The 55,902-nt window shown below is 59.6% G+C and carries 55 protein-coding genes (1 of these 55 only partly in view); 24 read left to right on the top strand and 31 right to left on the bottom strand.

Translation table 11 applies throughout. The features are described from left to right. Both ACTQ4R_RS10420 and ACTQ4R_RS10415 read right to left on the bottom strand, forming a co-directional pair. Nucleotides 1-128: the 5' portion of a TIGR04255 family protein gene (locus ACTQ4R_RS10420; RefSeq protein WP_441628417.1), read on the bottom strand. 667 nt of this gene lie to the left of the window's left edge; the window shows 128 of its 795 coding nt (coding positions 1-128); its start codon is at nucleotides 126-128; its stop codon lies beyond the left edge, outside the window. Nucleotides 129-189: 61 nt separating this feature from the next. After that, complete coding sequence (locus tag ACTQ4R_RS10415) at nucleotides 190-969, bottom strand: cell wall hydrolase (protein ID WP_441628415.1); 780 nt, start codon at nucleotides 967-969, stop codon at nucleotides 190-192. Nucleotides 970-1,100: 131 nt separating this feature from the next. Here ACTQ4R_RS10415 and ACTQ4R_RS10410 point away from each other — a divergent pair, with 131 nt between their 5' ends. Next, nucleotides 1,101-1,301: a hypothetical protein gene (locus ACTQ4R_RS10410; RefSeq protein ID WP_441628413.1), complete on the top strand. Its 201-nt coding sequence runs from the start codon at nucleotides 1,101-1,103 to the stop codon at nucleotides 1,299-1,301. A gap of 85 nt (nucleotides 1,302-1,386) precedes the next feature. Here the strand turns inward: ACTQ4R_RS10410 and ACTQ4R_RS10405 are convergent, their stop codons facing one another. The 3 genes from ACTQ4R_RS10405 to ACTQ4R_RS10395 all read right to left on the bottom strand — a co-directional run bounded on the left by ACTQ4R_RS10405 (nucleotide 1,387) and on the right by ACTQ4R_RS10395 (nucleotide 5,613). After that, nucleotides 1,387-2,604: an NADP-dependent isocitrate dehydrogenase gene (locus ACTQ4R_RS10405; RefSeq protein WP_441628411.1), complete on the bottom strand. Its 1,218-nt coding sequence runs from the start codon at nucleotides 2,602-2,604 to the stop codon at nucleotides 1,387-1,389. 1 nt (nucleotide 2,605) lies between these two features. Beyond that, a complete protein-coding gene (locus tag ACTQ4R_RS10400) occupies nucleotides 2,606-4,846 on the bottom strand; it encodes a hydratase (protein ID WP_441628409.1) in 2,241 nt (746 codons plus the stop codon). A gap of 230 nt (nucleotides 4,847-5,076) precedes the next feature. After that, nucleotides 5,077-5,613 (bottom strand): cysteine hydrolase family protein, encoded by a 537-nt coding sequence (locus ACTQ4R_RS10395; RefSeq protein WP_441628407.1) that lies wholly within the window; start codon nucleotides 5,611-5,613, stop codon nucleotides 5,077-5,079. A 195-nt stretch (nucleotides 5,614-5,808) separates the two neighbouring features. Here ACTQ4R_RS10395 and ACTQ4R_RS10390 point away from each other — a divergent pair, with 195 nt between their 5' ends. From ACTQ4R_RS10390 to ACTQ4R_RS10380, 3 genes are all read left to right on the top strand, one after another. Continuing rightward, nucleotides 5,809-7,170: a sodium-dependent transporter gene (locus ACTQ4R_RS10390; RefSeq protein WP_441628405.1), complete on the top strand. Its 1,362-nt coding sequence runs from the start codon at nucleotides 5,809-5,811 to the stop codon at nucleotides 7,168-7,170. A gap of 13 nt (nucleotides 7,171-7,183) precedes the next feature. Continuing rightward, on the top strand, nucleotides 7,184-7,798 hold the full coding sequence (locus ACTQ4R_RS10385; protein WP_441628403.1) for a helix-turn-helix domain-containing protein: 615 nt from the start codon (nucleotides 7,184-7,186) through the stop codon (nucleotides 7,796-7,798). Nucleotides 7,799-8,020: 222 nt separating this feature from the next. Then, a complete protein-coding gene (locus ACTQ4R_RS10380) occupies nucleotides 8,021-8,614 on the top strand; it encodes a phosphatase PAP2 family protein (RefSeq protein WP_441628401.1) in 594 nt (197 codons plus the stop codon). A gap of 2 nt (nucleotides 8,615-8,616) precedes the next feature. Here ACTQ4R_RS10380 and ACTQ4R_RS10375 read toward each other — a convergent pair whose 3' ends face one another. From ACTQ4R_RS10375 to ACTQ4R_RS10305, 15 genes are all read right to left on the bottom strand, one after another. After that, on the bottom strand, nucleotides 8,617-9,279 hold the full coding sequence (locus tag ACTQ4R_RS10375) for a CatA-like O-acetyltransferase (protein ID WP_441628399.1): 663 nt from the start codon (nucleotides 9,277-9,279) through the stop codon (nucleotides 8,617-8,619). Further along, nucleotides 9,276-9,863 (bottom strand): helix-turn-helix domain-containing protein, encoded by a 588-nt coding sequence (locus ACTQ4R_RS10370; protein ID WP_441628397.1) that lies wholly within the window; start codon nucleotides 9,861-9,863, stop codon nucleotides 9,276-9,278. The genes ACTQ4R_RS10375 and ACTQ4R_RS10370 overlap by 4 nt, the downstream gene beginning before the upstream one ends. A 101-nt stretch (nucleotides 9,864-9,964) precedes the next feature. Beyond that, complete coding sequence (gene ade, locus ACTQ4R_RS10365; protein ID WP_441628395.1) at nucleotides 9,965-11,689, bottom strand: adenine deaminase; 1,725 nt, start codon at nucleotides 11,687-11,689, stop codon at nucleotides 9,965-9,967. 172 nt (nucleotides 11,690-11,861) lie between these two features. After that, entirely contained in the window at nucleotides 11,862-12,320 is a 459-nt protein-coding gene (locus ACTQ4R_RS10360; protein WP_441628393.1) for a low molecular weight protein-tyrosine-phosphatase, read from the bottom strand. Between the two features lie 185 nt (nucleotides 12,321-12,505). Then, on the bottom strand, nucleotides 12,506-13,705 hold the full coding sequence (locus tag ACTQ4R_RS10355) for a site-specific integrase (protein ID WP_022030121.1): 1,200 nt from the start codon (nucleotides 13,703-13,705) through the stop codon (nucleotides 12,506-12,508). A 115-nt stretch (nucleotides 13,706-13,820) separates the two neighbouring features. Next, entirely contained in the window at nucleotides 13,821-14,027 is a 207-nt protein-coding gene (locus tag ACTQ4R_RS10350; RefSeq protein ID WP_022030122.1) for an excisionase, read from the bottom strand. Nucleotides 14,028-14,107: 80 nt separating this feature from the next. Beyond that, nucleotides 14,108-15,085 carry a serine/arginine repetitive matrix protein 2 gene (locus ACTQ4R_RS10345; protein WP_441628390.1) on the bottom strand — a complete coding sequence of 326 codons (978 nt, stop codon included), beginning with the start codon at nucleotides 15,083-15,085 and terminating at the stop codon, nucleotides 14,108-14,110. Then, a complete protein-coding gene (locus tag ACTQ4R_RS10340; RefSeq protein ID WP_441628388.1) occupies nucleotides 15,021-15,320 on the bottom strand; it encodes a hypothetical protein in 300 nt (99 codons plus the stop codon). Before ACTQ4R_RS10340 ends, ACTQ4R_RS10345 begins: the two co-directional genes overlap by 65 nt. A gap of 31 nt (nucleotides 15,321-15,351) precedes the next feature. Then, nucleotides 15,352-15,897 (bottom strand): AAA family ATPase, encoded by a 546-nt coding sequence (locus tag ACTQ4R_RS10335; protein ID WP_083424723.1) that lies wholly within the window; start codon nucleotides 15,895-15,897, stop codon nucleotides 15,352-15,354. Between the two features lie 38 nt (nucleotides 15,898-15,935). Further along, nucleotides 15,936-16,298: a nuclear transport factor 2 family protein gene (locus tag ACTQ4R_RS10330; RefSeq protein ID WP_022030129.1), complete on the bottom strand. Its 363-nt coding sequence runs from the start codon at nucleotides 16,296-16,298 to the stop codon at nucleotides 15,936-15,938. Between the two features lie 58 nt (nucleotides 16,299-16,356). Beyond that, nucleotides 16,357-17,142 (bottom strand): ABC transporter permease subunit, encoded by a 786-nt coding sequence (locus tag ACTQ4R_RS10325; protein ID WP_022030130.1) that lies wholly within the window; start codon nucleotides 17,140-17,142, stop codon nucleotides 16,357-16,359. Nucleotides 17,143-17,154: 12 nt separating this feature from the next. Further along, nucleotides 17,155-17,949, bottom strand: a complete 795-nt coding sequence (locus ACTQ4R_RS10320) for an ABC transporter permease subunit (protein ID WP_022030131.1) — start codon at nucleotides 17,947-17,949, stop codon at nucleotides 17,155-17,157. Nucleotides 17,950-17,962: 13 nt separating this feature from the next. Then, nucleotides 17,963-18,850, bottom strand: a complete 888-nt coding sequence (locus ACTQ4R_RS10315; RefSeq protein ID WP_022030132.1) for an ABC transporter ATP-binding protein — start codon at nucleotides 18,848-18,850, stop codon at nucleotides 17,963-17,965. Continuing rightward, entirely contained in the window at nucleotides 18,847-19,464 is a 618-nt protein-coding gene (locus ACTQ4R_RS10310) for a TetR/AcrR family transcriptional regulator (RefSeq protein WP_022030133.1), read from the bottom strand. Before ACTQ4R_RS10310 ends, ACTQ4R_RS10315 begins: the two co-directional genes overlap by 4 nt. Before the next feature lie 171 nt (nucleotides 19,465-19,635). Continuing rightward, nucleotides 19,636-19,881 carry a DUF6061 family protein gene (locus ACTQ4R_RS10305; protein WP_022030134.1) on the bottom strand — a complete coding sequence of 82 codons (246 nt, stop codon included), beginning with the start codon at nucleotides 19,879-19,881 and terminating at the stop codon, nucleotides 19,636-19,638. A gap of 329 nt (nucleotides 19,882-20,210) precedes the next feature. Here ACTQ4R_RS10305 and ACTQ4R_RS10300 point away from each other — a divergent pair, with 329 nt between their 5' ends. The 5 genes from ACTQ4R_RS10300 (at nucleotide 20,211) to xdh (ending at nucleotide 25,896) form a co-directional block, all read left to right on the top strand. Next, nucleotides 20,211-21,536 (top strand): TrkH family potassium uptake protein, encoded by a 1,326-nt coding sequence (locus ACTQ4R_RS10300; RefSeq protein ID WP_441628383.1) that lies wholly within the window; start codon nucleotides 20,211-20,213, stop codon nucleotides 21,534-21,536. A gap of 16 nt (nucleotides 21,537-21,552) precedes the next feature. Then, the gene (locus ACTQ4R_RS10295; RefSeq protein ID WP_441628381.1) at nucleotides 21,553-22,203 is read left to right on the top strand and encodes a potassium channel family protein; all 651 of its coding nucleotides are present in this window, start codon (nucleotides 21,553-21,555) and stop codon (nucleotides 22,201-22,203) included. 61 nt (nucleotides 22,204-22,264) lie between these two features. Then, the gene (locus ACTQ4R_RS10290; protein WP_441628379.1) at nucleotides 22,265-22,438 is read left to right on the top strand and encodes a hypothetical protein; all 174 of its coding nucleotides are present in this window, start codon (nucleotides 22,265-22,267) and stop codon (nucleotides 22,436-22,438) included. A gap of 131 nt (nucleotides 22,439-22,569) precedes the next feature. Then, nucleotides 22,570-23,205, top strand: a complete 636-nt coding sequence (locus tag ACTQ4R_RS10285; RefSeq protein ID WP_441628377.1) for a thiamine diphosphokinase — start codon at nucleotides 22,570-22,572, stop codon at nucleotides 23,203-23,205. Nucleotides 23,206-23,346: 141 nt separating this feature from the next. Then, complete coding sequence (gene xdh, locus ACTQ4R_RS10280; protein ID WP_441628375.1) at nucleotides 23,347-25,896, top strand: selenium-dependent xanthine dehydrogenase; 2,550 nt, start codon at nucleotides 23,347-23,349, stop codon at nucleotides 25,894-25,896. A 33-nt stretch (nucleotides 25,897-25,929) separates the two neighbouring features. On the opposite strand, the gene ACTQ4R_RS10275 is transcribed toward xdh, so the two are convergent. Continuing rightward, nucleotides 25,930-26,523, bottom strand: coding sequence for a nucleotidyltransferase family protein (locus tag ACTQ4R_RS10275; RefSeq protein WP_441628373.1), 594 nt, complete (start codon nucleotides 26,521-26,523; stop codon nucleotides 25,930-25,932). 93 nt (nucleotides 26,524-26,616) lie between these two features. Here ACTQ4R_RS10275 and xdhA point away from each other — a divergent pair, with 93 nt between their 5' ends. From xdhA to xdhC, 3 genes are read left to right on the top strand one after another with little or no spacing between them, the layout of a single operon-like run. After that, the gene (gene xdhA / locus ACTQ4R_RS10270; protein WP_441628371.1) at nucleotides 26,617-28,911 is read left to right on the top strand and encodes a xanthine dehydrogenase subunit XdhA; all 2,295 of its coding nucleotides are present in this window, start codon (nucleotides 26,617-26,619) and stop codon (nucleotides 28,909-28,911) included. A gap of 15 nt (nucleotides 28,912-28,926) precedes the next feature. Continuing rightward, nucleotides 28,927-29,808 (top strand): xanthine dehydrogenase subunit XdhB, encoded by an 882-nt coding sequence (gene xdhB, locus ACTQ4R_RS10265; RefSeq protein WP_441628369.1) that lies wholly within the window; start codon nucleotides 28,927-28,929, stop codon nucleotides 29,806-29,808. Further along, a complete protein-coding gene (gene xdhC / locus ACTQ4R_RS10260) occupies nucleotides 29,808-30,305 on the top strand; it encodes a xanthine dehydrogenase subunit XdhC (protein ID WP_441628367.1) in 498 nt (165 codons plus the stop codon). The genes xdhB and xdhC overlap by 1 nt, the downstream gene beginning before the upstream one ends. 63 nt (nucleotides 30,306-30,368) lie before the next feature. On the opposite strand, the gene rbr is transcribed toward xdhC, so the two are convergent. Beyond that, complete coding sequence (rbr, locus tag ACTQ4R_RS10255; RefSeq protein ID WP_441628365.1) at nucleotides 30,369-32,414, bottom strand: rubrerythrin; 2,046 nt, start codon at nucleotides 32,412-32,414, stop codon at nucleotides 30,369-30,371. A gap of 274 nt (nucleotides 32,415-32,688) precedes the next feature. On the opposite strand from rbr, the gene ACTQ4R_RS10250 reads away from it, so the two are divergent. Then, on the top strand, nucleotides 32,689-32,874 hold the full coding sequence (locus tag ACTQ4R_RS10250; protein ID WP_441628363.1) for a hypothetical protein: 186 nt from the start codon (nucleotides 32,689-32,691) through the stop codon (nucleotides 32,872-32,874). Nucleotides 32,875-32,940: 66 nt separating this feature from the next. On the opposite strand, the gene ACTQ4R_RS10245 is transcribed toward ACTQ4R_RS10250, so the two are convergent. Beyond that, entirely contained in the window at nucleotides 32,941-33,768 is an 828-nt protein-coding gene (locus tag ACTQ4R_RS10245) for a Cof-type HAD-IIB family hydrolase (protein ID WP_441628361.1), read from the bottom strand. 78 nt (nucleotides 33,769-33,846) lie between these two features. Between ACTQ4R_RS10245 and ACTQ4R_RS10240 the strand changes: the two genes are divergently transcribed. Beyond that, complete coding sequence (locus tag ACTQ4R_RS10240; protein ID WP_441628359.1) at nucleotides 33,847-35,142, top strand: M18 family aminopeptidase; 1,296 nt, start codon at nucleotides 33,847-33,849, stop codon at nucleotides 35,140-35,142. A 60-nt stretch (nucleotides 35,143-35,202) separates the two neighbouring features. Here ACTQ4R_RS10240 and ACTQ4R_RS10235 read toward each other — a convergent pair whose 3' ends face one another. Continuing rightward, the gene (locus tag ACTQ4R_RS10235; RefSeq protein ID WP_441628357.1) at nucleotides 35,203-36,603 is read right to left on the bottom strand and encodes an MATE family efflux transporter; all 1,401 of its coding nucleotides are present in this window, start codon (nucleotides 36,601-36,603) and stop codon (nucleotides 35,203-35,205) included. 184 nt (nucleotides 36,604-36,787) lie between these two features. On the opposite strand from ACTQ4R_RS10235, the gene ACTQ4R_RS10230 reads away from it, so the two are divergent. The 5 genes from ACTQ4R_RS10230 (at nucleotide 36,788) to ACTQ4R_RS10210 (ending at nucleotide 41,595) form a co-directional block, all read left to right on the top strand. Then, nucleotides 36,788-37,918 (top strand): DUF4317 domain-containing protein, encoded by a 1,131-nt coding sequence (locus tag ACTQ4R_RS10230; protein WP_441628355.1) that lies wholly within the window; start codon nucleotides 36,788-36,790, stop codon nucleotides 37,916-37,918. Between the two features lie 18 nt (nucleotides 37,919-37,936). Continuing rightward, on the top strand, nucleotides 37,937-39,364 hold the full coding sequence (locus ACTQ4R_RS10225; protein WP_441628353.1) for an aminotransferase class I/II-fold pyridoxal phosphate-dependent enzyme: 1,428 nt from the start codon (nucleotides 37,937-37,939) through the stop codon (nucleotides 39,362-39,364). A gap of 88 nt (nucleotides 39,365-39,452) precedes the next feature. Then, nucleotides 39,453-39,605: a six-cysteine ranthipeptide SCIFF gene (scfA, locus tag ACTQ4R_RS10220; RefSeq protein WP_441628351.1), complete on the top strand. Its 153-nt coding sequence runs from the start codon at nucleotides 39,453-39,455 to the stop codon at nucleotides 39,603-39,605. Nucleotides 39,606-39,726: 121 nt separating this feature from the next. Beyond that, complete coding sequence (scfB, locus tag ACTQ4R_RS10215; protein WP_441628349.1) at nucleotides 39,727-41,118, top strand: thioether cross-link-forming SCIFF peptide maturase; 1,392 nt, start codon at nucleotides 39,727-39,729, stop codon at nucleotides 41,116-41,118. Nucleotides 41,119-41,124: 6 nt separating this feature from the next. Then, nucleotides 41,125-41,595 (top strand): LURP-one-related/scramblase family protein, encoded by a 471-nt coding sequence (locus ACTQ4R_RS10210; protein WP_441628347.1) that lies wholly within the window; start codon nucleotides 41,125-41,127, stop codon nucleotides 41,593-41,595. Nucleotides 41,596-41,639: 44 nt separating this feature from the next. On the opposite strand, the gene ACTQ4R_RS10205 is transcribed toward ACTQ4R_RS10210, so the two are convergent. From ACTQ4R_RS10205 to ssnA, 4 genes are all read right to left on the bottom strand, one after another. Further along, the gene (locus ACTQ4R_RS10205; protein WP_441628345.1) at nucleotides 41,640-42,176 is read right to left on the bottom strand and encodes a hypothetical protein; all 537 of its coding nucleotides are present in this window, start codon (nucleotides 42,174-42,176) and stop codon (nucleotides 41,640-41,642) included. 29 nt (nucleotides 42,177-42,205) lie between these two features. Beyond that, entirely contained in the window at nucleotides 42,206-43,405 is a 1,200-nt protein-coding gene (locus ACTQ4R_RS10200) for a hypothetical protein (RefSeq protein ID WP_441628343.1), read from the bottom strand. A 129-nt stretch (nucleotides 43,406-43,534) separates the two neighbouring features. Further along, a complete protein-coding gene (gene ygfK, locus ACTQ4R_RS10195; RefSeq protein ID WP_441628341.1) occupies nucleotides 43,535-46,486 on the bottom strand; it encodes a putative selenate reductase subunit YgfK in 2,952 nt (983 codons plus the stop codon). Nucleotides 46,487-46,519: 33 nt separating this feature from the next. Beyond that, the gene (gene ssnA / locus ACTQ4R_RS10190; protein WP_441628339.1) at nucleotides 46,520-47,863 is read right to left on the bottom strand and encodes a putative aminohydrolase SsnA; all 1,344 of its coding nucleotides are present in this window, start codon (nucleotides 47,861-47,863) and stop codon (nucleotides 46,520-46,522) included. Between the two features lie 286 nt (nucleotides 47,864-48,149). Here ssnA and ACTQ4R_RS10185 point away from each other — a divergent pair, with 286 nt between their 5' ends. From ACTQ4R_RS10185 to ACTQ4R_RS10170, 4 genes are all read left to right on the top strand, one after another. Then, entirely contained in the window at nucleotides 48,150-49,340 is a 1,191-nt protein-coding gene (locus tag ACTQ4R_RS10185) for an immunoglobulin-like domain-containing protein (protein WP_441628337.1), read from the top strand. Between the two features lie 119 nt (nucleotides 49,341-49,459). Then, nucleotides 49,460-50,851 carry an alanine/glycine:cation symporter family protein gene (locus ACTQ4R_RS10180; RefSeq protein WP_441628335.1) on the top strand — a complete coding sequence of 464 codons (1,392 nt, stop codon included), beginning with the start codon at nucleotides 49,460-49,462 and terminating at the stop codon, nucleotides 50,849-50,851. Between the two features lie 147 nt (nucleotides 50,852-50,998). After that, nucleotides 50,999-51,658, top strand: a complete 660-nt coding sequence (gene trhA, locus ACTQ4R_RS10175) for a PAQR family membrane homeostasis protein TrhA (protein WP_441628333.1) — start codon at nucleotides 50,999-51,001, stop codon at nucleotides 51,656-51,658. Nucleotides 51,659-51,734: 76 nt separating this feature from the next. Beyond that, nucleotides 51,735-52,421 carry a Crp/Fnr family transcriptional regulator gene (locus tag ACTQ4R_RS10170; RefSeq protein ID WP_441628331.1) on the top strand — a complete coding sequence of 229 codons (687 nt, stop codon included), beginning with the start codon at nucleotides 51,735-51,737 and terminating at the stop codon, nucleotides 52,419-52,421. Between the two features lie 71 nt (nucleotides 52,422-52,492). Here the strand turns inward: ACTQ4R_RS10170 and upp are convergent, their stop codons facing one another. From upp to tsaE, 3 genes are read right to left on the bottom strand one after another with little or no spacing between them, the layout of a single operon-like run. Further along, the gene (upp, locus tag ACTQ4R_RS10165; protein WP_441628329.1) at nucleotides 52,493-53,125 is read right to left on the bottom strand and encodes a uracil phosphoribosyltransferase; all 633 of its coding nucleotides are present in this window, start codon (nucleotides 53,123-53,125) and stop codon (nucleotides 52,493-52,495) included. A gap of 45 nt (nucleotides 53,126-53,170) precedes the next feature. After that, nucleotides 53,171-53,863 carry a tRNA (adenosine(37)-N6)-threonylcarbamoyltransferase complex dimerization subunit type 1 TsaB gene (tsaB, locus tag ACTQ4R_RS10160; RefSeq protein ID WP_441628327.1) on the bottom strand — a complete coding sequence of 231 codons (693 nt, stop codon included), beginning with the start codon at nucleotides 53,861-53,863 and terminating at the stop codon, nucleotides 53,171-53,173. Further along, complete coding sequence (gene tsaE / locus ACTQ4R_RS10155) at nucleotides 53,860-54,288, bottom strand: tRNA (adenosine(37)-N6)-threonylcarbamoyltransferase complex ATPase subunit type 1 TsaE (protein WP_441628325.1); 429 nt, start codon at nucleotides 54,286-54,288, stop codon at nucleotides 53,860-53,862. Before tsaE ends, tsaB begins: the two co-directional genes overlap by 4 nt. Nucleotides 54,289-54,445: 157 nt before the next feature. Between tsaE and ACTQ4R_RS10150 the strand changes: the two genes are divergently transcribed. Beyond that, entirely contained in the window at nucleotides 54,446-55,612 is a 1,167-nt protein-coding gene (locus ACTQ4R_RS10150; RefSeq protein ID WP_441628323.1) for an FtsW/RodA/SpoVE family cell cycle protein, read from the top strand. Nucleotides 55,613-55,902 lie beyond the last annotated feature (290 nt).

Raw genomic sequence — 55,902 nt, 5'->3', positions numbered from 1 at the left:
ATGGCCTCTTGAAAGTCGGCGGGCTCCACGGTGTTGATAGAGAGAATGGTGGGAAAGCGCAGCTGGCAGATGACCTCGTGGGCCGGGGCCTTGCGGTACTGCACGCGGGGATGAGCGGAAAACAGCATGCGGCATGCTCCTTTTCAACTTGATGCGTCTATTGTAGTCCCGCGGCCTGCAAAAGTCAAATCACAGATAAAAGCGGTGGCAGCCGATGGTCTGGGCATAGGTGCGGTTAGCGTTGATCCATACGCCCTGGGACAGGGCGGGGGCGTAAAAGTACAGGGCGTCGCCGATGACATTTTCCCCCTCCAGAACGCGCCGGGCGGCCTCCACGGACTGGGCGGTGGGCTCATCATACACGGTGCCGTTTTTCACCGGCTCAAACTGGACGCCGTCCACCCGGTCAAAGATGACGCCGGGGATGGTGTCCGGAAATTGGCCGCTCTCCACCCGGTTGAGTACCACGTTACCCACGGCGATCTGACCGGACAGGCTCTCCCCCCGGCTCTCGGCGCTGATAATGCGGCTGAGCCAGTAGAGGTCCATGGCGTCATGGTCCGCCTCCCCGGAGGTGACAGCGGCGCCTCCCAGCCAGGGGTCCCAGGCGGCGCTGCCCCCCAGCAGGTTCATGGTCAGCCGCAAGGGCACGTAGGTCCTGCCGTTTTTCACATATACCCTGCCGTCATACGTCTGGCCGCCGACGGTGACGGTGTTGTCCTCCGGGTCCGCCGTCAGGCGCACACTGCCGTGCACCGCCACGGCCTCCCTCTCGGCGCTGTCCCACCATACGGACCAGCCCCCCAGGGCGTCCAGCAGGGCCCGCAGGGGAAAGTGGGTAACGCCGCCCTCCAGTGTGCCCCGGACCGACAGAAGCTGCCCGTCCACTTGGACAGGCACTGTCCGGGCAGCCTGGGCCGGTACAGCCAGACAGGCGGCCAGCAGAAAAGAACACAGGAACTTTTTCATAACGGATCTTCCTTTCTTTGGTTGGTTTCCATCATACCGAATCCCAATGGCAGGAAGCAACCCTCAAAACCTGCCACACAAGGAAAGGATTTCCCGCACGGCTCATAGACTGGACGGAGAGGAGGGGGGTCATGGATGCTTTTCAGAACGTCACAGAGGTCCATGCCCTTGCCTTGACTCTGACAAGGACCATGACCGCCGAGGAGCTGACCCGGACAGCGCTGCTGTTTACCCAGCTGGGCACCACCATGGCCACACTGGCGGGACTGCTGGACCTGGAGCAGGGCGGCTCCGCCCGGGAGCAGGCAGCGGACCTTGCCGGCTTGGCGTAAGGCGCCGGGTTCCTCCGGCGGAGAGGCGGAACTAAAAAGTCCCTGTCCCCGGCATTGCCGGAGACAGGGAATGAACGATGATCCGTTAAGCCAGCTTCGCCGCCAGGCGGACGGCGATGGCGTCCAGAAATTCCTCGCTGTTGACAGCGTGGGCCTGGAAGCCCGGGTCTACCAGGGGGAGGAGGTCTCCGGTCATGACGCCGTCGGAAAGAGTCTCCAAAGAGGCGTCCTCCATGGCCTGGCCGAACCGGACCAGCTCCGGCAGACCATCCAGCTCGCCCCGGCGCTTGAAGGCGCCGGACCAGGCGAAAATGGTGGCAATGGGGTTGGTGGAGGTCTTTTCTCCCTTGAGGTAGCGGTAATAGTGGCGGGTGACAGTGCCGTGGGAGGCCTCAAACTCCATAGTGCCATCGGGGGACACCAGCACGGAGGTCATCATGGCGAGGCTGCCGAAGGCCGTGGCCACCATGTCGCTCATGACGTCGCCGTCGTAGTTTTTCAGCGCCCAGATGAAGCCGCCATTGGAGCGGATGACACGGGCCACGGCGTCATCGATGAGGGTGTAGAAATAGGTGAGGCCCAGTTTTTCAAATTCCGCCTTGTAGGTGGTCTCGTACTCTTCCTCAAAAATACGCTTGAACTCCCCGTCGTACACCTTGGAGATGGTGTCCTTGGTGGAGAACCACAGGTCCTGCTTGCAGTTGATGGCGTACTGGAAGCAGCTGCGGGCAAAGGCCCGGATGCTGGCCTCGGTGTTGTGCTGGCCCTGCCAGACGGCGGGGCCCTTGACGGTCTGGACCGTCAGCGTCTTTTCCTCGCCGCTCTCGCCCTTAAAGGTCAGCGTGGCGGTGCCGGGCTCCCCGGTGACCATGTCAACGGCTTTGTACATATCGCCGTAGGCGTGGCGGGCGATGGTGATGGGGGCTTCCCAGTTCTTCACCGCCGGATGGATAAAGGGCAGCAGGATCGGGGCCCGGAAGGCGGTGCCGTCCAGAATGGCCCGGATGGTTCCGTTGGGAGACTTCCACATCTCTGTCAGCTCCGGGTACTCCTCCATCCGCTGCTTGTTGGGGGTAATGGTGGCGCACTTGACAGCAACACCCAGACGCTTTGTGGCGTTGGCGGCGTCGATGGTCACCTGGTCCCGTGTCTCGTTGCGGTGCAGCAGCCCCAGGTCATAGTACTCCGTTTTCAAGTCCACAAAGGGCAAAATCAGCTTTTCCTTGATCATGGCCCAGAGGACCCGGGTCATCTCGTCGCCGTCCATCTCCACCAGGGGAGTGGTCATTTTGATCTTTTCCATGTCAATTCACCCGCTTTGCGTAATAGTTCATGAGGCAGCCGTCCAGAATGATCTCCTGCTCGTCAGAAGTCAGCCCCTTCACGTGGAGGGTGATGTCCTCCGTGCCGCCGCCTGCCAGCAGGACCTTGGCGGGAATGTCTTCAAGGCCGCTTTCAATGGCCCGGCGGATGCCGGGAACAAACACGCAGTCTCCCGGCTGGTAATCAAAGGGCGTGTCCTTGTCCAGGGTGAAGGGCAGGATGCCCCAGTTGATGCAGTTGGAGCGGTAACGCTTGGTGGCGAACTCATAGCAGATGTTGGCAAAGCCGCCCAGCACCTTCTGACAGGAGGCCGCCTGCTCCCGGGCGGAGCCGTCGCCGGGCTTGTTGGCGAACACGCAGGAGCCGAACTGGGTGCTGCCCAGCAGGGCTTCGCCGTCGCCTACCCGGTCCAGCAGGGCCTTCAGCTTCTCCGGGGTCTTGCCGCCGCGGCGCTCCGCCTCCTGGGCCGCCGCGGCCTTGGCCCGGCCCACGTAGGCGGGCTCCCGGCGGGAGAGGGTGAACTCCGCCAGCCGCAAGGGGTTGGAGCGGTAAGAGGAGGTCTCGCCGGAGGGGATCAGCTCGTCGGTGGTGGTGACGGGGTCATGGAGCACCGCCGCCAGCTCCACCAGCAGGTTTTCCGCCAGAGGCTCCATTTTGGGCCAGTCGGTGATGTTGGGGCCCATGATGAGCTCCGCGTCCGGGTCCGCCTTGCCGAAGCCGTAGTACAGCCTGCGGTCATAGACGCCCTTATCAAAGTGATAGTCCAGGTGGACAGGCGTATAGTCGATGTCCGTGGCGGGGGTGATCCTGCCGCCGTTTAGGGCGGTGGCGGCAATGGAGCGGGCGTCCATGAGGCACACGCCGGCAAACTGCCCCTCGGCGGGCTTGGAGCCCTCCCGGTTGGGGAAGTTGCGGGTGGTGTGCCGCAGGGAAAGGCCGTTGTTGGCGGGCACGTCACCGGCGCCGAAGCAGGGACCGCAGAAGCTGGGCTTGATGACGGCGCCCGCCTCCAGCAGGGCGGTGGTAGCGCCGTTTTTCGTCAGCTCCAGGCTGACAGGCACGCTGGTGGGATACACGTCCAGGGCGAAGTAGCCGTTGCCGCAGCTGCCGCCCCGGAGAATGTCCGCCGCCTCGGTGATGTTGTCGAACAGACCGCCGGCGCAGCCGGCGATAACGCCCTGGTCCGCCCACACGCCGCCGTCGTGGATCTTGTCGGTGAGCTTCACGTGGGCCTTGGGGTAGCGGGCCTGGGCGTCGGCCTCCACCTTGGCCAGGATGTCCGCCGCATTCTCCAGGAACTCACGGATGGTCCAGGCGTTGGAGGGGTGGAAGGGCAGGGCGATCATAGGCTCCACCTTGTCAAGGTCAATGGTCACCATGCGGTCATAGTAGGCGAAATCGCCGGGGTGGAGGGCCTTGAAGGCCTCGGGCCGCTGGTGGACCTGGTAGAAGCCCTCCGTCACCGCGTCGGTCTCCCAGATGGAGGACAGGCAGGTGGTCTCCGTGGTCATGACATCGATGCCGTTGCGGAAGTCAATGGGGAGGTTTGCGATGCCGGGACCGACGAACTCCAGCACCCGGTTGTTGACAAAGCCGCTGGCAAAGGTGGCCTTCACCAGGGCGATGGCCACGTCGTGGGGACCCACGCCCCGTTTGGGCGTGCCGGTGAGGTACACCAGCACCACCTCGGGGTAGTTGATGTCCCAGGTATTTTTCAAAAGCTGCTTGCAAAGCTCCGGGCCGCCCTCACCCACGGCCATGGTGCCCAGGGCGCCGTAGCGGGTGTGGGAGTCGGAGCCCAGGATCATCTTTCCGCAGCCCGCCATCTGCTCTCTTGCATAAGAGTGGATGACGCTCTGGTTGGCGGGCACATAGATGCCGCCGTATTTTTTAGCGGCGGACAGGCCGAACACGTGGTCGTCCTCGTTGATGGTGCCGCCCACAGCGCACAGGCTGTTGTGGCAGTTGGTCAGGGCGTAGGGAATGGGAAATTCCTTCATGCCGGAGGCCCGGGCCTGCTGGATGATACCAACATAGGTAATATCATGGGAAACCATGGCGTCAAAGCGGATTTTCAGACGCTTTTGGTCGCCGGAAGTGTTGTGGGACTGGAGAATGTTCCAGGCCATGGTTTGTCTGCGGCCTTCCTCCGGGGAGACGGGAGCAGTCTCGCTGGGGACACCGTTTGCCAGGAACACGCCATTGGGGTGGAGAGTGATCATGTACAGGACCTCCTGCTTTCGGAAGCATCCGAAAATTTCTTGCAAAACAATATAGCACAAATCCCCAAAAATGCAAAGCGGATTTGCAGGAAAAGACGCTTTAACTTGCAAATTTGGGATTCTCACCAAGAATGAGCCTGGCCGGCGCCGGGAAGCGGTGACAAATACCAATGGACACCTGTCCGCCTGGAGAACATACCGGGGACCCGTTCTCCGGGTCCCCGGTATGTTCAGACTTCGTTTTCCACGGTGATCTGGCAGGCCTTCATGGCTGCCAGGGCGTTTTTGTGGCTCTCCGGAGTGACGCCGGCGCAGCAGGAGGCGTCCACCGCGATCTCCGCCTCCGGCAAAAAGGCTTTCAGCAGCAGGGCGTTGGAGATGACGCAGATGTCCGTGCAAAGGCCGATGAGGGTGATCTTCTCCACGGGAGTGCCCTGGTTGATGGCGGAGAGCATCTGGGCCAGGGCGGTGCTGCCGAAGGTGGGCTTGTCCACCGGGGCGAAGCCCACCATGTACTGCCGCAGCTGGGGGACGATCTCCCAGCCCTCTGTGCCCCGGATGCAGTGGGGCACCGGCAGGGCGCGGCCCTCCCGGGTTTCCAGATAGTTTTCCTCGTGGGTGTCCCGGGTGAAGAGAATGGTCTCGCCCAGGTCCGCGCCGGCCGCCACACGCTCCGCCACACGGGGCACGATGTCCACGGCCTCCCGGGTGCCCAGGGCGCCGCTGACGAAGTCGTTCTGCATGTCCACAACGATCAAAATATCCATATTTCAAACCTCCAAATATTGCTTTAAAGAGCTAAAATGCTGGTTTTTCCCAAAGTTTCTTAGGCAAATTGATTGACTTTCCTACGGCAGTCCGATACTATATAAAATATCTGCGGCAAGGCGGCGGACCGGAGGGGAAACTGGCTTGCTGCTGCCGCTGCAGCGATGAGAAAGAAAGAGGAGAAAACGCTGTTTATGAAACGTGAAAATTTCCAATCCCGGCTGGGATTCCTGCTGGTGAGCGCGGGCTGCGCCATCGGCATCGGCAACGTGTGGAAATTTCCCTATGTCACCGGCGCCAACGGCGGCGGTGTGTTCGTGCTGTTCTACCTGCTGTTCCTCGTCTGCATGGGCGTTCCCGTGCTGACCATGGAGCTGGCGGTGGGCCGCGCCAGCCGCAAAAGCGCGGTGCTGGGCTACCGGGAGCTGGAGCCTGCCGGCAGCAAGTGGCACCTGCACGGCTGGTTCTGCGTGGCGGGCTGCTACCTGCTGATGATGTATTATACCACAGTTTCCGGCTGGATGCTGGGTTATTTCTTTAAATTTGCCGGCGGCACGTTTTCCGGTCTCCAGGGCGGAGACATTGACGCTGTGTTCGGCGCCATGCTGGGCAGCCCCGGCGAGATGACCGCCTGGATGGTGCTGACGGTGCTGGCGGGCTTCGCGGTGGTGAGCTTCGGCCTGCAGAAGGGATTGGAGCGCATCACAAAGGTGATGATGCTGGGCCTGCTGGGGCTCATTCTGGTGCTGGCTGTCCACAGCCTGACGCTGGAGGGAGCCGCCGAGGGCGTGAGGTTCTACCTGCTGCCGGACTTTGGCCGGGCCGTGGAGGCGGGCCTGGGCAGCGTGGTCGTGGCCGCCATGAACCAGGCCTTCTTTACTCTGAGCCTGGGCATTGCCGCTATGGAGATCTTCGGCAGCTACATGAGCACGGAGCACACCCTCACCGGCGAGGCCGTCCGCATCTGCGGTCTGGACACCTTCGTGGCCCTCATGTCCGGCCTTATCATTTTCCCCGCCTGCTTCAGCTTTGGCGTGCAGCCGGACCAGGGGCCTGCCCTCATTTTTATGACGCTGCCCAAGGTGTTTGTAAATATGGCCGGCGGCCGCCTGTGGGGCACGCTGTTCTTCCTGTTTATGACCTTCGCCAGCTTTTCCACGGTCATCGCCGTGTTTGAAAATCTCCTGGCCTCCTGCATCGACAATTTCGGCTGGAGCCGGAAGAAGGCGGTCCTGTTCAACTGTGTGTTTATCCTGCTGGCCAGCCTGCCCTGTGTTCTGGGCTACAATGTCTGGAGCGGCTTCCACCCCTTGCCGGGCAAGGATGTGCTGGACACGGAGGACTTTATTGTCAGCAACCTGCTGCTGCCCATCGGCTCTCTGGTGTACCTGCTGTTCTGCGTGAGCAAGTGGGGCTGGGGCTTTGACAAATACCTGGCGGAGGCCAACACCGGCACGGGCGTGAAGATGTCCCCCCGGCTGAAGCCCTACTTCCAGTTCGTGCTGCCGGTGCTGATCCTGGTGATCCTGGTGGTGGGGCTGCTGCCCAAGGGCTGAGCAGGCGGAAATTATGGAATTTGGCGAGAAACTGCAGCTGCTGAGAAAGCGGCATGGCCTCACCCAGGAGCAGCTTGCAGCGAAGCTGTATGTGTCCAGAACGGCTGTTTCAAAGTGGGAGAGCGGAAAGGGCTACCCCGGTATTGATTCTCTGAAGGCCATCTCGGGGGTATTCTCTGTTTCCATCGACGACCTGCTGTCGGGGGAGGAGCTGCTCACCCTGGCCCAGAGGGAGAGCAGCGCAAAATTGAAACGCTTTTCCCTCGGAGCCGGCGGCGTTCTGGATCTTATGGCGGCTGCGCTCATTTTCTTGCCGTTGTACGGGGAGGCTGCGGATGGATACATTTATTCTGTCAGTCTGCCGCGTTATACCTCCACGACTCCGTTTAACCTGGCAGTCTTTTGGGTCATGGCTGTGGTCATGACGGCCCTTGGCGCGGTAAGGCTGGGATTGGTCCGTTTTGAGAAGGAACGGTGTGCTTCCGCCGCGGCAAAGGCTTCCATGGCGTTGAGCGTTATATGCATCTGCTTTTTCATCGCGGCGAGGGAGCCGTACGCTGCGACATTTTTGTTCCTGCTGTTTGTGGGAAAGGTTTTTCTGCTGGTAAAAGAGGGAAAAACGAACTAGCAGTGCCTCACGTACGCAAAAAGAACTCTGACACGAAACGTGTCAGAGCTCTTTTCCTGTTGTGACGACAGGTTTCTCGCCTTTTGCCTCCCACGGGGAGAAGATGAACGCGCAGGCTGCGAAATACGAATCATGAGGAGAAAAACCATGAAAAACAAACACAGAAAAAATTTCACCATTACAGGATTGCTGTTTCTGTCATTTTTGCTGTTCACGTGTATCGTGAAAACCGTTGACGTAAAAGCCATCGGACCGAAAGGGTCCTCTGTTGGATTGGCGGCCCTCAACCAATTCGTCTTTCAGCGCCTGGGAGTCCACCTGGGATGGTACGCGGTGACGGACTGGCTGGGTGTGGCCGCCCTGCTGACCGCGTGCGGCTTCGCGCTTGTGGGCCTTACGCAGCTGCTGCGGCGGAAAAGCCTTCTCAAGGTGGATGGCGGCATCCTGCTGCTGGGGGCGTTTTATGTGGCTGCCGCCGCTGTTTACGTGCTTTTCGAGTGTGTGGTGGTCAATTACCGGCCCATCATCCTGCATACCGAGCTGGAGGCATCCTATCCCTCCTCCCACACGATGCTCGTCATCTGCGTCATGAGCACGGCCGTCATGCAGTTCCGCCGCCTGCTTCCGGAAAAGAAGGGGCTGCGTATGTTTCTGGACGGTGCCGCTGTTTTGCTGATCGTGGTGACGGTGGTGGGAAGACTGCTCTCCGGTGTGCACTGGTTCACGGACATCCTGGCGGGCGTTTTGCTTTCTTCAGCTCTGGTGATGCTGTATTACTCCACCCTCACATGGCTGGAGGAAAAAGCCCGCGGATAAGCCTATTTGTCCATCCACGCTTCCGGCGCGGCGAAGGCGGAGGTCAACTCTTCCAAAAAGCCCTTTAGGTGCCAGCCGTCCGCGGCGGCGTGGTGGGCGGTGATGGACAGGGGCATCCACACCTGTCCATCCCGTTCCTGGAAGGCGCCCGCCTCGAAGCTGGGGAAAAAGTACCCCTTGGGCCGCTGGGTTTGAAGAGCGAAGCTGTCAAAGGTGAACCAGGGAATGCAGGAGATGACGTAGCTGTTTTCCGGCGGCGGGCCCTTCTCTGTAAGCAGGTCACCCCTGGCGGGATAGCGGGCGCAGTCCCCCAGATAGGCCTCGTGAAAGGCCCGGAAGGAATCACGGTGCTCCGTCCAGAGCAGGGCGGTGGAGCCGTCCTCCCGGCAGAGCCTTGGGTAGGCGGGCGCCAGCTGGTTCCAGTGGCCCGGAACACTGTCCCGCTCCGCCAGCCGCAGGGCGCTCTGGTGGGAAATGGCCTCTGTCACCAGCCACAAATACGCCGGGAAAAACCGCAGTCCCGCGTCCTTGAGGGCCCGGCGGGCATTGGTCACCTCCACCCGGCAGGTAATGGAATAGGCGGTGGGGGCCGCCTCGGTATAGTACCAGAAGGCCTGCCGCCGGGGCCAGGAGGCCCGGTCCACAGGTGTGAACACGGCGCTCACAGAGGCACCTCGTACAGTCCGTCCCGGCTGCAGCAAAGGTACAGCTTGCCGCCGCCGCGCAGGTTGGGGATGCGGAACTCGCTGCCCTGCTCCGGGTACAGACGCACCAGCAGCATCCGGTCAATTCCCAGCCACAGGGCGAACCGGATGAAGTGGCCCTTCTCCATGGGGTGGGAGAAGGTGACGTACAGGTCCTCCTCCACCGGCTGGACAGACGCAGCGTGGGCCTCGTCGGCGGGACGGGGTGTCAAGGGCTCCAGCTTTCGGCCGCAGCAATGGAATTCGCCCTCCGCGGCGGCGGTGACGATGTTGCCGCAGTCCGGGCACAGATAGATTTTTAGCTTTTTCAAATTGCCGACCTCCAAATCGTTGGGGGCCAGGTCGCCTGCCAGCAGGCGTTCCGCGCTGACCCCGAATATTCCGGCCAGCGGCGGCAGCAGGCTGACGTCCGGGCAGCCCAAGCCCCGCTCCCATTTGCTGACGGCCTGGGCGCTGACATGCAGCGCCTCCGCAACCTGACGCTGGGTCAGACCCCGCTCTCTCCGCAGGCGGGAGATCAGTCTGCCGGTTTCTTGTGGATTCATACCGCTCACCTCATCTGCAGGATACCAAAGCCGCGGGAAAAAGGCAAACAACGCTCCGTTGACAAACCGCCGCCCCGGCGTTCGCCGGGGCGGCGGAGGGCTTACACGTACGTCTGCTGGGACACATCGAACACGCCCCGGGTGGTGATGCGCAGGGTGGGGATCACCGGAAGGGCCATGAAGCTGAGGGTCATAAATGGGTCGATGCCCCGGGAGACGCCCAGGGCGAAGGCCTTCTCCTTGGCATCTTCCAGCTTTTCGTTCACCTCTACCAGCGGCTCGTCGCTCATGATGCCGGCGATGGCCAAAGGCACCTCCGCGATGGGCGCGCCTCCGTCCCACACCACGATGCCGCCGCCCAGCTCCGCCACCCGGTTGGCGGCGGCAGCCATATCGGCCTCGCTGGTGCCCACCACGATGATGTTGTGGGAATCGTGGGAGATGGAGGTGGCCACGGCGCCGGACTTCAAGCCGTAGCCCTGGAGGAAGCCGATGCCGATGTGGTGGGTGTTTTTGTGGCGCTCCACCACAGCGATCTTCAGCACGTCGTATTCCACATCGATGCGGTCGGAGTAGCCGGCGTCCTCGGTGGTGATCTCGCCGTTGACCATGGCGATGATGCCCCGGGGACGGCGCTCGGTAAAGTCGCCGGCGGTGAGGGTGCCCACATGGAAGGTGCTGTGGGCCCGCTCTACCAGGTAGGGCTCGATGGCGGGAGCGGGGAAGTCCCGCACCACGCCGTTTTCCACCATCAGTTCGCCCTTTTTAAAGACTTTTTCAATGTGGAAATTCTGGAAATTGTCGATGATGACGAAGTCCCCCAGATAGCCCGGCGCGATGGCGCCCCGGTTATTCAGCAGGAAATACCGGGCGGCGTTGTGGCAGGCCACCTTCACGGCGATGATGGGGTCCGCTCCCAGGGAGATGGCCTTTTTCACGATATAGTCGATGTGGCCCTTTTCCAGCAGGTCGTTGGGGTGCTTGTCATCCGTGCAGAACATGCACCGCTCGGCGTACTTGCCGCACAGCAGGGGCATTAGGGCCTCCAGGTTCCGGGCGGCGGTGCCCTCCCGGATCATGATGAACTGGCCCCGCTCCAGCTTGGCGATGGCGTCCTTTAGGTCATGGCACTCGTGGTCGGAGTACACGCCGGCGGCGATGTAGGCGTTGAGGTCGTTGCCCTGCAGGTCCGGGGCATGGCCGTCGATTTTCTTGTGGTGGGCCTGGGCCGCTACGATCTTCTCCACACATTGGTCGTCCCCGGCGATGGTGCCCACGAAGTTCATCATCTCCGCCAGTCCCTGGACCCTGGGGTGGTCGTAAAAGCTGTCCAGGCTGCGGTAGTCCAGCACGGCGCCGGATTCATCCAGAGGCGTGGCCGGCACGCAGGAGGGCAGCATGAACCGCACGTCCACCGGCAGGTCTTCCGTGGCCTGCAGCATGTACTCGATGCCGTCGGTGCCCATGACATTGGCGATCTCGTGGGGGTCCGTGATGACGGTGGTGGTGCCGTGGGGCAGCACCGCCTTCACAAATTCCTTGGGGGAGACCAGGGAGCTTTCCAGGTGGATGTGGGCGTCCAGAAAGCCCGGCAGCACGATCCTTCCGGAGCAGTCCACTTCCTCAGTGCCGGTGTAGCTTCCCATGCCCACGATGAGCCCCTCCGCCACGGCGATGTCCGCCGTGCACAGCTCATTGGAAAATACGTTCACGTAGGTGGCGTTTTTCAAAACCAGGTCCGCCGGTTCCCGTCCGGCAGCAGCGTTGATGATGCGCTGCTTTTTCAGCAGCTTGCGGTTGATCTTGCCGGCGTAGCTTTCAGACATCGAACCACTCCTCCTGTGCAGTATTGTTTTTACTTATATTTAGCATAAATTGAAATAATACTGGTTAGAGCAAGTATACGATAAAAGCATGCAATTGTCCACAGAAAAAGCGGGGAAATTTTGCGCCCGCCGCTGTAAGGACGAAATAAAAAAGCATGAGCACTTTTGGCGCTCATGCTTTTTTTATTAAAGCGGCCAGAAGGCCCTGGCATCCCGCCAGGACGTCCCGCCAGGTGGCCTCAAAATCTCCGGTGTACCAGGGGTCCGCCACATCGCCGGGCCGGCCGGTCCAGTCCAGCAGCAAAGAGAGCTTTCCCTCCGGGTCGCCGCCGCAGATGCGGCGCATGTTCCGCAGATTGGCGCCGTCCATGCCGATGAGCAGGTCAAAGCGGTCATAGTCCTCCCGCCGCAGCTGGCGGGCGGTCTTTCCGGCGCAGCCGATACCGTGCTCCGCCAGCTTTCTGCGGGCGGGTGGGTAGACGGGATTGCCGATCTCCTCCGTGCTGGTGGCGGCGGAGGCAATGAAAAATTCCGTATCTGCTCCGGCCTTACGGACCAGGTCCTTCATGACGAACTCCGCCATAGGACTGCGGCAGATATTCCCATGGCATATAAATAGTACTTTTATCATCTTTTTATAACTCCATATAAGTCTTGTATTTCTTCTCAAATGCTTGGTATCACAGGGTTTTTCGGGTTTTGATACCCCTGCTGTTTCCGGGGTATCTTCTCAAATCGTCCCGTATCTTCTCATGTTTTTCCCTGCAATATTGGTAAATTCATTGGTATAGTCAGCGGCTTTACCAACGGGCTTTTTCAGCCATTCGCTACCCGAAGCACCTCGGCTTTGGCATCATCGAAGTTTACATGGGCGTAGACATTCAGGGTTACGCTGATGTCTGAGTGACCCATGATATACTGCAATGTCTTCGGGTTCATTCCGGATTTTGCCATGTTGGAGCAAAATGTGTGTCGGCATACATGAGGGGTTACTTTCGGCATCTGGATGCGGTAAATCTTGTTGTACTTTTCAACGATGTGTTCCAAATACTTCTCCCAGTGCAGGGCTACCTTTGGCATATCGTTTTTATCCAGACACAGGAAGCGGATATACCCATCCACCATTGGCTCGACCTTCGGTGCTTCACGACTGGCAATGATTCTGCGGAAACAGGCTGCAACTTCTTCGGTCATCGGCACATAGCGGGTACCGCTCTCTGTCTTAGGCTCCTCAATCACATATTTCATCTGGGAGGTGCGCTGCAACTGATGGTCTACCTTGATACGCATTTCATCAAACTCAATCTCAGAAACCGTCAGTCCGCAGAACTCGGAAATACGAAGCCCGGTATGAAAAAGAATATAGATTGCATCGTAGTATCTGCTGAAATGTGCATCTTCCTTGATGAATTTCAGCAGCTCCCGCTCCTGCTTCCGGGTGATGGCTTCTCTGGTTACGGAATCGTTGACAATCACCGATGCCAGCTCAAATCCAAAGGGATTTTTGCGAATCAGGTCATCGTCCACCGCCATCTGAAAAGCCGGTCTGAGAACGCCCCGGATGGAATGAATGGAGCTGTAGCCCCTGCCGTCCACCTGCTGAAGCTTGATGAGCCACGCCTTTGCATCCGATAAATGCACCTTGTCAATGCGCTGTTTCCCGAATGCTTCTTTTTTCAGAACATTGATTACCGTCTTGTACCCGGCAACGGTATTGTGCCGGACACCCGTTTTCAGGGACACATACTTCTCCACCAGTTCCAGCACCGTGTAATTGCCTCCGTTGGTTACGATGTGGTCAAACAAATCCGCTTCAATCTGCTTTTCTTTCTCTCGCAGCGAAAGCTCCCGTTTCTTGCCTTTGGGCATGGGGTCGTTTTTGTCCAAACGCCAACTGTACACATTTTTCTCTTTTCCGTCCTCGTCAATGTAACGGAACCGATACCTCCCGTCTGCACGCTGGTACTCGCCTTCATGCAAAATCCGATTGCGGTTATCTCGTCTTTTTTCACTCATTGAAATCTCTCCTTTACTGTAAAAGGAGAGCCAGACTTGCACCGTTATAATAGCACAAGTTTGGCTCTCCGTATAGGTCTATCATAGGAAATCGGCAATTCTGCCAAGCACTTTTTTATACTGCCGTTGCCTGATCCAGATACCGCTCGAATTTCTCACGCTTAATGAGGGCACGGTTTCCGTTCATCACATAGAAATCCTCGTTGGGATGCCCGTCAATGAGCATCCGCAGCTTTCCTTCTCCGATGTGGTAATATCCGGCAGCTTCTTCAATGGTCAGCGTATATCTGCGCCAAACAGGAATCTCCATATTTTTCGTCATAGGCATTTATCCTCCATAAATGAAATGTGCCAGGCAGAGAACGGTCAGCAACGAAGTCCGGCAACGGACTTCAAAAGACCTCAAATACATTCTCCATCTGGCTTGTGTGTTTCCACCCTGACGGTATCGGTCACAACCTCCACCGCCTTATCATAGGCAATCTCGGAAACATCATCAATCAGAGCTTCCACATCATCCAGCTTCAAGGTCAGCTCGTCCAGCTTTTCTTCCTTTTCCTGAATGACGGCTTCCTGCTCCTGAATCGTCTGAGACTGAGCCACCAGCTGCTCCTTCTGCTTGGCAAGAATGAAGTCCTGCTTTTCCAGATACTTGCGACCGCCGTACTCCGGCTCCTCCTCCAGCTGCAATCCGTGCTTCCTGCAAATATCGAACAGCAAAGCCCGGCAGGCGGCATCATAGACCATTTTTCTATTGTTGTGGCGACCCAGCTTCTTGTCCGGCTCCGGCAGTTCAAAGCCAAGGGCTTCCAAAGCTTTCTCCTGCTGGGGACAAAGCTCCCCGTACTGATTTTCACAGTCAAAGACATGACGTTCATGGATGTGAGGCGTGCTTTCATCAATGTGCAATGCCCAGTCCAAAATGTGGACATGGGAGCCGAAGCGTCTTTCCAGCTCCGCAAAAAATTCCGTAGCCACCAGAAAGAGGGTTTCCGCAGAAGCGTGTTCCTCCATCTTTCCGATTTGGAGCAAACTTTCCTCCGGGCAGGTCTTTTTATTTTTCAGGATTTCATCTGTAGTGCGGTTGCGCTCCGTGTGTCGGTTCTTTTCATTACGGGCATTCTGTCCGTCCGTGTAATCAGAATAATGGGTGTGATAATAAATCTGCTCGACTTCTTCAAAAGTAGAAGCCAGCTCAATCTCGTCACTGTTCTTTTCTGCCAGCTGCCGATAACCGTTGTAGCAGTCCCAGTAGATGTTGTGTTCGGCTCGCTGCTCGTCAATGTGCTCGCTGTTGCTCACATCAAAATTACGGTCATTGTGCTTGGGATTGTAAACGCCATTCTTTCCGGCACGACCGTTGTGTTTTGTCAGTTTCAAATTTGGTTCCTCCGTTTTTTAAAGATTTTCCCCGCAGGGGGAGGGGCAGCGAAGCTGCTTCCTTGCTGCATTTCTGCGCCAAGTAATACCCAGTACTAAGCGGCGCAACGCCACTTAACTGGGCAAGGCTGCCGCCCTTGACCTGCACAGGGGTATTGCATTTTAAAGAGTTTCCCAAGTCATAAGAATAAAGCCCGGAAATAAAAAAGCCGCTGCCGCATGGTTTTAATTCCATGTAGCAGCGGTTTTTCGCTGGTGGTATTCCGTTACAATAACAACGCTGTTTTATTTGAAATTTTCTCGTTTATTGCGGAAACTGTATCCTGAATCGAATCATTTGTTGTGTCTATAGCATTCCGCTCATATACTCCAAGATGATGGAATTGCTCCCACATCACTTCTACCAATTCAGTATTTGTTTCGCTATCCAATTTCAAACGTCCAGTCGCCCGGTTCAGGGTTTCCTCCTTGCTTGCTCTCAAAATGATATAATGTACTTCATAGCCTTCGTGAACGATATTTAACCAAGGCTGCAAAAACCACGGGCCGATAATTCCATCCACGATTACATCATATCCACCACGGGCATAACGCTTTGCGGCTTCTAAAAAGGCCTCGATCACAATCAGGTTTTGCTCATTGGATTCCGGCAAATGCGGCAATATTGCCCCTTTGCTCAGGTAATGGTAAAAATCATCGGTATGCATATGCACTGATTTTTCCATACAGGATTCCTTCGCAACAATAGCTGATACTGTCGATTTTCCAGTTCCCGGAGGGCCTGTAATTACGATAATTCTTCCTCGCTCCATTTTACTGATCCCTTCAACTTCGTGCTTTGTTCACTTTTTCACAACGATTCAATAGGTAAATTATGCTGCTTCAAAAAGGACAGCTTATCCCAATATCCTCTCTGGAACAGAATTTTACCATTTACAACATGGAAGAAGCCGCATCCCCGCAGTCCCAGAGGATCCTTCCATTCTAAAATCGCCCACTGTCCATCTTCAAAGATGTTCTCTACAATGGCAGTCATATCGGCAGTGGCAAATTCTGTTGTAAACATTTCTCGGATTGCATCTATCCCAATCACGGGATCATTTGTCACTTGATGGTTGGTTGCGTTATCATGGTACAAGCTCACGATTGCTTCTACATCGTGATTATTGAACGCATCTACCCATTTACATACTACTTCTTTTGGTCGTAACATAAATATTTCCTCCATATATCGTTAGCTGCCTTTTTCAAGATACACGATTCATGTAAAATCACAATTCCCGCCGTTTCCATTGTTTCAGGGCAGCTGCGACACAAATGCCTGCCACAACGATTGTTAAGAAGATATAGGGAAGGTGGAAACCGTGCAGTGCTACCTCGTACACATCAAAATAACGCAATGGGGTCAGAAAGTCCAGAAAATGATTACCTGTGTACTCGGCAGTAAAGGCCAACGCATAGGCAGCCAGCATGGAAATTGTTCCTGTCCGCACCGCAGCCCTATAGGACAGGAGCACGCTGGCAAACAGCAGCCCCAGGGCAAAAAAGAGGATCTGGGTAAAGAACATTCCCATCGTTGTGGAAAGCACCGCTCCCGGCTGATCCAGACCACCCAAAGGAAGAACAATTGTGAAATAATTGCACACGCCACTGAACAGGGCGAACACCAGCAGGTTCACTGCCGAGACGATCACCTTCGCCAGAACAATGGTTTTCCGCTTCACAGGCTTTGTGAACAGGTATTCCGATGTTCCGAATTTCTTTTCCTTTGCCACACAGGACAGTCCCAAAGACATGGCATAGGGAAACGCCAGCAGTCCCTCCCAGAAATAGATGCACACATACCAGCCGGTGGATGTCGTCAAGTCGCCTTTGACTCCGAACATAATCATGATCAGTCTCGGAAATTGGCTGACCATCGCGGCCATTTCATCCAGACTGTCCTGTAGGGACAGAAGCTCAAAATAGCAGAAACCGCACAGAAGCAGCATGATTCCCAGCCAGATCAGCAAAAGTCTTCTGGTTTGACGAAACTCATTTTTAATCAATATTTTCATGTTCACACCTCCTTAGCTGCGGAACTGAATGTCTTTTTTCAGAAAGACACCGTAAGAAAGCACCAAAAACAAGGCAAACAGCAGCACGCACCACCCAAGATACCGGAGGTCATAGAAGCCGGCTTTGGAGATCTCGGCGGCTCCGAAGAACGAGTAGGGAGACAGAAAACTGATAGCCCGGTTACTGACGATGTTGGAGAAGCTGGTAATGCAATACTCAACGAACACAACCAAACCGGCAGTCAGCAGCGGACTGCGGTTGCGGGAAAACAAAACTCCCACCATCAGACCCATTGCAGCGAAGAACAGCGTAACAAGGGTCAGGGACAGGGCAATCAGGAAAAACTCTCCCCAGGGAGTTCCGGAACGGAATATTGCCATGGCGAAAAGGGAAGCCAGCAGATACGCCGCACCAACGATTGCCACGCCGACAAACACGGTCAATGCCTTTGCCCAATAAATTGCTTTCCGGGGAAAGGGCTTTGTAAACAGATATTCCGAGGTTCCTTCCGTACATTCTCTGGTGTGAATGGAAATGCCGAAGTGCATCCCAAAAATGCCGGAGGCAATCATGAAAAAGCTGGTCAGGAACCCATAAATGCCCAGCGGAGAGGTTAGGTATTCCATCGATACGCCGACACTCCTGTAAAAGTCCGTGGTGCCCATGGTTTCAAAGAGTTCCACGGAGGCAGCATCCAGAAAGCTGTAATAAGTCGGCGTCATCAAAAAAATACACAGTGCCAAGGCGATAGCCCAGCCCAGGATATAGGTTCGATGTCTTTTCAGTTCATATTTCAAAATGACCATGCCTGACACCTCCTTACGCATAGTAGTGCATGAAGATTTCCTCCAAAGAGGGCTCTTCCAAAAGCACATCGTCCAAATGCAGCAGGTGAAGCTTGTCGATGATCGCTGTGATATTGCCGTTATACATAAAGGAAACAGAGGTCTTGTCAGGACTCTCGGTGTAGTTGGCAATGCCGGGCAAGCCCCAGAAGTCACGGGGAATGGTTGTTTTGGCGGTGAGGCTGACCTTTTTATAGCCGCTTTCCCGAAGCTCTTTGATGGACTGAATGCCCACGAGTTTGCCTTCTTTTAAGATTGCCACCCGGTCACACAGCTTCTGTACTTCGCTGAGGACATGGGATGAGAAGAAAATGGTGGTTCCCCGGCTGTTCTCCTCCTTCAGAATATCGTAGAAGGCCTGCTGGATCAGCGGGTCTAAGCCGCTGGTGGGCTCGTCCATAATCAGCAGCTTGGGCGAGGTCATGATGGCAGACACAATCCCCACCTTTTTCTTGTTACCCAGAGACAGGTCTGCGATTTTCCGGGTCAGATCCAGATTAAGGCGCTCAGAAAGCTCATACATTTTCGTTTCGCAGTCCATGCCGTACAGGTCAGCGGTGTATTGCAGCAGGTCCCGCACCTTCATGTTTTCATAATAGCTGTTCTCGCTGGGAAGGTAGCCCACATCTCTGGCAATGACACTGGCCTTGGTCTGACAGTCCAGGCCGAAAATAGAGGCGTTGCCGCCGCTGGGATGGATCAGGCCCATCAGCGTGCGGATGGTGGTGGATTTTCCTGCACCGTTGGGGCCAATGAAGCCGAAAAACTCGCCCTCATTCACCGAGAAACTGAGGTCGTTGATCCCCCGATGGGTTCCATAGTGCTTGGTCAGCTGGTTTAAGACGATTGCTTGCTCACTCATTTTTGATACTCCTCCTTATAAAAATTTTTCCGCAGAATTGCGATGTTCTCCTCAAAATCCTCCATGACAGCCTGAAAATCGAAGGCCGCCGCCCCACGGTACCGGGCCGCATAGCCCTCGGCCATCAGAAGCAGCATTTGAAAGACCGGCTGGGCATCCTCCGGGTTTTTGAACTTCAGCGCATCATCTTCCCGAAGAACCATATCGTTTCTGAATTTGCAGACTTCCTCGGTCAGAATCACCAGCGCATCGGCTACTTCCGGAGAGGTTTCCTCCCAGACGCTGGTAATAAACTGCAAAATAAAGGGCTGGTTTTGGAAGCTCTCCATTTCCATGCGGCTGGATGCCAGGATTCTGTCGAACAAATCTGTTTGGGAATTGAGGGCTTCCTTGTCAAATATTCCCTCTATGATTTTCTTGCAGTATTCCAGTAGGTAAATGTAGAGCTGCTTTTTACTGCCGAAATACTGAAACACAGACGCTTTGGAAATGTGTGCGGCTACCGCAATATCATTGATTGAGGCTTTTTCATAACCAAACTTGCCGAAACACTGGAGCGCCGCATTGAGAATAGCCGTTCTCTTTTCTTCGGTCAGGGCCAAAAATTTGTCCAATTCATTTTCTCCTTTTTACATAATAACCGATTCGGTTATTTAGAGTATAGCACCAATAACCGAATCGGTCAAGCAATAAAAATTATCATTTGAAAACAGATACTCACCTAAAAAGCCGTCTGTACGAGCATTTCTCATGCCCGCACAGACGGCTTGCTTTATCTCTGGTAATCAGTCCAAAGGGTTGTATTCCGTAACGGTTTTCAAGTATGTTTCCGGGTCACCATTGAGAATTAAATTCGCATAGGCTACCGGGTCATTGTATATCAGATAGTCAAGCTCTGACCTCTGGTACATATTGTCTGCGACCTCGTTCTCAACGGCGGTGCAGTCTATAGAAATCATGCTGCCATCAGCGAAGCAAAGCTCCACACAGGCAGTATCGATATTAAATTCACAAGTTAATAAATCGCTCATTTTGATTTTCTCCTCATTCTGGTTCCATATTTTCGCAAGTCTGACTCTCCAGAAATATTGGTAAATCTTTGGTAAAATTGAGAGCGAAACACAAAAAACGCTTATTTTCGGGACTTATAAGACGATTTGAGACTTTTCATCATGCCCGGTAAATCCTGCCGTGACAGACGAATAAAACTGCGTGCATAGCTGTCCTCCGTGGTGTTTTTTCTCAGTATACCACAGGGATTCAGCCGGATGCAACGGGGCGGACCGCGCTGGGTTGAAATGCAGGCGGAATAGGGGTATAATAGCCACATTATGAACAGCTTTCACAGAAGGAGGGACCCATGGAACGCCGCCGTTTTACCCTCAACGCCGTGCAGAGTCTGGCGCTGAGCTTTGCCTGCCTCATTTTGCTGGGGGCGCTGCTGCTGATGCTGCCCTGGGCTTCCCGGGACCGCGCCAGCCTGCCGTTTCTGGACGCCTTGTTTACCGCCACCTCCGCCTCCTGTGTCACGGGACTGGTGCTGTGCGATACCTGGACCCAGTTCTCCCTGTTTGGTCAAGCGGTGATCCTGGTGCTCATCCAGATCGGCGGCCTCAGCTTCATGACGGTCTCCGCCCTGGTGTCTATTTTCCTGGGGCGGCGCATCGGTCTCCACCGGCGTTCCATCCTCATGGACTCCGTGGGCGCCTTGCAGATGGGCGGCGTGGTGCGGCTGACCCGCCGGGCGCTGAAGGTGACGGTGGTGTGCGAGGGAGCCGGCGCGGCGGCGCTGCTGGTGTGGTTCTTGCCCCGGTACGGCCTGCGGGGCGTCTGGATGGCTGTGTTCCACGCGGTCTCCGCCTTCTGCAACGCGGGCTTTGACCTGCTGGGCACCGGCGCGTCGCTGACCTCGGCGGCGGGGGAGCCGTATCTGAACATCGTGCTCATTCTGCTCATCATCGCCGGCGGCCTGGGATTTTTGGTATGGGATGACATCTTGACCCACGGGACCCGCTTCCGCCGCTGGCGGCTCCACAGCAAGCTTGCTTTCACCGGCACGCTGCTGGTATTCCTTGTGAGCGGCATCGCCTTTTACATTCTGGAGGGCGGTCACGCCTTTGCCGGCGCATCCGCCGGAGACAAGCTGTTGATGGCGGCGTTCCAGGCGGTGACGCCCCGCACCGCCGGCTTCAACACTGTGGACCTGCGCTCCCTCAGCCAGAGCGGCACTCTGCTGACCATGATCCTCATGTTTATCGGCGCCGGGTCCGGCTCCACCGGCGGCGGCATCAAGGTGAACACCTTTGCCGTGCTGGTGCTCAGCGCCCTGGCCCGGGTGCGGCGCCGGGAGGATGTGGATCTGTTTGGCCGGCGGCTGGACGAGGAGGATATCCACAAGGCCTTCTCCGCCGTCAGCATGTACTTTATGGTCTGCATCGCCGGGTGCATGGTGCTGTGCCTCCAGGGCATCGCGCTGGACGACGCCCTGTTTGAATCCATTTCCGCCATGGGCACCGTGGGCCTTACCCGGGGCATCACCGCCACGCTGCCGGCGTTTTCCAAGGTGACGGTGGCGCTGATGATGTTTGCCGGACGGGTGGGCAGCATGTCCGTGGCCATGGCCATCACCCGGGACCGGCCCCGGGCCCATCTGCGGAACGTGCCGGAAAAGATTTTGATCGGTTGAGAGGAGCTGGAACGATATGAAATCCTTTTTGGTGATCGGCCTGGGCCGGTTCGGTATCCATTTGACCCACAAGCTCATGGAGCTTGGAAACGAGGTCATGGTGGTGGACCAGGACGAGGAGCGGGTGGCGAAGCTGGCGCCCGTGGCCACCGCCGCCTGCGTGGGGGACTGCCAGGACGAGCAGGTGCTGGCCTCTCTGGGCGTGCGGAATTTTGACGTATGCTTTGTCTGCGTCAGCGACGATTTCCAGACCTCGCTGGAGGCCACCGCCACGCTGAAGGACCTGGGGGCCCGCTGCGTGGTGGCCCGGGCGGACCGGGAAAAGCAGATCAAATTCCTAAAGAAAATCGGCGCTGACTTTGTCATCCACACGGAGATGGATATGGCCCACCGGGTGGCCATGCGCTTTTCCGCTGACAACGCTTTCGACTATATTGAGCTGACGCCCAAATACGCCATTTTGGAGATCGAAACGCCCCAGGAATGGGAGGGAAAGACCGTGGCGCAGGTGGATGTCCGCCGCCGTTATAACGTGAATATCCTGGGCCTCAAGACTGGAGATGAGATCGTGCCCCTGTTGGACCCGGAATACCGCTTCCAGCCGGACGCGCATCTGATCATCGCCGGAGATAAGACCGCGGGCCTGCGGCTGATGGAAAAGGATTGAGATGGCGGGCGCTTTCATAATCCGCCCCGTTTTTGCGCATACTGCCGATGGGGTGATGTGTATGAAGCGCGGAGAAAACGAACGCCGCGGCCGGACACCGGCACTGCGGCTGGAGCCGGAAAAGCGGCTGTGTCCGCTGTTCGACCCGGTGAGCATTGCTGAATTCCCGGTGGCCGCACCGGGGGAGATGGGTTACCGGGTACTGGACAATTTCTGCGAGGAGCATATCGAATGACCCCGGCCCGCCGCAATCGCGGCGGGTCAATTCATTTGCCAGCGCGGGGGGAATATGCTATACTGAAAAACAACACGGGAGCGGGCTTCGCGCATTGGCGGCGCCCCGGTCTCTTTCGGGAGTGATGTTCCATGAAACGCTGTTTTATTTTTGCCGCCGGGACCTTTTACGGCCTGCGTGAGCGGCCTGCGGCAGGGGACTTCGTCATTGCCGCTGACGCGGGCTATCTGGTCTGCCGCCGGACCGGCATTGTGCCGGACCTGCTGCTGGGAGATTTTGACTCCATGGACCAGCCGGCGGATTTTGCCAACGTCCACCGTTCCCCGGTGGAAAAGGATGATACGGACACTATGTTGGCGGTCAGGACGGCGCTGGACCGGGGCTGCGGGGAAATTTACATCTACGGCGGCACCGGCGGAAAACGCTTGGACCACACCCTGGCGAATCTCCAGACGCTGCTGTTTATCCGCCGCCGTGGGGCCAGGGGCTATCTCTATGACGATGACTTTGTTTGGACGGTGCTGGAAAATGAATCTCTGACCATTGAAAAAACAGTGGAGTGGGGGCTTTTCTCCGCTTTCTGCCTGGGAGACCGGGCGGAGGGGATCGACGAAGATGGCTTCCAATATCCCCTGCGGGACGCTGTTTTGACCCCGGAGTTTCCCCTGGGTGTCAGCAATCATATCCTGGAGCCCACCGCCGTTATCACCGTCCGGCGGGGTGCCCTGGCGGTGGGGTGGCAGCTTCCACCGCTGTGCTCAAGATAGAACAGCGAACTGAACAAACAGAGATTGCGCCGGAGCGGTGAATATTGTATAATGAAACGGAGAGGAAAGGTTGACCTTTCTGAAAAAATATAAAAAAACAGTCCGTGGGACCAGGGTTGGGCACGGCAAGGAGGTTTATTCATGGCGAATTTTACCGTGAACGGCCAGGCCGTGACCGTGGAGAAAAATCAAAAGCTCCTGCGGTTCCTGCGGGATGAGCTGCGTCTGACCAGCGTGAAGGACGGCTGCAGCGAGGGCGCCTGCGGCACCTGCACCGTCCTCATCGACGGCAAGCCCACCCGGGCCTGCATTCCCCAGACCGACAAGCTGGAGGGCAAGTCCATCGTGACGGTGGAGGGCCTTTCGGACTTTGAAAAGGATGTCTATACATATGCGTTCGGCACGGCCGGCGCCGTTCAGTGCGGCTTCTGCATCCCGGGCATGGTCATGTGCGCCAAGGGGCTGCTGGACCAGAATCCGTCCCCCACACGGGAGGAGGCGGCGTTCGCCATCCGCAACAACATCTGCCGCTGCACCGGCTATGTGAAGATCATCGACGCCATTTTGCTGGCGGCGGAGGTGTTCCGGGCCGGCACGGTGCCGGAGGCGCCCAAGGACTGGTCCCTGGGTGCCCGGGTGCCCCGGGTGGATGTGAAGGAGAAGGTCACAGGCACCGGCGTCTATCCCGATGATATTTACCTGGACGGCATGATCTACGGCTCCGCCGTCCGCAGCGCCTATCCCAGAGCCCGTGTGCTGGCCATCCACACGGAGGAGGCCGAGGCCCTGCCAGGTGTGGTGGGTGTCTACACCGCCGCCGATATTCCCGGAAAGAACAAGGTTGGCCACTTGATGAAGGACTGGGACACCATGATCAACGTGGGAGACATCACCCATTATCTGGGCGATGCCATCTGTCTGGTGGCCGCCGAGACTCCGGAGATTTTGGCCCGGGCCAAAGCGTTGGTGAAGGTGGACTATGAGGAGCTGCCCATGGTCCGCTCCCCCCGGGAGGCCATGCTGCCGGACGCGCCGCTGGTCCATAAAAGCGGCAACCTGCTGGCCCACAAGCACATCCAGCGGGGCAACCCGGCGGAGGCCATCGCCAAGTCCAAGCATGTCCTGACCCAGCGGTTCTCCACCCCCTGGACGGAGCACGCCTTCCTGGAGCCGGAGTGTGCCGTGGCTTATCCCGATGGGGATGGCGTCATGGTCCTCTCCACAGACCAGGGCGCTTACGATACCCAGCACGAGATCATGGGTATGCTGGGCTTGCCGGCGGAGCTGGTAAAGGTCCAGAACCAGCTGGTGGGCGGCGGCTTCGGCGGCAAGGAGGACGTGACCGTTCAGCACCATGCCGCCCTTATCGCCTATCTTGCCAAGCGCCCCGTCAAGGTGAAGCTCACCCGGGCGGAGAGCATCCTCATCCATCCCAAGCGCCACCCCATGGAGATGGAATTCTCCCTGGGCTGCGACGAAAACGGCATCATCCAGGGCGTGGCCGCCGAGGTCATCGCAGATACCGGCGCGTACGCCTCTCTGGGCGGCCCGGTGCTGGAGCGTGCCTGTACCCACGCCGCCGGACCGTATAATTACCAGAACTTCGAGATCGACGGCTGGGCCTATTACACCAACAATCCCCCCGCCGGCGCCTTCCGGGGCTTCGGCGTTACCCAGACGTGCTTTTGCATCGAGAGCCTTTTGAACCAGATGGCGGACATCGTGGGCATCACCCCCTGGGAGATCCGCTACCGCAACGCCATCCGTCCCGGCCAGGTGCTGCCCAACGGCCAGATCGTGGACGATTCCACCGGGCTGGTGGAGACGTTGGAGGCGGTGAAGCCCTACTATGATGAAGCAAAGTATGCCGGGATTGCCTGCGCCATGAAAAACGCCGGCGTGGGCGTGGGCATCCCGGACACCGGCCGGGTCCGCCTGGTGGCCCGGGACGGAAAACTGCATATTTTTGCCGGCGCCTCCTGTATCGGCCAGGGCCTGGGCACTGTCTTGGCCCAAATGGTCTATGACCAGACGAGGATTCCCCGGGAAAACATCGTCTATGAGCGGTCCAATACCTACTGCGCACCGGATTCCGGCACGACCTCCGGCTCCCGACAGACGCTGTTCACCGGCGAGGCCTGCCGCCGGGCCTGCCAGGGCCTGCGGGAAGCACTTAAGGAACATACCCTGGCAGAGCTGGAAGGACAGGAATTTTACGGTGAGTACCTGGGTAAGACGGACCCGTTGGGCGCCGATGTACCCAATCCCGTCAGCCATATTGCCTACGGCTACGCCACCCAGGTGTGCATCCTGGATGAGGAGGGCCGCATCCAGCAGATGGTGGCCGCCCACGACGTGGGCAAGGCGGTGAATCCCACCTCCATCGAAGGACAGATCGAAGGCGGCGTGGTCATGTCCATGGGCTTCGCCCTGACGGAGCGGTATCCCCTTGATAACTGTAAGCCCACCGCCAAGTACGGCACTCTGGGCCTGTTCCGTGCCAACCAGATCCCTGAGATCACCCCCATCATTGTGGAAAAGCAGGGGCTGAATGTGGCCTGCGGCGCCATTGGCATCGGTGAGATCACCTCTATTCCCACGGCTCCCGCCATTGCCGACGCCTACTGCCGCTATGACGGCCGCCTCCGTACCAGCCTTCCGCTGGAAGGCACACCGTACAGCCGAAAGTAAAAAGAAACGGCGGGGCAACCGCCCCGCCGCGCTTCATAAAGCAAGCTGTTTTCTTGTGAGTTCCTCCAGCGCTTGAACTGTGTCCACGTCGTACAGCTCACGCGCATCTACCTCCAGCAGCGCCAGGTCCTCCTGGTGGCGGCGGATGACGCTGCTGCCGCCATGGTCCTCTGTCAGCGCCAGCAGCTCCGGGAAAAACCGGGCGGGGAAGAGGCAGGGGTTGCCCCGGACTCCGCCGTGGCTGAGTGCCGCGATTTTTTCCGGCTGGCGCTTCCACAGTTCCACCAGCTTTTCCACGCTCTCCCGCCGCAAAAGCGGCTGGTCAGATACTGAAAACAGCACGCCGTCGCAGTCCCGCAGTTCCCGCAGACCCAGCGAAATGGTATGGCTGATGCCGTAGTCCGGGTGTTCATTGCGAATAGCTGTAAAACAAAATTCCTCCGCAAGTTTTATGATCTCGGGATATTGGCTCACCACCGCCACGGAGGAAAACAGCTCCGCCGGGACTGCCTCCAAAGCACGCTGGATCAGGCTCCGCCCCGCCAGCGTGGAAGCCAGCTTGTTGTTCCCAAAGCGCCGGGCGTTTCCGGCGGCCATGACCACGCATCCGATTTTTAAAGTATCCAATTGCTCATCTCCCATCTGCGTCTCAGTATATCCGTTTTCCGCCCCGTAAGTCAATCCGGAGGCGGGACTTCATTCCATAAGGAGGCATGCCCTATGAACAAAAGTGTCGGCAAAAGCGTCGTCCGCGTGGACGCCTATGAAAAGGCCACCGGCCGTGCCAAGTATATGGACGACCTGTGTGACCGGAGCGCCTACGTGGCAAAGATCTGCCACGCGAGCATTGCCCACGGCTATGTCAAGTCCATCGATACCTCCGCGGCGGAGAACATTTCCGGCGTGGTCCGTATTTTGACCTGCTTTGATGTGCCCAACATTCCCTTCCCCACGGCGGGCCATCCCTGGTCCACAGACCCCTCCCACCAGGATGTGGCGGACCGGCTGCTGCTGAACCGCCATGTCCGCTACTACGGCGACGAGGTGGCGGTGGTCATCGCGGAGGACGAGGTGTCCGCCGCCCAGGCGGTCCGGGCGTTGAAGGTGGAGTATGAGGAGCTGCCCTTCGTGCTGGATGTGCAGAAGGCCATGGAGCCGGATGCTCCCCAGCTCCACGAGGAGTTCCCCGGCAACGTGCTCAAGCACACGGACATCCGCCGGGGAAACTACGAGGAAGCCCGGAAAGAGCCGGGGCTCATCAAGGTGGAGGGCTGGTACGACACTCCCACCGTCCAGCACTGCCATATTGAAAACCACGGGTGCTTCGCCTATATGGAGGCGGGCCGGGTGGTGGTGGTCAGCTCCACCCAGATCCCCCACATCGTCCGCCGGGTGGTGGGGCAGGCCCTGGGCATCTCCTGGGGCAAGGTCCGCATTATCAAGCCCTATATCGGCGGAGGCTTCGGCAACAAGCAGGACGCCCTGTACGAGCCTTTGTGCGCATGGTGCTCCACCCAGGTGGGCGGGCATCTGGTAAAGCTGGAGTGCAGCCGGGAGGAGACCTTTGTCTCCAACCGTGTCCGCCATGCCATCCGCACTCACATCATCTCCTATGTCCGGCCGGACGGCACTCTGGTGGCCCGGAAGTTTGAGGCCTTTTCCAACCAGGGAGCCTACGCCTCCCACGGCCACGGCGTGGTGGCCAAGGGCATGGGCGCCTTCCCCCAGCTCTATCCCTGCGACAATCTGGAGTGTGACTGCTGGTCCGTGTTCACCAACCGTCCCGCCGCCGGCGCTATGCGGGGCTACGGAATCCCCCAGGCCATGTTCGCCGGGGAGTGCCATATTGATGACATCTGCTTACGCCTCGGCATGGAGCCGCTGGAATTCCGCCGGAAGAACCTCATGCCCGTGGGCTATGTGGACGGCTTTTCCAAGAACGAGCTGTATACCGACACCTTCAACCAGTGCATGGACAAGGGCATGGCTATCATGGACTATGCCCGCAAGTTCCGGGAATACCGGAACCAGACCGGCCCCGTCCGCAGGGGCGTGGGACTGGCGGTGTTCTGGTACAATACCGCCGTCTGGCCCATCTCCCTGGAGTCCTCCTCCTGCCGCATGGTGCTCAACCAGGACGGCTCCCTCCAGTTCCAGACCGGCGAAACGGAGATCGGCCAGGGCTGTGACACCGCCTATTCCCAGATGGTGGCGGACGCCGTGGGCGTGCCCTTAAAAGACGTCCACGTGGTCTCCACCCAGGACACGGACATCACCCCCTTCGGCACCGGCGCCTATGCCTCCCGCCAGACCTACATCGGCGGCTTTTCCATCATGCAGACCGCCCAGGCTCTCCGGGAGCGCATTTTGAACATTGCCCATGAGCAGACCCGGATGCCTGTTTCCAACCTGGACCTGGTGGACGGCCAGATCGTCCGCAAGTCCGACGGCCGGGTGCTCAAATCCCTAGGGGACCTGGCCACGGAGAGCCTGTACTCCCTGGAGCACAGCCAGCATATTACCGCCGAGACCACGGCACAGATCAAGTCCAACGCCTACTCCTTCGGCTGTTCCTTTGCCGAGGTGGAGGTGGATATCCCCATGTGCAAGGTGAAGCTTTTGAACATCGTCAACGTCCACGACTGCGGCACCCTCATCAACCCCGCCCTGGCGGAGGCCCAGGTCCACGGCGGTATGTCCATGGCCATCGGCTACGGCCTTTCCGAGGAGCTGAAGTTCGATGAAAAGACCGGAAAGCCTTTGAACAACAACCTGCTGGACTACAAGCTCTCCACCTTCATGGACCATCCCCACCTCCAGGCGGCCTTTGTGGAAAACCCGGAGCCCACATCCCCCTACGGCACCAAGTCCCTGGGCGAGCCGCCGGCCTGCTCCGGCGCTCCCGCCATCCGCAACGCCATTTTAAACGCCACCGGCGTTGCCATTGACCGCTGTCCCATCACGCCCCATGTCCTCTATGCCGCCTTCAAAGAGGCCGGCCTCATCAATGATTAAGGGAGGGAACCCGTTATGTATGATATGAAAGCATTGTACCAGGCCGTGGATGTGGCCGACGCCGTGGCCCTCCGTCTTGCCCATCCCGAGGCCCAGATCATCGCCGGCGGCTCCGACGTGCTGGTCCAGATGCGGGAGGGGAAACGGGCCGGTGCGGAGCTAATCTCCATTTACGGCCTGGATGAGCTGCGGGGCGTGTCCCTGGAGGAAGATGGGACACTGCGCATCGGTTCCCTCTCCAGTTTTTCCCACATCACCCAGGACCCCCTTATCCAAAAGTACGTGAACGTGCTGGGAGAGGCGGTGGACCAGGTGGGCGGTCCGCAGATCCGCAACATCGGTACCATCGGCGGCAACACCTGCAACGGCGTCACTTCCGCCGATTCCGCCTCCACGCTCCATGCCTATGACGCCGTTGTGGAGCTGACGGGGCCGGAGGGCGTCCGCCGCCAGCCGATCTCTGAGTTTTATATCCGGGCCGGCAAGGTGGACATCCGGGAGGGCGAGCTCCAGACCGCCATCCTCATTCCGAAGGAGAGCTACGAGGAGACCTTCGGCCACTATATCAAGTATGCCATGCGCAACGCCATGGATATCGCCACTCTGGGCACCTCTGTGAATGTCCGCCTCTCCGCTGACAAAAAGCGGGTGGAGCGGGCGAGAGTGGCCTTTGGCGTGGCGGGCCCCGTGCCTCTGCGGGCCAGGACTGCCGAGGCTCTGGCTGCCGGGCAGCCCCTTTCCATGGACCTGGCGGAGCGGTTTGCCCAGGCGGTGAAGGAGGATATCAACCCCCGGGACTCCTGGCGTGCCGCCAGGGATTTCCGAATGCATATCGCGGTGGAGAGCGCCAAGCGGGCCTTCATCGAATCTGTGAAGAAAGCGGGAGGTGAGCTGTAATGGCCCAGATGCAGACGGTCCATTTCAATCTCAACGGCAAGGACGTGGAGCGCACCGTGGACGTGCGGGCCAGCCTCACCGACATGCTCCGCAACGATTACCGCCTGACCTCCGTGAAAAAGGGCTGCGAGGTGGGAGAGTGCGGCGCCTGCACCGTCCTCATCGACGGGGAGGCCTTCAACTCCTGCATCTATCTGGCGGTCTGGGCGGAGGGCAAGCGCATCCGCACCCTGGAGGGGCTGCTGGGGCCCAACGGTGAGCTCAGCGACATCCAGCAGGCCTTTGTGGAGGAGGCGGCTATCCAGTGCGGCTTCTGTACGCCCGGCTTTATCCTCACCGCCGAGGAGATTTTGGAAAGCGGCAGGGAATATACCGACGAGGAGCTGCGCAAGCTCCTCTCCGGCCACCTGTGCCGCTGCACCGGATATGAGAATATCCTCCGGGCGGTGAAAAAAACCATGTACAAGCGCCTGGGCAAGGAAATGCCCCAGGCATAGGCAATCAAAAACACAACCACCGGCCGGTGGTTGTGTTTTTATCGAAAGCGTGTATTTAACGGGTCAGATCTTATGTACTTCGAAATACGCCTGGCTGTATTTGCACACGGGGCAGACGTCCGGAGCCTTGGTGCCCACCACAATGTGACCGCAGATACGGCACTCCCACATGGTCTGGCCGCTCTTTTCAAAAACCTGCTTCATCTGCACGTCATTGAGCAGCTTGCGGTAACGCTCCTCGTGGCGCTTTTCGATGGCGCCCACCATGCGGAAGCGGTCCGCCAGGTCGTGGAAGCCCTCTTCATCCGCTTCCCGGGCCATCCGGTCATACATATCGGTCCACTCGTAGTTTTCGCCCTCGGCGGCGGCCAGGAGGTTTTCAGCGGAGGTGCCGATATGTCCCAGCTCCTGGAACCAGACACGGGCGTGCTCCTGCTCGTTGCGGGCGGTTTTCAAAAACAGCTCTGCCAGCTCCTCATAGCCCTCCCGCTGGGCAACCAGCGCGAAGTAGGTGTACTTGTTCCGGGCCTGACTCTCGCCGGCGAAGGCCTCCTCCAGGTTCTTCTCGGTCTTGGTGCCGGCATAAGGAGAGGCACCGGCCGCGGGAGCCTCCTCTACCAACTCAAAGGCGGAGGCGGGCTGCCGGCACAGCGGGCAGGTGAAGTCCGCGGGCAGCTCCTCGCCCTCGTAAATATAACCGCATACTTTGCATTTCCACTTTTTCATCGTTGTTCCTCCTTGCTTCAAATCACCGCTTCGATCCAGATAGGCTGTGTGCAGCATTTTTTCCGCCAGCTCACTCAGCGGCTGACCGTAAAATTCAGCGTACAGCTGTTGGATCTCCTGGTTTTCGTGACTCAAACGCAGCCGCATGCCGGCGTCCCGCTGGTACAGGCTGCTGATACGGGACTTGCGGACCTCGTCGCCGTCCGCCATGATATCCCTGGGTTGACCGCCGCCGCCGATGCAGCCGCCGGGGCAGGTCATGACTTCAATGAAATGGTACTGCTTCTCGCCGGACTTCACCCGCTCGATCATTTTCCGGGCGTTGGCCGTGCCGTAGACCACGGCCACGTTCACAGTCAGACCGCTGATGTCCAAGCTGGCCTCCCGGATGCCGTCGTAGCCCCGGACGGGCTGGAGGTCCAGCAGAGCCTCCGGAGGCTGCTGGCCGGTGATAAAGGCATAAGCCGTCCGCAGGGCGGCCTCCATGACGCCGCCGGTATTGCCGAAGATGACGCCCGCGCCGGAGGCCTCGCCCATCAGGCGGTCATAGTCGCTCTCCGGCAGGGAGGCGAAGTCAACGCCCTCCTCCTTGGCCCACAGGGCCAGCTCCCGGGTGGTGATGACCTGGTCCATGTCCCGCATGGTGGGGATGCCCAGCTTCTTGCCTGCCGCGTTCATCTCGGAGCGGCGAATTTCAAACTTCTTGGCCGTGCAGGGAGTCAGGGCCACATTGACGATCTTCTCCGGGTCGATGCCCATCTTCTTGGCGAAGTAGGTCTTGATGGTGGGGCCCTGCATCCCGATGGGGCTCTTGGCGCTGGAGATGTTGGGCAGCAGCTCCGGGTAATAGGTCTCCGCGAACTTGACCCAGGCGGGGCAGCAGCTGGTGAACTGGGGTAGGGGCTTGTCCCCGGTGGTGATGCGCTGGATCAGCTCGCTGGCCTCCTCCACGATGGTCAGGTCGGCGGCAAAGTTGGTGTCCAGCACGTAGTCGGCGCCCAAAGCCCGCAGCAGGGCCACCATTTTCCCCTGGACGAAAGCGCCCTTGGGCATTCCGAACTCCTCACCCAATGCCGCACGGACGGAGGGGGAGGTGCTGACGATGACCACCTTGTCCGGATCCTTCACGGCGGCCCGGACAGCCGGGTACTCATATACTTCCGTAATGCTGGCGGGCGGACAGACGTTGGCACACTGACCGCAGTGGATGCAGATGGCCTTTCCGCCGGTTTGCTCCAGGGTATATGTACCGTGTACGCCGATCTGCTGCGTACAGACCTCCTTACACATTCCGCACTTGATGCAAAGGTCCTCCCGCCGGCGGATAGCGGGATTGTCCGCGTCAATGGGGACGCGAACGGTCAAAGGCAGATGCTGACCCATAAACAAAACCTCCTGGTTCAAAATTTATATACCTATGGTTTGTTCTGTTTTCTGTCAATATCATACAACTTTTTGCGGATAAGTCAATTTCAAATTTCAAATACCGATAAATTAGCGGTAAGAAAAAAAGACGCCGGAGGCGGGACTGACGTGTGAAAACGCATCTGGATGTGGCATAGATGACGCTGAAAAAAACAAAAAAGTCCAAATTTGAACTAGACTGTTATGTCCTTTTCCAGTATAATATCTCCAGCATTTACAGGAGGCGCCCTGTATGGAAAATGAGGTCCCGGAAGAAGTCATAATGTCAGTCAAAATGAAGGACGGCTCGGTGCGTTCCTTTGATTTGACCGAGAGCCAGTGCAAGGCGGTCATTCGGGCATTGGGCCTTTCCATCATTCATGGGGAAGTGGCTGTTTTGGATGACTGGACGATCGAGCACGAACTTGCGGAATCATGAAAAAAGAAGTCCCCGATGGTTCGGGGACTTCTTTTTTTTTGTGTGAGAAGGACGCTTCAAATGCGGTCACAGACGCAGGATGCGGAAAATCCCATGGGCCACGCCGTCTTCCCGGTGGTCCAGGGTGACCTGGTCCGCCGCCGCGAGACAGGCGGGGGAGGCGTTGGCCATGGCGATGCCGCAGCCAACGTAAGAGAGCATGTCCGCGTCGTTGTCCCCGTCGCCGAAGGCGGCGATGTCCGCCGGGGAGAGACCCAGCCGCTCCGCCACAAACCGGACGCCGGAGTGCTTGCCAGCGTCCCGGTGGGAGATCTCGATGAGCTGCTGAACGGAGGAGGTGACATAGATGTCCGGCACGGTGCTTTCCAACCGGGTCCAGATACGGCGTTTGGTCGTTTCCTCCCCAACGATGAGGTCCATGCTGTCCAGTTCCGCCAGATGGAGACGGATGAAGGTGGCCATGTCCTCCACCGGATGGCGGGTGCTTTGGATGTACCGGACGGCCTGGGGGGTGGCGCCGTATTTGACCGGGTCCGCCACATAAGGGGCGTGGGCGTAGGCCTGGCCGTCCACAAAAGCCTCGCATACCACCGATTCCTCCGCCGCCAAAGCCAGAATGGCCTGGACGGAGTCCGGCGTCATGGCGTAGCTGTGAAGGCGCCTGCCGGTGGGCAGGTGGTACACAGCGGCACCATTGGACGTGATGGCATACTCGATGCCCGGCACAGCGGTCACATCCTCCGGCAGGCTGGCGAAAGGACGGCCGCTGGCGATGACGATATGGACGCCTTTGGCGATGGCGTATTCCAGCGCCTGCCGGTTTCCCGGGGAAAGGCGGCCCTCGCCGTTCAGCGTGGTCCGGTCCAGGTCCAAAGCGATACACTGAATAGACATTTCATCAACTCCTGGCTGACATTTTACCATGTCCTGTGGTATAATGCCATATATTTCTCATGGACGGAGGAACTTGCCATGGACGAAAATCTGATCCGGCGCCTGTTGGATTTTCTGGACGCCAGTCCCAGCTGTTACCACGCCGTGGACAACCTGGTCCGGCGGCTGGAGGCGGAGGGATATACGCGCCTGCGGGAGAGCGAGCCCTGGGCCCTGGCGGCCGGCGGACGCTATTTTGCAGTGCGGGGTGACTCCACCCTCGCGGCTTTCCGCGTTCCTGCCGCGCCGGTGGGCTTCATGCTGGCGGCGGCCCACAGCGACAGTCCTACCTATAAGGTCCGGGAGGAAGCGGAGGTCCCCTCCGCCGGCGGCTGTGTGCGGCTGGCAGTGGAGCCCTACGGCGGCATGATCGCCCGCTCCTGGCTGGACCGGCCCCTGTCTGTGGCGGGACGGCTGGTGGTCCGGCGGGAGGGCGGCATCGCCACCCGGCTGGTGAACGTGGACCGGGACCTGGTGGTGATCCCCAGCGTTGCCATCCACCTGGACCGTGAGGTGAACAAGGGCACCGCATTAAAGGCCAATACCGACCTGCTGCCCCTGTTTGGCTGCGGAGGGGAGACGGGTCGCTTCCGGGCGCTGCTGGCGGAGGCCGCCGGCGTGGCGGAGGAGGACATCCTCTCCACGGAGCTATTTTTGTATCCCAGGACTCCCGGCACGGTGCTGGGCGCGGAGGGGGAGTTCATTGCCGCGCCCAGGCTGGATGACCTCCAGTGTGTGTTTGCCTGCCTGGAGGGCTTTCTGGCGGCCAAGGAGGGCGGCAGCGTGCCGGTGTTGTGCGTGTTCAACAACGAGGAGGTGGGCAGCGGCACCCGGCAGGGGGCGGACTCCACCTTCCTCACGGACGTGCTGGAGCGGGTCAGCACCGCTCTGGGACGGGACTGGCGGACTATGGCGGCCAACAGCTTCATGGTGTCGGCGAATAACGCCCACGCTGTCCATCCCGCCCATCCGGAGCTGTACGACGGCGTGGAGCGCCCTGTGCTGAACGGCGGCGTGGTCCTCAAATACAACGCCAACCAGAAGTACACCACCGACGCCGTGTCCGGCGCGGTGTTCCGGGAGACCTGCCGGGCCGCGGGAGTGCCGGTGCAGCGGTACAGCAACCGGGCGGACCTGCCCGGCGGTTCCACCTTGGGCAACATCAGCAGCGCCCATCTGTCCATACCAACAGTGGACATCGGCCTGCCCCAGCTGGCCATGCACGCGTCCTATGAGGTGGCCGGCAGCCGTGACACGGCGGACCTGGTGAAGGTCATGACGGCGTATTTTGGCCGCAGCTTCCGGTATCTGCCGGACGGCGGCATGACACTGTGAACAAAACAGCAGGCGGAGCGTGACGCTCCGCCTGCTGTTTTAGGGATAAGGGAATGGAGGTTACGCCAAAGCGGATTCCGGGACCCAATGGCCCCGCAGCAGCCGCACCAGGAAAATGATGCCCCGAAAAACCAGCTCCGCGGTCATGGTGCCCCAGATGCCCATGACGCCAAAGCGCCGGGTATACAGAAGGACCACCAGCACCCGCATGCCCCACATGCTGCAAAGGTTCAAAAAGAACGGTCCCTTGCTGTCCCCAGCGCCCCGGAGGGCACCGATGACCACGATGCTGACGGCAAACAGCGGTTCAGAAAAGGCCACCACCCGCAAAACGCGGCTGGCCATAGCCACCACCTCCGCGTCCGGCGTCAGAGTGCCGGTCAGCAGCGGCGCGGCGAAGAACAGCAGAGCGCCGGTGACGCTCACCAGTGAGAAGCCCAGAGCCGTGGTGCTGTACGCGAACCGCTTCGCCATATCCGGCCGGCCGGCGCCGATGCTCTGGCCCACCAGGGCGGTGGCGGCCGCCGCCACGCCGTAGGCGGGCAGATAGCAGATGCTCTCCGCTTGAACGGCCACGTAGTTGGCTGCCACAGACAGCGCACCCATGCTGTTGACCACGGAGGTCATGATGATCTGGGCGCCGCAGAGGGTGATGCGCTCCAAAGCGGCGGGAACGGACAGGCGGAAGGCGTTGCGCAGGCACACGCCGGTAAAGCGCCAGGTCTCATCTCCCTGCAGGTGCAGGGGACCGGGACGGCGAATGAGAAGCAGCAGCATCACAAGGCCCACGCAGGCCATGGACAGGCCTGTGCCCAGCGCCGCTCCCCGGACGCCCAGCCCCGCGCCCCAGACGGTGACGCCGCACACCTGCCGGGTGGGGTAGATGAGGAAAAAGTTGAACACCACGTCCAGCACACACATCCCCACGTTCAAAAGACTGGGCAGGCGGACATTGCCGCTGCACCGAAGGATGCTGGAGTACAGGGCAGAGGCTATGTAGAAGGGTAGAAAAGCGCCCACGATGGAAAAATAGGCGCTGGCGTCAGGACAGACGGCGGGGTCGGCTCCCAGCAGCCAGGGCAGGAACTGGCCCAGGGTGATGGCCACGGCGGCCAGCGCCAGACCAAAGGCGGCGTTGAACAGCATGGCCTGGCACAGAACATTGCGGCTGTCCCTGGCCCGCCCGGCGCCCAGATATTGGGCTACTTGCACGGAAAAACCCACCGCAATGGCATTGACAATGCCGTTGAACAGCCAGATGGTACTGGCCACAGCGCCGATGGCGGCAGTGGCTTGATAGCCGAGACTTCCCACCATGGTGGTATCGATATAGCTCATGAGGGTGACCACCAGCTGCTCCAGGATCGCGGGAACAGACAGGGCCACCACCAGGCGCATTTGTTCTTTCGGGGAGATGGACGCGCCGCTGCGCATGGCTTCGCTCATCTGCTGCATATCCATAACGGGAAGGCCCCTTTCCGCAAAAATAAAGGACTGTTTTCCAAGCCCCGTCTTATTCTAACAGAAAACTGCCGCCTTGCAAGAGGGAATCCGCCATCCGGACTTTGAAAAGCTTGCCGGCTGTGGTATAATCGGTTCCGCGGCTATCGTTGGCCGGCAAAACCCAAGGAGGAACATCGACCCTATGAACGAAAAAGAGATCGCGGAGCTCCGCCGCCGTTTCCGGCAGGACAAGAGCAGCATCACCCATGTACGCGGGTGTTATGTAAATGAAAACCGGGAGATCATCTCGGAGTTTGACCAGTCCTTGACCCTGTCCCGGCAGGAGGACGCGGAAAAAATACTGGCTGTCCTGCGCAAGACCCTGTCCGGCGCTGTGGGGCGGAACCTGCTGGACATCGAGTTTGACACCCGCCAGGTGGTGGAGGGGGACGAGCACCGGCTGCTGATGGCCCTGCGGGATTCCCGGCTGGCGGACCAGGAGGCCGTTCACGCCCTGTTCCGGCGGGTGATCGCCAGCCTGGACCTGGCGGGCAACTACCTTATCCTGCTGGCCTATGACGCCTACGATGTGCCCTACCGCTCCAAGGACGGGCAGCGGCAGGACGACGCCTCCGACCAGGTATTCACTTACATATTGTGCGCGGTCTGTCCGGTGAAGCTCACCAAGGACGCGCTGAGCTATTACATCCAGGAAAATCAGTTCCGCAGCGTGGAGGCGGATTGGGTGGTGGCGGCGCCGGAGGTGGGCTTTTTGTTCCCGGCCTTTGACGACCGCGCCACCAATTTGTACAATGCCCTGTACTACACCCGGGATATTTCCCAGAGCCACCCGGACTTTGTGGACGCCCTGTTCAAAAGCCAGGTGCCCATGCCCGCCGCCGTCCAGAAAGAGACATTCCAGTCCATCCTGGGGGACACGCTGGAGGAGGAATGCCGTTATGAGGTGGTCCAGGCGGTCCACGATGAGCTGTGCGGCATGATCGCTGCCCACAAGGAGAGCAAGGAGGAAGACCCGCTGGTCATCTCCAAGGTGACGGTAAAGCAGGTGCTCCACGAATGCGGCGTGTCGCCGGACCATGTGGAGCGGTTCGAGGAGCAGTATGACCGCCAGTTTGGCCCGGAGGCGGACCTGCCGCCCCGGAACATTGTGGATGAAAAGCAGCTGGAAGTGAAAACGCCGGATGTGACCATTAAGGTCAGCCCGGAGCGCAGCGACCTGGTGGAGACCCGGGTCATCGACGGGCGGCGGTATATCCTCATCCGGGCCGAGGAGGGCGTCGAGGTCAACGGCGTCCAGATCCACATTTCTTAAGAGAAGGGAGGCGGTCCCATGGACCTGCTGGAGACCCTGCGGCAATACCACGACAGCGGCGCCTGCCCCATGCACATGCCCGGCCACAAGCGGGCGGACCTGGGCGGGGAGCTTCCCTGGCAGCTGGACATCACGGAGATCGACGGCTTTGACAATCTCCACGACGCCCGGGGAATTTTGAAAGAGGGCATGGACCGGGCCGCCCGGCTGTACGGTTCGGACCGGGCCTTTTTCCTGGTGAACGGAAGTACCTGCGGAATTCTGGCGGGTATCTGTGCTGCTGCCCGGCCCGGGGACACGGTGCTGCTGCCCCGAGGGTGCCATACATCTGTGTATCATGCCTTGGAGCTGCGGGACCTGGTGCCGGTGTATCTGCCGGTGCCGGCGGACCCCGGCACCGGCGCCGCCGCCAGCCTGCCGCCGGAGACAGTGGCAAAGGCCCTGGCGGAGCATCCGGAGGCAAAGCTCCTCATCGTCACCAGTCCTACCTATGAGGGGGTCCTCAGCGACATTGCCTCCATCGTGACCCTGGCCCACGGCGCCGGCGTGCCGGTGCTGGTGGACGAGGCCCACGGGGCCCACTTGGGCTTTTCCCCGGCCTTTCCGGGCGGCGCTGTGGCGGCGGGGGCGGACATCGTCATCCAGAGCCTTCACAAGACCCTGCCCAGTCTGACCCAGACGGCCCTGGCTCACTGGAACCGGGGACTGGTGGATGAGGAAGAGCTGGCCCGGCAGCTGGCGGTATTCCAGACCAGCAGCCCCTCTTACCTGCTGATGGGCGCCGTGGACCGCTGCGTCCGGCTGCTGGAGGAGCGGGGCGGAGAGCTGTTCGCCGCCTACGCGGAAAACCTGGCCGCCTTTGACGAAGCTGTAAAAGACCTGCGGCACCTGCGGGTGCTGTGCCATGGAAACGACCGGCCGGAGGACCACCCGGACTTCTTCGCTTTTGACCCCGGCAAGCTGGTCCTGTGCACCCGGGGCACCTCCATCTCAGGCCCCCGGCTCATGGAGGTCCTGCGGAAAGAGTACCGTATTGAACTGGAAATGGCCCTGGAGGATTACGCCCTGGCCATGACCAGCATCTGTGACACCCGGGAGAGCCTGCTGCGTCTGGCCCATGCCCTAAGGGAAATCGACAGCCGCTTGACGGATGCCCCGGCGGAGCTGGCAGACGGGCCGCTGCCGCTGCCGCCGCAGCGGATGGGGATGCTGGCTGCCCGGCGCCTGCCCGGCCAGCCGGTGCCTTTGGAGGAGGCTGTGGGCCGTGTCTGCGGCGAGATGGTGTGGGCGTATCCCCCGGGTGTGCCGCTGCTGGTGCCGGGGGAGGAAGTGACGGCGGAGCTGTGCCGGACCTTCAAGCGGATGGAAGCGGGAGGCGTCGTTCTCCACGGTGAGAAAAGCGCCCCGCCCCGGACGGTTTGGACAGTGAAAAACGGCGGCGTATAGTTGACAAACCATACTCTTTTATGTTCTAATAAGAAGAAGCGGGCGGGCCTTCGCCCGCACCACATCTGTGACAAGGGAGGCTAAACTTATGACTCACATCCAGACTCTGGAGACCCGTGACCTGGCCGGCAGCGTGCTCAGCGGCGGCTGCGGCGAGTGCCAGACTTCCTGCCAGTCTGCTTGCAAGACTTCTTGCGGTGTTGCCAACCAGCAGTGCGAGAAGTGCGGCGAGGAAGCCTAAGCTGCATGGACAAAAAAGTCGCTGCCCGGCTGTATGCAGGCCGAGTGGCGATTTTTTTGGGACGACACAGATGGTATTTTTCAAAAAAATGAACATATGAACATAAGGAAAGCGTGAAAGTATGATCCACTGTTATCAACTCAATGGCTATAATATCGTGCTGGACGTGTATAGCGGCTCTGTCCACGTGGTGGACGACCTGGCCTACGACGTCATCTCCATGTACGAGGGCCACAGCGCCGACGAGATCGTCGCTGCCATGCTGGAAAAGTACAGCGGCCAGAGCGAGGTGACGGAGGCCGAGATCCGGGAGGTCCTGGAGAGTGTGGAGGACTTAAAGACCAAGGGCAAGCTCTTCGCCCCCGACGCCTACGAGCACCTGGCCTTTGACTTCAAGGAGCGCAACACCGTCATCAAGGCCCTGTGCCTCCACGTGGCCCACACCTGCAACCTCACCTGCGAGTACTGCTTTGCAAGCCAGGGCAAGTACCAGGGGGAGCGGGCCCTTATGAGCTTTGAGGTGGGCAAGCAGGCCCTGGACTTCCTCATCGCCCACTCCGGCAGCCGGCGGAACCTGGAGGTGGACTTCTTCGGCGGCGAACCCCTCATGAACTGGGATGTGGTGAAGCGGCTGGTGGCCTATGGCCGGGAGCAGGAGAAGCTCCACAACAAGAAGTTCCGCTTTACCCTCACCACCAACGGCATGCTCATTGACGACGACGTCATCGAGTTTGCCAACAAAGAAATGCACAACGTGGTGCTGAGCCTGGACGGCCGCAAGGAGGTCCACGACCGCCTCCGCAAGACCGCCAGCGGCAAGGGCAGCTACGACATCATCGTGCCCAAATTCCAGAAGCTGGTGGAAAGCCGGGGCGGCAAGGGCTACTATGTCCGGGGCACCTTCACCCACAACAACGTGGAGTTCACCAAGGACCTGCTGCACATGGCGGACCTGGGCTTCACAGAGCTTTCCATGGAGCCGGTGGTCTGCGGCCCCGATGAGCCCTACGCCTTGACGGAGGAGGATAAGCCCATTCTCTTTGAACAGTACGAGTTGCTGGCCAAGGAGATGATCCGCCGGAAGAAGGCCGGCAACGGCTTCACCTTCTACCACTATATGATCGACCTAAAGGCCGGCCCCTGCGTCTATAAGCGCATCTCCGGCTGCGGCAGCGGCACGGAGTATCTGGCTGTGACTCCCTGGGGCGAGCTGTTCCCCTGCCACCAGTTCGTGGGCGACCCCAAGTATTCCATGGGTGACGTGTGGCAGGGCGTCACCAACACGGCCCTGCGGGATGAGTTCAAGCAGTGCAACGCCTACGCCCGTCCCGGCTGCCGGGACTGCTGGGCCCGGATGTACTGCTCCGGCGGCTGCGCCGCCAACGCCTACCACGCCACCGGCAGCATCAAGGGCGTATATGAGTATGGCTGCGACCTGTTCCGCAAGCGCATCGAGTGCGCCATCATGATGGAGATCGCAAACGCCGGGCTGGAGCCTGCCCACAAGGAGTGACAAGCCATGCGGCTTTTATTCAAGCAGCGGTTGTTTTCCTGGTTTGACAGCTACGATATTTACGACGAAAACGGCAATACCGTCTACACCGTGGAGGGGAAGCTCGCCTGGGGCCACTGTCTCCACATTCTGGACGCTCACGGAGAGCATATCGGTACGGTGCAGGAGAGGGTGTTCACCCTGCTGCCTAAATTTGAGCTGTACATCCGTGACCAGTACGTGGGCTGCATCCAAAAGCAGTTCACCTTTTTCCAGCCCCGGTTCGACATCGACTGCAACGGCTGGCAGGTGGAGGGCAGCTTCCTGGAGTGGGATTATAGCGTCCGGGAGGCCTGCGGCGCCCTGGTCGCCACGATTTCCAAGGAGCTGTTCCACTGGACGGACACCTACGTCATCGATGTCATGGACCCCAAGGATGCCCTGTGCGCCTTGATGCTGGCCCTGGCCATCGACGCGGAAAAGTGCTCCCGAAACTAAAGAAAACGCCTCCGGTAAAGCCGGAGGCGTTTTTGCGTATTCTGCTACCATTCCCGGGAAAGGAGAAAGCTCTCTAAAGCGGTCTCCGGCGTTAGGGAAGAGCCGTCCTCTGTTACGGACAGAAAATAGGGCGTGTCCTCTTGATACAGCGCTATCACCACGGCGGAAAAGTCCCTGCGGTAGGAGAAGCTGCCCTGCTGGAAATCGCCCAGCAGCTCGGTGCTGAGGGCGCTGCTTCCCAGGCTGTATGATGGGCCGTCGTACCAGCCGCCAAAGCAGCCGTAGGCGGTGGCTCGGGAGATGAGCCGCCAGTCCTTGGAAAAGGAGCCGATGGTCACAGAGGCATCCCCCTCCACGGAGCGGCCGCTTCTTCGCAGGCAGTATGTCCGGGTGCCGGATAGGGTCAGAGAAGCGGTCTCCACCAGCTCCCCGGTGTCCTGGCGGTAAAGGCCGCCGGTGTAGGTGTGCTCCCCAATGGAGAGGGGGATGCGGAGATAGGGCACGGTGAGCAGCAGAAACGCTGCCAGAATGACCAGCAGGAACAAATTTTTCCCCTTTTCGGCTTTGGGCGTTCGGGACATGCAGGAATCCTCCTTTCCGGAAAACGTGCTCAGGCCTTCAGCACCCGGCCGTCCCGGGTCAAAAACAGCTGGGCGGGCTGGGCCATGAAGGCGAATTGCATGGGGGTCATGACGGCGGCGTAGCAGCCGGCATTGTCCAGAGCCAGGCCGTCGCCGATCTCCATGCGGGGCAGGGAGACATCCTTGGCGATGATGTCCGCGGAGGTACACAGGTTACCGGCCAGGGTGACTACCTCCGTGTCCTGGCTGTCGGTGAGGGGCAGGAGGGCGGAGGCGTCCACATGGGTGAAAATGGGCTCATAGGGGAAGGGGTGGTCCGTAAAGCCCCGGACCATCTGGGCCACGGCGGGGCGGGCAAAGGCGTTCAATGTGCCGTTGAGGATCAGGAAGGTCTTGCCGTGGGATACCTTCTTGTCCAAAACCTTGGCGACATAGGTGCCGCTCTTGCCGGAGACATAGCGGCCGGTCTCAATGAGGATCTGGAGGCCGGGATAGGCGGCCCGGCAATCCGCCAGCATGGCCTGGAAGCGGCTGCCCAGGGCCTCCACATCCAAGGGCTCTTCGCCGGGAGCGAAGGGGATGCCCAGGCCGGAGCCGAAGTTGGCGAACCGCAGCGTCACGCCCAGATGGGCCTGTACCCTGCCGATGAGGGCGAACATGTTCTCATAATAGTGGGCCAGCACGGCGGCGGAGAGCTCCTGGCTCTTGGCATGGACATGGATGCCCACCAGCTTGACCCCGGTGAGATCCGCGTTCCAAAGGGCCTCCTCATCCACACCGAACTTGCCGGGAACGCCGCTGTCGGCGGCAAAGGTGAAGTCCGGGTTGATGCGCACGCCGATCTCCGGGGTCTCGCCCTTCTCGGCGGCAATTTTCCGAATCATGTCCACCTCGTGGAGACTGTCGGCAATGAGGACGCAGCGGCCCCAGGCGGAGCGGAGGTCCGCTTCCGTGCGGCCGGGGGCGGAGAAGTAGATGAGCTCAGCGGGTACGCCGCGCTCCCCGGCGGCAATGACCTCTCCCAGGCTGGCGGCGTCGGCACCGAAGCCCTGGCCGAACACGGTGTCCAGCACCCGTCTGGCGGGGTTGCACTTCATGGAATACAGGAACTGGGCGTCGGGAAAGTTGGCCTTCAGACGGCCGATGGACTCCAGGATAACGGACTCCTCGTAGAGGTAAAAGTTGTTGTACTGGTTCAGAAGATCCAGCAATAGGCGGCGGTCTGCCATGGGATGACCCTCCTTATGTAGTGGTTGATATGACCATGATACCATATTTCCACAGAAAGACAAGCGTGCAGCCATAAGATTTCCGTGGAAAGACAGACACCCGGCGGTTTCCCGCCGGGTGTCGTGCTGTTATCCGATGAGGTAGGTGTACTTGGTGAGAACGGTGAGGATAAAGACCTCCACGTCGGCGGGCAGGCCGTTGGGCTGGTCCAGGTCCACGTTCATCACCTTGCCGTTCAGACGGACCAGGACCTTGTGGCCGCCCAGAGGCAGGAAGCCGCTGTTCTTCTCGCTCTCGGAGAAGCCGTTGCCGTCCTTGAACAGGGTGAACTTATCCCGGTAGGGGGCGGAGTCGTAGGGGCAGAAGATGGCGCAGTTGCCGCACTCGTTGCACATCCGGTCCACGTGCAGGATCTGGTGGCGGCCGTCCGGCAGCTCGATGACCACGTTGGCCCGGTTGGGGCAAACGTCGGCGCACACCTGGCACACCACGTTGCAGGTCAGGCACCGGTCGCCCTCGCACTTGGCGGACTCGCAGAGGATGCCCTTTTTGGCGATGGCGGCTTCCCGGGTGGCCTTGGCGTGGCCGGGGATGGCGAACTTATAGGCGGAGCCGATGACGGCGTTTGCAAAGCCCTGGGCGTCGGAGATGCCCTCCACCACGGTGGCGGGGCCCCGCATGGCGTCGCCGCCCACGTAGACGCCGTCCACATTGGTCTTGAAGTCGGGGATGCCCCGCTCGTCCACGGCGATGCCGTTGGCGGTGAACAGCTGGGATTCCACCTTCTCGCCCACGGCGGAGATGACGGTGTCGCAGGGGATCTCCACAAACTCGCCGGTGGGCTCGGGCTTGCGGCGGCCCTTGGCGTCGGGCTCGCCCAGCTTCATCTTCTCGCACTTGAGGACACCGTCTTTCTGCTCCACGGGAGCCACCAGCTCCAGGAACTGTACGCCGTCGGCGATGGCCAGCTCCAGCTCCTCGGCGTCGGCGGGCATGTACTTCCGGGTGCGGCGGTAGACCAAAGTGGAGGACTCGGCGCCGGCCCGGAGGGCGGCGCGGGCGGCGTCCATGGCGGTGTTGCCGCCGCCTACCACGGCCACATGGCCCAGGGAGACTTCCTTGCTGGCCTTCATGTCTTTCAGCCAGCCGATGACGGGCACCACATTGCCGGGAATGTCCAGCCGGCCGGCCTTCCAGGCGCCCACGGCGAAGAAAATGTGGGTATAGCCCTGGGCCTTCAGCTCGCTGACCGCGGGAGCCTCGGTGTTCAGCCGCACGTCCACGCCCATCTTCTCCATGAGGGCCACGTCCTTGTCGATGGCTTCATCGGAGATGCGGAAGGCGGGGATGACCTGGCGGACGATGCCGCCCAGCTTGTCGGACCGCTCAAACAGCGTCACGGGGATGCCGGCCCGGCCCACGAAGTAGGCGGCGGACATGCCGGTGGGGCCGCCGCCGATGACGGCCACCTTGCGGCCGTCAGTGACGGGCACGGGGGCCTTCACCTTGGCCATGTAGGCGTCATAGCCCTTTTCAGCGGCCACCAGCTTTGTGGCGCGGATCTGGACAGACTGGTCGTAGAAATTCCGGGTGCACTTGGTCTGGCAGCGATGGGCGCAGATGGTGCCGGTGATGAAGGGCAGGGGGTTCTTTTCGATGATGAGCCGCAGGGCGGAGGCGTACTGGCCCTTGCGGCACAGCTCGATATACTCGGGGATGTCCTGCTGGATGGGGCAGCCGCCCTTGCAGGGAGCGGTGAAGCAGTCCATCAAGGGGACCTTTTCATACAGCTTCCGCCGGGGCAGGGGCTTCACGGCCTTCACGTGGTACTTGTCGGACCGGGCCGCCAGGGCCAGGGCCTCGATGCCGCCCACATCCACGCCGGTGAAGGGCTTGAAGTCCATGGCGTCCAGCTTGTCGCCGATCTGGACGAAGCGCTGGTAGCCGCCGGGCTTGAGCTCGGTGGTGGCCATGGTGATGGGCCAGATGCCGCAGGCGAACAGCTTGTCGATGTTGAAGGCGTCGGCGCCGCCGGCGTAGGAGATACGCAGCTTTCCGCCGAACTCCTTGGCAATGCGGGCGGCCATGGTGGTGGTCAGGGGGAACAGGCTCTTGCCCGCCATGTACATCTCCTCGCTGGGCAGTTCCTTCTGCTTGACGTCCACAGGGAAAGTGTTGGAGAGCTTCAGGCCGAATTCCAGTCCGTTGGCGTCCGCCAGGGCCTGGAGGCGGTGGAACATGGGCACGGCGTCGGTGTACTGGAGGTCCTCCTTGAAGTGGTGGTCATCGAAAGCGATGTAATCATAGCCCATTTCGTCCAGAATGGACCGGGCGGTCTCATAGCCCAGGATGGTGGGATTGCACTTGACGAAAGTATGCAGGTGCTTCTTTTCAATGAGGTAGCTGGCAATGCGCTCGATCTCGTCCGGCGGGCAGCCGTGGAGGGTGGAGACCGTTACGGAGCCGGACACATGGGGGGTGATGGTGTCGATATAATCGCTCTCGCCGGGGAAGAACTCCTTCAAGACCCGGATGCACTCCTGGAAGATGGAGGTGGAGCTGGCGTCGATCATGCCATTGAGGAAGGTGTCGATCTTCTCGCCCTGGATGCCGGCCAGGTCGTAGCCCACGCTCATGTTGAACACGAACCCGTTGGGGTCGCCCAGACCGTATACCTTGCTCATGATCTTCAGTGCGCACCAGGCCTTCACATATTCCTCAAAGGCCTGCTGGACGTACAGCTCCGTGGACCACTCGCAGTTGTAGCACTCGTCCTCCGCCAGGATGCAGGGCCGGTTGATGCAGGCGGCAAGCTCGGCGCCGTCCATCTTCTGGACGGTTTTCAGCTCGAAGAACCGGGCACCGCCGAAGTAGCCGGCGATGATGTTCTGGGCCAGCTGGGTGTTGGGGCCGGCGGCGGGGCCGAAGGGAGTCTCGATGGTCTCGCCGAAAATGGGCAGCTTCTTCACGCCTGCCTTGTAGGGCTTATGGACGCCGAACACGGAGCCGTCCCGCTGGTATTCAGTGGTGACCCAGGTCATCAGTTCCCGGAAGGGAATGGGGATCATCAGTTCAGACATATTCGTTTTCCTCCTCAAATACTCCAGTCAAGATCAATACTCGCAGTGGTTCAATTCGCCCCACAGCTTCTTGGAAGCTTCCAGAATGTGGGCGTTGACGGCTTCCTCGTCGATGTTCACCAGCTGACGGTCCTTCATTAGGATCTTGCCGTTGACCATGGTGGTCTGGCACTGGCGGCCCGTCATGCCGAAGAGCATGTGGCCGTCGATGTTGGCGTCAGAGAAGGGGGTGAAGGGCTTGTAGTCCATGACGATGACGTCGGCGGCGGCACCGGGCTTCAAAACGCCCATGGTGGGGAAGCCGGTACGCTCCGCCATTTTGGCGTTGTTCTTGAAGAGCATGTCGGTGACCTCGCACCAACCCACGCCGGGAAGGCACGTGTTGTGCCGCTGAGAGCACAGGGCCACCTTGATGGATTCCAGCATGTCGTTGGTGTAGGCGTCGGTGCCCAGTCCGATGAGGATGCCCTTTTTATAGAGCTGCAGAACGGGAGAGATGCCCACGGCGTTGCCCATGTTGCTCTCGGGATTGTTGACGCACATGGTGTCGGTGGCCTTGATAATATCCATCTCGGCGGTGTTCACGTGGATGCAGTGGCCCAGGATGGTCTTGGGTCCCAGGATGCCGTGGTCCTGGAGCCGCTGGACAGGGCGGCGGCCGTAGTTTTGGAGGGAGTCGTAGACGTCGTTCATGCCCTCGGAGACATGGATGTGGTAGCCTACCCGGCCGCCGTTGGCGGCGTTCATGCGGTCAAAGGTCTTGTCGGAGATGGTGAACAGGGCGTGGCCGCCGAACATGGCCTTGAGCATGTCGCTGGGGTTTTTCTCACAGTAGTCGATGAAGTCCTTGTTCTCCTGGACGGACTGGATGGATTTTTCCTCGCCGTCCCGGTCGCTGACCTCGTAGCAGAGGCTGGCCCGGATGCCAAAGTCCTTTGTCACCTGGGCGATCTCCATGAGGGAGCCGGGGATCTCGCAGAAGGAGGCGTGGTGGTCAAAAATGGTGGTGACGCCCTGCTTGATGGAGTCGATGACCAGGGCCTGGGCGCTGGCCCGGGTGGCTTCCAGGGTCAGGTGGCGGTCGATGTACCACCACTGGCCATCCAGCACCTCGTAGAAGTTGGTGGGGTTGTAGCCGTTGATGGCGAGTCCCCGGGCCAGGGCGGAGTAAATATGGGTGTGGGCGTTGATGAGGCCCGGCATGATGACGCCGCCCTTGGCGTCCACAAATTCGGCCTGGGGATACTTGGCCTTCAATTCGCTTGTTTTTCCGACCTCCACGATCTTTCCGCCGTCGGTAACGACGCCGCCGTCGGGCAGGTAGCCGGCACCTTCACTGTCCCGGGTGATGACTTTGCCGTTTGCCAGTAAGATCATATGAAAAGCCTCCTTATGTTTTTAAACAGGATAAAAAGAAAAGGCGCTCCAAACCGGCTTTGGTTTGAAACACCTATCAAAAAAATAAGGAATGATAGGTGTCAGCCCGTGCGCGCGGCACTACGTTGCAGCTATCATTCTTTGCTTGTACTTGTATTGTAGCGGATGGGATGCTAAAATGCAAGCAGGGAAGCTGAAAAAAATTCTGGCTCTTTTTGTACACATTGCCAGATGCAGGGAACCTTTTTCCGGCGGTATCCGTCGGAATGGGTAAGAGGTGATGAAGATGAAACGATTATTGCCGCTGTTGCTGGCACTGGCGCTGCTGGCGGGATGCGGGGCTAAGGAGAAAGAGACGCGGCCTGTGGAAGAGACTGTCCCTCCAGCGGAGGAGCCAGCCGCCCCGGCGGCAGACAGCGGAGCTTTTGCGCTGACCACGGAGCGGGAGGAGTATGACCCGTCTGTGGAGACCGTGTGGTATCTGCTGGAAAATCGCGGCAGCACCGAGATCATGACCGGCCGGGAGGTTCAGGTGGAACGCCTGGCGGCGGATGAAACATGGCAGGCCCTGCCTGTGAAGGAAAACACCGGCTGGACCATGGAGGGCCTTCTGGTGCCTGCCGGGGAGACCATTGCCTTGAGCTGCTGGCTGGGCATGTACGACCACGATTTTTGTGACGGCGCCTACCGCGTCGTGAAAGAGGTGGAGGGGCAGACCTGCGCGGCGGAGTTTCGGATAAAAGAAGGCGCCGCCATTTCCGCCGAAACGCCCTATGGCTTTGCGTCTTTGGAAACGCTGCCCTGGGACTACGGCGCCGCCACGGCGGCGGAGGGTGACATGGTGTTCACCAACGAGGGTGTGGAGAACGGGGAGGCGTTGGAGGCCTTTTTACGCAAGGTGTCCCTGGGCGTTCCCTGCCAGCTGCGCACCGTCCAGGATTACGGCGAGGGGGCCGTCATGGTCATCGATGCCGTCTATGAAAACAGCCGCTTCCTCTGGCGCATGTGGAACGGGGGAGATGAGGTGACGGAGGAGCGGTTTTCCTACATTGTCACCGACGGGCAGGACCTGTACCTCTCCAACGGCTCCGACTGGGAGACCGCGGAGCGGTACGCAGACAAGGAGCTGGCCTGGCTGGTGCCCATGGGGACGGCGGACTCCAGGTTGGTGGAAACCGTGGAGCGGATGACCGCGGAGCGTTTGGCATCCAACACAGCCCGGTACCGGGTCTGGTCGGCGGATGGCGTATGGGACGCATTCCTGACGGATGTGCCCACAGAGTTCGCTGTGGGCTGGCGGAGGAGCGGAGAAGGCTCCGGCGGCAAATTGTACGACCTCCAGGACTGGGACGGTCTGGAGACTGCCATCTGGGGCCTGGAGTGGCAGGAGGACGACGAGCTGCAGCTGTTCTGTGAGACAGTGGACGGCGCCGGCAGCTGCCTGACCTTTGACCCGGAGAGGGAAACGCTGAAGTAAAAAATTACCTGTTTTTGACACGCGAACAATTTCTCTTGCATTTTTCCACAAATCAGATAAAATAGTGACGATATGTGTTTGAAAGTGAGCGTGGAGAAATGACTGCAGCAATTGACAACGTGATTTCCAAGGTGAGCAACTTCCTGTATACCCCCTGGGTGCCGCTGTTTTTGGTGGTGGCCGGTGTGGTGCTCACCGTCTGCACGCGGTTCGTGCAGCTTCGGATGGTGAGGGAATCCATCCGCGTGGTCCGGGAAAAGCCCCAGACGGAGGGGGCAGTGTCCTCCTTCGGCGCGCTGATGATTTCCACGGCTTCCCGTGTGGGCACCGGCAACATCGTGGGCGTGGCCCAGGCCATCTGCCTGGGCGGTGTCGGCGCGGTGTTTTGGATGTGGTTCATCGCCGTGTTCGGCGGCGCCTCCGCCTTTGTGGAATCCACGCTGGCCCAGATCTACAAGCGCAAAAACCCCGACGGCTCCAGCTACGGCGGCCCTTCTTATTACATGGAAAGCGCCCTGGGCCAGCGGTGGCTGGGCGTGCTCTTCGCCGTGTTCGTCATTCTGACCTATGCCGTGGGCTATAACGCCCTGGCCTCCTATAACATGCAGTCCACCTTTGCCGGCTTTAGCTTCTACGACCCGTCGGTGACCCCCGCTGTCATGGGCGCGGTTCTTGCGGTGCTGTTTTTGATCTGCGTCATGGGCGGCGGCAAACGCCTCTCCAAGGTCACCGGCGTCATGGTCCCTGTGATGGGCGTTCTTTACATTCTGGTGGCGCTGGTCATCGTCCTGCTGAACATCGGCAGGGTCCCCGCCATGTTCGGCGCCATTTTTGCCAACGCCTTTGATTTCAAAGCCATCTTCGGCGGCTTTTCCGGCTCCTGCCTGATGTACGGAATCAAGCGGGGCCTGTATTCCAACGAGGCCGGTATGGGCTCCGCTCCCAACGCCGCCGCCTCGGCGGATGTCTCCCACCCGGTAAAGCAGGGCCTGGTGCAGATGCTGTCCGTGTTCCTGGACACTCTGCTCATCTGCACGGCCACTGCCTTCATGTGCCTGCTCTCCGGTGTGGCCCCCACGGAGGAGCTGGCCGGCGCACCCTATGTCCAGGCGGCTCTCCAGAATGTTCTGGGCGGCTTTGGCCCCGTGTTCATCGCCGTTTCCATGACGCTGTTCGCCTTCACCACGCTGATTGGCAACTACTACTACTGCGAAGGCTGCCTGCGCTTCATGATGAAGCGGCAGCCCGGCAAGACGTTCATGACGGGCTTCCGGGTCGCGGCGTCTGCCATCGTGTTCGTGGGGGCTGTTGCCAGCATGAGCCTGGTGTGGAATCTGGCGGATGTGACCCAGGGACTGATGGTGGTGACGAACATTCCGGTGATCCTGCTGTTGGTCAAGCCCGCCATTGCCGCGCTGAAGGACTACCAGCGCCAGCGGCAGGCGGGAGAGAACCCGGTATTCCGGGCCGCCGACATCGGCCTGGAGGGAAAAACAGAATGTTGGAACTGAGAAAAAAGAGGCGCTTCGGCGCTTCTTTTTCTTTGCTGCGGGAACTTTTCAGAAAATTTACATATGCTGCTTGAAATATAAAACGAAACCGTGTAATATAGTTTTAAAAACTAGATAATAAGGTTTTTGTTTCAAGGAGACGATACTATGCATCAGTTTTTTCCCCATGCCCAGGACCCTGTCAGCTGCGGGACCCATACCATCGGCGCGGCTGCTGCTTTCGCGGGGAGCTTTTTATATTTGATCCGCGCCATACGGGTGGGAGCGCCGACAGTGGCGCTGGCGGCGGCCATGTGCTTCTGCCTTTCCATGATCGCCCTGTATTCTGCCAGCGCCATTTATCATTACTATCCCGGCGACGCTTCCAGCGGCGGCGTAAAGGGACGGCTGCGGAAAATGGACCACAGCATGATCTATGTCTTGATTGCCGGTAGCTACACGCCCTTTTCCCTGGTGCTGCTGCCCCAGCCCAAGGGGACCCGGTTCTGCCTGGCCATCTGGGGCGTGGCCATCGCCGGCGTACTGGTGAAGCTGCTGTGGATGAACGCGCCCCGGGTGCTGTCTACGCTTTTTTATCTGGCCATGGGGTGGGCGGTGCTGTTCGCCTGGGAGGATTTCAAGGCCCTGGGCCAGCCCTGCTTGACGCTGGTGGCCCTGGGCGGCGTGTGCTATTCCGTGGGCGCTGTATTTTATGCCGTCAAAAAGCCCAATATCAGCGCCCAGTGGACCTTCCATGAGCTGTTCCACCTGCTTATTCTGGCCGGCTCCCTCTTCCACTATTTGGCGGTCTATTTTTACGTGCTGTAAGAAGCAAAAAGCAGCCCTTCCGCTTGGAGAGGCCGCTTTTTGTAGTTTCCGGCAAAGTGGACATGATAAAAGCACGGTGACTTTTCAACAGGGGGAGGAGACCATGGAGGCGTATTACAGTGTGCTGCGGAGCTGTCCGCTGTTTGCAGGCATCCGGGAGGAGGGCTTGGCGTCCCTGCTGGAGTGCCTGGGGGCACGGACGGCCGCTTATCCTCCAAAGACGGTGATCCTTTCAGAGGGTGAACCGGCGCGGGATATGGGCATCGTTTTGGCAGGGGCGGCGCAGATCGTCCGCGTGGACTTTTTCGGAAACCGGAGCATCGTGGCGGATGTAGGGCCGGGGGAGCTGTTTGGGGAGTCTTTCGCCTGCGCGGGTGTGGAGGCGCTGCCGGTGGATGTGGTGGCCCGGGAGGAGACCCGGGTGCTGCTTCTCAACTGCCGCCGGATCCTGGAGCCCTGCTCCGGCGCCTGCGGCTTCCACCAGCAGCTGTTGTTCAACCTCATGCAGGTGACAGCCCGCAAGAACCTGGCCTTTCACAAAAAACTGGAGGTCGTCTCCTGCCGCACCACCCGGGAAAAGCTCTTGACCTACCTCCACCAGCAGGCAAAGCAATTCAACAGCAGCAGCTTCACCATCCCCTATGACCGCCAGGAGCTGGCGGATTATCTGGAGGTGGAACGCAGCGGTCTTTCTGCGGAGATCGGCAGGCTCCGGCGGGAAGGTGTTTTGGAAAGTGACCGGAGCTGGTTCCGCCTGCTCTGAAGCGGCCTAAATGGAACAAAAACCCCGGGGAAGCTTCAAAAGAAGCTTCCCCGGGGATTTACGGGTCTATTTTACTTCGTGCCGAAAATACGGTCGCCGGCATCGCCCAGGCCGGGAACGATGTAGCCGTTTTCGTTCAAGTGGTCGTCCACGGCACCGCAGTAAATATCCACATCGGGGTGGGTTTCCTGAATGTGCTTGATGCCCTCGGGAGCGGCCAGCAGCACCATGAGCTTGATGTTGATGCAGCCCCGCTTCTTCATCTCGGAGATGGCGGCCTCGGCGCTGCCGCCGGTGGCCAGCATGGGGTCCACGATCATGATGTCGCGCTCGGCGATGTCCTTGGGCATTTTACAGAAGTAGACATGGGGCTCCAGAGTCTCCTCATCCCGGAACATGCCGATGTGGCCCACACGGGCGCCGGGGACCATGCGCAGCACGCCGTCCACCAGGCCCAGGCCGGCGCGGAGAATGGGGACCACGGCGAACTTTTTGCCCTTCAGCGTGGGGGCGGTGGTCTTGCAGATAGGCGTTTCTACTTCCTTGGTGGTCAAGGGGAGGTCACGGGTGGCCTCGTAGGTGATCAGCATGCCGATCTCGGAGACCAGCTCCCGGAAATCCTTGACGCTGGTGTTCTTGTCCCGCAGGATGGTCAGCTTGTGGGCCACCAGGGGATGGTCCATGACGTGTACTTTACCGCTCATATGCGCGCGCTCCTTTTGTGATTTTATAGAAAAATGCATGAATACTCAAACACGGTCCCGCAGGCGCTGGGCCTGGGCGGGGCGGAGGTAGACGGGCTGCAGCTCCTGGGCTGTGAGAAGTTGGCCGGCTCCGGCCAGCTCCTCCGCCTCCAGGGCCACGCTGACGGCGTTCTGCATGACAAGATGCGCAGGCGCCATCCGGCAGGAAATGCCCCGTTCCGACAAATCATTATAGCACAGGCGGGCCCCGTCGCCAACTATGATTTTTGGACGGGCATCCGCTTTGATCTCGGCTGCCAGGTCCTCCAGGGAAATGGCCCGGTCCGGCGTCAGCCGGGTGAGCCGGCCGTTTTCTGCTTGAAACAGGGCGTTGTACACCTGCTGGCGGCGGGCGTCCATGGCGCAGACGACCAGACCGTCCATCCAGGCCACGTTCCGGGCCATGGCGGCCAGGGTGGACACGCCCACAGCGGGCTTGTCCGCCGCGAAGGCCAGACCCTTGGCGGCGGAGACACCGATGCGGATGCCGGTAAAGGAGCCGGGGCCGGCGGCCACGGCGATGACGTCACAGTCCTGCACGCGCAGGTCCGTGTTTTTCAAAATGTGCTCCACGATGGGCATGAGGGTACGGCTATGGGTGAGGCCGGTGTCTTGATAGCCGCTGGCCAGCACCTTGCCGTCCTCCGTGACGGCGGCGGACACGGCTTTGGCGGAAGTCTCCAGTGCTAAAACTTTCATAGGGCGTCTGCTCCTTCGATGGTGATGGACCGCCAGTCCTCGTGGTCCGGACAGCGGGCAATGGTGACGCGGACTGCCTCCGGCGGCAGGGCCTCCGCCACCTGCTCGCTCCACTCCACGGCGCACACGCCGCCCCGGTCCAGGTAATCCTCCCAGCCGATGTCGAACAGGGCATCGGCGTCGGGGAGACGGTACATGTCAAAGTGGAATAGGGGCGTGGGCCCGTCGTATTCGTTGACGATGGTGAAGGTGGGGCTGGTGACCCGGCCGCGGCAGCCCAGGCCCCGGGCGAGGCCCCGGGTGAATGCGGTCTTGCCCATGCCCAGTCCGCCGGTGTAGGCCACCACGGCACCGGGGGCCAGCACGGCGGCAAGACGGGCGCCCAGATCCTCCGTCTCCGCCACGCTGTGGGAAATATATTCCAAAAACAGCAGTCCTTTCTGTCGAACTTCATAAGTATACACATCATATCATGATTTGAACGATTTGTAAAAACAAATTTGCATCGTTTACAGGTCCGGCCCTTTGTGGTATACTGCATCCGTTGAAATCTGACCTTTTCTGAAGAAACGGAGCATGCCCATGCTGAATCGACTGAAAGCAAATCTCGCGGATTTTTTCCAGCAGGCCGACCTGGTGCTGCTGGGGCTTTGCTGTGTCGCCACGCTGTACGGCATCGTGCTGATCTTCAGCGCCACCCGGTATTTGGGCAGTAACAAGCTGGTGGTTGTCCAGTTCGTGGCCATGCTGCTGGGCATCTGCATGTACATCGCTTTTTCCATGGTGGACCTGGAGGTGCTGATGAAGCGGTGGAAATGGGTGCTGGCCTTCAATATCGGCTTCATCCTGCTGCTGCGGACGCCCCTTGGCATCAGCCGGGGCGGCAACCGGGCCTGGCTGAAGTTTCCCGGAATTCCGGTGAATATCGGCCCGGCGGAGGTGGTGAAGATCACCTTCGTGCTGCTGCTGGCCAAGCAGCTGGAGTGGCTGCGGGAGGAAAAGCGGGACCTGCGGTCCTTCCCGTCAGCGCTCATGGTGGGCGGCCACGCCATCGGTATGTGCGCGTTTTATTTCTTGATCTCCGGCGATATGGGCAACGGCCTGGTGTTTTTGTTTATTTTCATCTGCATGGCCTTTGTGGCGGGGTTTGCCCTGCGGTGGTTCGCACTGCTGATCGGCGGCGGCACCGCGGCGGTGGCGGCGGCCTGGAAGCTGGGGATCATGCCGGAGTATATGCAGGGCCGCTTTCTGGCGCTGTTCGACCATGATTACGACCCCCTTGGCGTGGGCTGGCACCAGAACCGCTCCCTTTTGACATTGGGAGCCGGCGGCTGGTTCGGCCAGGGCTACCTAAAGGGCACCCAGACCCAAAGCGCCGACAGCTGGTCTCTGCCGGGCCGGCACACGGACTTTATTTTCTCCGTCTGCGGGGAGGAGCTGGGCTTGTTGGGTTGTCTCGCCGTAGTGGCGCTGCTGGCCGCCATCATCGTCCGGGTGCTGCTGGTGGCGAAGAATTCCCAGACCTCCTTTTATTGCTGCGTCTGCGTGGGCATGGCGGCCATGCTCATTTTCCAGACCCTCATCAACATCGGCATGTGTTTGTTTATCATGCCAACCATCGGGATTACCCTGCCGTTTTTCAGCTACGGCGGGTCCTCCATCGTGACGCTGTTCGCCGCCATGGGTGTGGTGTCCGGCATCAAAAAGCGGTCGCCCGCCATGCGCCGCCCGGGGCGGCCCATCCGGTGAAAAGCGGTTGACGGCATGTTTGGGGATCATATAAAAAGCAGCCGGAAAGCGGCTGTCCGCCTAATGAAAGCGTCCGGGATAAAGTGAAGGGCGCCTTTGACGCAGGGGGAGTACGAGGGGGCGGGAGCCCCTTCGTGTGAGATCGGGTATTATGCAAAAAGCAGCCGGGAAGCGGCTGCCCGCCTAATGAAAGCGTCCGGGATAAAGTGAAGGGCGCCTTTGACGCAGGGGGAGTACGAGGGGGCGGGAGCCCCTTCGTGTGAGATCGGGTATTATGCAAAAAGCAGCCG

This window comes from Dysosmobacter sp. Sow4_B12 (genome assembly GCF_052116665.1).
GTDB lineage: Bacteria > Bacillota > Clostridia > Oscillospirales > Oscillospiraceae > Oscillibacter.
Note: the sequence above shows the minus strand (reverse complement) of the source record. Positions and strands in the feature narration are given on the sequence as shown.

Coding starts and splice junctions, on each gene's coding strand:
- ACTQ4R_RS10415 (WP_441628415.1), bottom strand. CDS start 969: ATGAAAAAGTTCCTGTGTTCTTTTCTGCTGGCCGCCTGTCTGGCTGTA.
- ACTQ4R_RS10410 (WP_441628413.1), top strand. CDS start 1,101: ATGGATGCTTTTCAGAACGTCACAGAGGTCCATGCCCTTGCCTTGACT.
- ACTQ4R_RS10405 (WP_441628411.1), bottom strand. CDS start 2,604: ATGGAAAAGATCAAAATGACCACTCCCCTGGTGGAGATGGACGGCGAC.
- ACTQ4R_RS10400 (WP_441628409.1), bottom strand. CDS start 4,846: ATGATCACTCTCCACCCCAATGGCGTGTTCCTGGCAAACGGTGTCCCC.
- ACTQ4R_RS10395 (WP_441628407.1), bottom strand. CDS start 5,613: ATGGATATTTTGATCGTTGTGGACATGCAGAACGACTTCGTCAGCGGC.
- ACTQ4R_RS10390 (WP_441628405.1), top strand. CDS start 5,809: ATGAAACGTGAAAATTTCCAATCCCGGCTGGGATTCCTGCTGGTGAGC.
- ACTQ4R_RS10385 (WP_441628403.1), top strand. CDS start 7,184: ATGGAATTTGGCGAGAAACTGCAGCTGCTGAGAAAGCGGCATGGCCTC.
- ACTQ4R_RS10370 (WP_441628397.1), bottom strand. CDS start 9,863: ATGAATCCACAAGAAACCGGCAGACTGATCTCCCGCCTGCGGAGAGAG.
- ade (WP_441628395.1), bottom strand. CDS start 11,689: ATGTCTGAAAGCTACGCCGGCAAGATCAACCGCAAGCTGCTGAAAAAG.
- ACTQ4R_RS10360 (WP_441628393.1), bottom strand. CDS start 12,320: ATGATAAAAGTACTATTTATATGCCATGGGAATATCTGCCGCAGTCCT.
- ACTQ4R_RS10355 (WP_022030121.1), bottom strand. CDS start 13,705: ATGAGTGAAAAAAGACGAGATAACCGCAATCGGATTTTGCATGAAGGC.
- ACTQ4R_RS10350 (WP_022030122.1), bottom strand. CDS start 14,027: ATGACGAAAAATATGGAGATTCCTGTTTGGCGCAGATATACGCTGACC.
- ACTQ4R_RS10340 (WP_441628388.1), bottom strand. CDS start 15,320: ATGGAATTAAAACCATGCGGCAGCGGCTTTTTTATTTCCGGGCTTTAT.
- ACTQ4R_RS10335 (WP_083424723.1), bottom strand. CDS start 15,897: ATGGAGCGAGGAAGAATTATCGTAATTACAGGCCCTCCGGGAACTGGA.
- ACTQ4R_RS10330 (WP_022030129.1), bottom strand. CDS start 16,298: ATGTTACGACCAAAAGAAGTAGTATGTAAATGGGTAGATGCGTTCAAT.
- ACTQ4R_RS10325 (WP_022030130.1), bottom strand. CDS start 17,142: ATGAAAATATTGATTAAAAATGAGTTTCGTCAAACCAGAAGACTTTTG.
- ACTQ4R_RS10320 (WP_022030131.1), bottom strand. CDS start 17,949: ATGGTCATTTTGAAATATGAACTGAAAAGACATCGAACCTATATCCTG.
- ACTQ4R_RS10315 (WP_022030132.1), bottom strand. CDS start 18,850: ATGAGTGAGCAAGCAATCGTCTTAAACCAGCTGACCAAGCACTATGGA.
- ACTQ4R_RS10305 (WP_022030134.1), bottom strand. CDS start 19,881: ATGAGCGATTTATTAACTTGTGAATTTAATATCGATACTGCCTGTGTG.
- ACTQ4R_RS10300 (WP_441628383.1), top strand. CDS start 20,211: ATGGAACGCCGCCGTTTTACCCTCAACGCCGTGCAGAGTCTGGCGCTG.
- ACTQ4R_RS10295 (WP_441628381.1), top strand. CDS start 21,553: ATGAAATCCTTTTTGGTGATCGGCCTGGGCCGGTTCGGTATCCATTTG.
- ACTQ4R_RS10290 (WP_441628379.1), top strand. CDS start 22,265: ATGAAGCGCGGAGAAAACGAACGCCGCGGCCGGACACCGGCACTGCGG.
- ACTQ4R_RS10285 (WP_441628377.1), top strand. CDS start 22,570: ATGAAACGCTGTTTTATTTTTGCCGCCGGGACCTTTTACGGCCTGCGT.
- xdh (WP_441628375.1), top strand. CDS start 23,347: ATGGCGAATTTTACCGTGAACGGCCAGGCCGTGACCGTGGAGAAAAAT.
- xdhA (WP_441628371.1), top strand. CDS start 26,617: ATGAACAAAAGTGTCGGCAAAAGCGTCGTCCGCGTGGACGCCTATGAA.
- xdhB (WP_441628369.1), top strand. CDS start 28,927: ATGTATGATATGAAAGCATTGTACCAGGCCGTGGATGTGGCCGACGCC.
- xdhC (WP_441628367.1), top strand. CDS start 29,808: ATGGCCCAGATGCAGACGGTCCATTTCAATCTCAACGGCAAGGACGTG.
- rbr (WP_441628365.1), bottom strand. CDS start 32,414: ATGGGTCAGCATCTGCCTTTGACCGTTCGCGTCCCCATTGACGCGGAC.
- ACTQ4R_RS10250 (WP_441628363.1), top strand. CDS start 32,689: ATGGAAAATGAGGTCCCGGAAGAAGTCATAATGTCAGTCAAAATGAAG.
- ACTQ4R_RS10245 (WP_441628361.1), bottom strand. CDS start 33,768: ATGTCTATTCAGTGTATCGCTTTGGACCTGGACCGGACCACGCTGAAC.
- ACTQ4R_RS10240 (WP_441628359.1), top strand. CDS start 33,847: ATGGACGAAAATCTGATCCGGCGCCTGTTGGATTTTCTGGACGCCAGT.
- ACTQ4R_RS10235 (WP_441628357.1), bottom strand. CDS start 36,603: ATGGATATGCAGCAGATGAGCGAAGCCATGCGCAGCGGCGCGTCCATC.
- ACTQ4R_RS10230 (WP_441628355.1), top strand. CDS start 36,788: ATGAACGAAAAAGAGATCGCGGAGCTCCGCCGCCGTTTCCGGCAGGAC.
- ACTQ4R_RS10225 (WP_441628353.1), top strand. CDS start 37,937: ATGGACCTGCTGGAGACCCTGCGGCAATACCACGACAGCGGCGCCTGC.
- scfA (WP_441628351.1), top strand. CDS start 39,453: ATGACTCACATCCAGACTCTGGAGACCCGTGACCTGGCCGGCAGCGTG.
- scfB (WP_441628349.1), top strand. CDS start 39,727: ATGATCCACTGTTATCAACTCAATGGCTATAATATCGTGCTGGACGTG.
- ACTQ4R_RS10210 (WP_441628347.1), top strand. CDS start 41,125: ATGCGGCTTTTATTCAAGCAGCGGTTGTTTTCCTGGTTTGACAGCTAC.
- ACTQ4R_RS10205 (WP_441628345.1), bottom strand. CDS start 42,176: ATGTCCCGAACGCCCAAAGCCGAAAAGGGGAAAAATTTGTTCCTGCTG.
- ACTQ4R_RS10200 (WP_441628343.1), bottom strand. CDS start 43,405: ATGGCAGACCGCCGCCTATTGCTGGATCTTCTGAACCAGTACAACAAC.
- ygfK (WP_441628341.1), bottom strand. CDS start 46,486: ATGTCTGAACTGATGATCCCCATTCCCTTCCGGGAACTGATGACCTGG.
- ssnA (WP_441628339.1), bottom strand. CDS start 47,863: ATGATCTTACTGGCAAACGGCAAAGTCATCACCCGGGACAGTGAAGGT.
- ACTQ4R_RS10185 (WP_441628337.1), top strand. CDS start 48,150: ATGAAACGATTATTGCCGCTGTTGCTGGCACTGGCGCTGCTGGCGGGA.
- trhA (WP_441628333.1), top strand. CDS start 50,999: ATGCATCAGTTTTTTCCCCATGCCCAGGACCCTGTCAGCTGCGGGACC.
- upp (WP_441628329.1), bottom strand. CDS start 53,125: ATGAGCGGTAAAGTACACGTCATGGACCATCCCCTGGTGGCCCACAAG.
- tsaB (WP_441628327.1), bottom strand. CDS start 53,863: ATGAAAGTTTTAGCACTGGAGACTTCCGCCAAAGCCGTGTCCGCCGCC.
- ACTQ4R_RS10150 (WP_441628323.1), top strand. CDS start 54,446: ATGCTGAATCGACTGAAAGCAAATCTCGCGGATTTTTTCCAGCAGGCC.